58 protein-coding genes and 1 tRNA gene (2 of these 59 running past the window's edge) are annotated in these 54538 nt (G+C 71.1%); 41 read left to right on the plus strand and 18 right to left on the minus strand.

Translation table 11 applies throughout. The features are described 5' to 3' along the window. Nucleotides 1–678 carry the 3' portion of a serine hydrolase domain-containing protein gene (locus tag FHS22_RS03070; RefSeq protein WP_184938131.1) on the plus strand. It extends 414 nt beyond the left edge of the window, so 678 of the gene's 1092 nt are visible here — the last part of the coding sequence; its start codon lies beyond the left edge, outside the window; the stop codon is at nucleotides 676–678. 82 nt (nucleotides 679–760) lie between these two features. Here the strand turns inward: FHS22_RS03070 and FHS22_RS03075 are convergent, their stop codons facing one another. Further along, nucleotides 761–1624, minus strand: a complete 864-nt coding sequence (locus FHS22_RS03075) for a putative protein N(5)-glutamine methyltransferase (RefSeq protein WP_184938133.1) — start codon at nucleotides 1622–1624, stop codon at nucleotides 761–763. A 259-nt stretch (nucleotides 1625–1883) separates the two neighbouring features. Here FHS22_RS03075 and FHS22_RS03080 point away from each other — a divergent pair, with 259 nt between their 5' ends. Beyond that, on the plus strand, nucleotides 1884–2711 hold the full coding sequence (locus FHS22_RS03080; RefSeq protein WP_184938135.1) for a hypothetical protein: 828 nt from the start codon (nucleotides 1884–1886) through the stop codon (nucleotides 2709–2711). Nucleotides 2712–2817: 106 nt separating this feature from the next. Here the strand turns inward: FHS22_RS03080 and FHS22_RS03085 are convergent, their stop codons facing one another. Further along, the gene (locus tag FHS22_RS03085) at nucleotides 2818–3261 is read right to left on the minus strand and encodes an endonuclease/exonuclease/phosphatase family protein (RefSeq protein ID WP_184938137.1); all 444 of its coding nucleotides are present in this window, start codon (nucleotides 3259–3261) and stop codon (nucleotides 2818–2820) included. A gap of 46 nt (nucleotides 3262–3307) precedes the next feature. After that, a complete protein-coding gene (locus FHS22_RS03090) occupies nucleotides 3308–3613 on the minus strand; it encodes a hypothetical protein (RefSeq protein WP_184938139.1) in 306 nt (101 codons plus the stop codon). Between the two features lie 103 nt (nucleotides 3614–3716). Here FHS22_RS03090 and FHS22_RS03095 point away from each other — a divergent pair, with 103 nt between their 5' ends. From FHS22_RS03095 to FHS22_RS03115, 5 genes are all read left to right on the plus strand, one after another. Next, nucleotides 3717–3929 carry a hypothetical protein gene (locus tag FHS22_RS03095; protein ID WP_184938141.1) on the plus strand — a complete coding sequence of 71 codons (213 nt, stop codon included), beginning with the start codon at nucleotides 3717–3719 and terminating at the stop codon, nucleotides 3927–3929. A 5-nt stretch (nucleotides 3930–3934) separates the two neighbouring features. Beyond that, on the plus strand, nucleotides 3935–5779 hold the full coding sequence (locus FHS22_RS03100; protein WP_184938142.1) for an ATP-binding protein: 1845 nt from the start codon (nucleotides 3935–3937) through the stop codon (nucleotides 5777–5779). A 98-nt stretch (nucleotides 5780–5877) separates the two neighbouring features. Then, nucleotides 5878–6246, plus strand: a complete 369-nt coding sequence (locus FHS22_RS03105) for a nuclear transport factor 2 family protein (protein ID WP_184938144.1) — start codon at nucleotides 5878–5880, stop codon at nucleotides 6244–6246. A 301-nt stretch (nucleotides 6247–6547) separates the two neighbouring features. Then, nucleotides 6548–6961 carry a ribonuclease domain-containing protein gene (locus FHS22_RS03110; RefSeq protein ID WP_184938146.1) on the plus strand — a complete coding sequence of 138 codons (414 nt, stop codon included), beginning with the start codon at nucleotides 6548–6550 and terminating at the stop codon, nucleotides 6959–6961. Between the two features lie 7 nt (nucleotides 6962–6968). Continuing rightward, on the plus strand, nucleotides 6969–7346 hold the full coding sequence (locus FHS22_RS03115; protein WP_184938148.1) for a barstar family protein: 378 nt from the start codon (nucleotides 6969–6971) through the stop codon (nucleotides 7344–7346). 51 nt (nucleotides 7347–7397) lie between these two features. Here the strand turns inward: FHS22_RS03115 and FHS22_RS03120 are convergent, their stop codons facing one another. Further along, nucleotides 7398–7979: a GNAT family N-acetyltransferase gene (locus tag FHS22_RS03120; protein WP_184938150.1), complete on the minus strand. Its 582-nt coding sequence runs from the start codon at nucleotides 7977–7979 to the stop codon at nucleotides 7398–7400. A gap of 201 nt (nucleotides 7980–8180) precedes the next feature. On the opposite strand from FHS22_RS03120, the gene FHS22_RS03125 reads away from it, so the two are divergent. The 3 genes from FHS22_RS03125 to FHS22_RS03135 all read left to right on the plus strand — a co-directional run bounded on the left by FHS22_RS03125 (nucleotide 8181) and on the right by FHS22_RS03135 (nucleotide 10863). Then, the gene (locus FHS22_RS03125; RefSeq protein WP_184938152.1) at nucleotides 8181–8912 is read left to right on the plus strand and encodes a phytanoyl-CoA dioxygenase family protein; all 732 of its coding nucleotides are present in this window, start codon (nucleotides 8181–8183) and stop codon (nucleotides 8910–8912) included. A gap of 131 nt (nucleotides 8913–9043) precedes the next feature. Beyond that, entirely contained in the window at nucleotides 9044–10015 is a 972-nt protein-coding gene (locus FHS22_RS03130) for an ATP-binding cassette domain-containing protein (RefSeq protein WP_184938154.1), read from the plus strand. Continuing rightward, nucleotides 10012–10863: an ABC transporter permease gene (locus tag FHS22_RS03135; protein WP_184938156.1), complete on the plus strand. Its 852-nt coding sequence runs from the start codon at nucleotides 10012–10014 to the stop codon at nucleotides 10861–10863. The genes FHS22_RS03130 and FHS22_RS03135 overlap by 4 nt, the downstream gene beginning before the upstream one ends. Nucleotides 10864–10869: 6 nt before the next feature. Here FHS22_RS03135 and FHS22_RS03140 read toward each other — a convergent pair whose 3' ends face one another. Further along, entirely contained in the window at nucleotides 10870–13980 is a 3111-nt protein-coding gene (locus FHS22_RS03140; protein ID WP_184938158.1) for an ATP-binding protein, read from the minus strand. A gap of 223 nt (nucleotides 13981–14203) precedes the next feature. Between FHS22_RS03140 and FHS22_RS03145 the strand changes: the two genes are divergently transcribed. Together FHS22_RS03145 and FHS22_RS03150 are read left to right on the plus strand one after the other, a co-directional pair. After that, on the plus strand, nucleotides 14204–14719 hold the full coding sequence (locus tag FHS22_RS03145; protein WP_184938160.1) for a protein-tyrosine phosphatase family protein: 516 nt from the start codon (nucleotides 14204–14206) through the stop codon (nucleotides 14717–14719). Nucleotides 14720–15045: 326 nt separating this feature from the next. Further along, nucleotides 15046–15825 (plus strand): alpha/beta fold hydrolase, encoded by a 780-nt coding sequence (locus FHS22_RS03150; protein ID WP_184938162.1) that lies wholly within the window; start codon nucleotides 15046–15048, stop codon nucleotides 15823–15825. Between the two features lie 47 nt (nucleotides 15826–15872). Here the strand turns inward: FHS22_RS03150 and FHS22_RS03155 are convergent, their stop codons facing one another. Beyond that, a complete protein-coding gene (locus FHS22_RS03155; protein WP_184938164.1) occupies nucleotides 15873–16232 on the minus strand; it encodes an SRPBCC family protein in 360 nt (119 codons plus the stop codon). A gap of 726 nt (nucleotides 16233–16958) precedes the next feature. Here FHS22_RS03155 and FHS22_RS03160 point away from each other — a divergent pair. Beyond that, nucleotides 16959–17219 (plus strand): hypothetical protein, encoded by a 261-nt coding sequence (locus FHS22_RS03160; protein WP_184938166.1) that lies wholly within the window; start codon nucleotides 16959–16961, stop codon nucleotides 17217–17219. A 49-nt stretch (nucleotides 17220–17268) separates the two neighbouring features. Here the strand turns inward: FHS22_RS03160 and FHS22_RS03165 are convergent, their stop codons facing one another. Continuing rightward, nucleotides 17269–17679: a hypothetical protein gene (locus FHS22_RS03165; RefSeq protein ID WP_184938168.1), complete on the minus strand. Its 411-nt coding sequence runs from the start codon at nucleotides 17677–17679 to the stop codon at nucleotides 17269–17271. A gap of 248 nt (nucleotides 17680–17927) precedes the next feature. On the opposite strand from FHS22_RS03165, the gene FHS22_RS03170 reads away from it, so the two are divergent. After that, on the plus strand, nucleotides 17928–18536 hold the full coding sequence (locus FHS22_RS03170) for a DUF6461 domain-containing protein (protein ID WP_184938170.1): 609 nt from the start codon (nucleotides 17928–17930) through the stop codon (nucleotides 18534–18536). 480 nt (nucleotides 18537–19016) lie between these two features. Here FHS22_RS03170 and FHS22_RS03175 read toward each other — a convergent pair whose 3' ends face one another. Next, nucleotides 19017–19319 carry a DUF6980 family protein gene (locus tag FHS22_RS03175; RefSeq protein ID WP_184938172.1) on the minus strand — a complete coding sequence of 101 codons (303 nt, stop codon included), beginning with the start codon at nucleotides 19317–19319 and terminating at the stop codon, nucleotides 19017–19019. A 703-nt stretch (nucleotides 19320–20022) separates the two neighbouring features. Between FHS22_RS03175 and FHS22_RS03180 the strand changes: the two genes are divergently transcribed. Then, entirely contained in the window at nucleotides 20023–21144 is a 1122-nt protein-coding gene (locus FHS22_RS03180) for a helix-turn-helix domain-containing protein (RefSeq protein WP_184938174.1), read from the plus strand. After that, the gene (locus tag FHS22_RS03185) at nucleotides 21141–21689 is read left to right on the plus strand and encodes a PIN domain-containing protein (RefSeq protein WP_184938176.1); all 549 of its coding nucleotides are present in this window, start codon (nucleotides 21141–21143) and stop codon (nucleotides 21687–21689) included. Before FHS22_RS03180 ends, FHS22_RS03185 begins: the two co-directional genes overlap by 4 nt. A 336-nt stretch (nucleotides 21690–22025) precedes the next feature. Here FHS22_RS03185 and FHS22_RS03190 read toward each other — a convergent pair whose 3' ends face one another. Continuing rightward, nucleotides 22026–22634, minus strand: coding sequence for a hypothetical protein (locus tag FHS22_RS03190; protein WP_184938178.1), 609 nt, complete (start codon nucleotides 22632–22634; stop codon nucleotides 22026–22028). A 489-nt stretch (nucleotides 22635–23123) separates the two neighbouring features. Next, nucleotides 23124–23197, minus strand: a tRNA-Gly gene (locus FHS22_RS03195). A gap of 107 nt (nucleotides 23198–23304) precedes the next feature. Between FHS22_RS03195 and dcd the strand changes: the two genes are divergently transcribed. Continuing rightward, on the plus strand, nucleotides 23305–23880 hold the full coding sequence (dcd, locus tag FHS22_RS03200) for a dCTP deaminase (RefSeq protein WP_184938180.1): 576 nt from the start codon (nucleotides 23305–23307) through the stop codon (nucleotides 23878–23880). Here dcd and FHS22_RS03205 read toward each other — a convergent pair. Further along, nucleotides 23765–25063 carry an MFS transporter gene (locus FHS22_RS03205; protein WP_184938182.1) on the minus strand — a complete coding sequence of 433 codons (1299 nt, stop codon included), beginning with the start codon at nucleotides 25061–25063 and terminating at the stop codon, nucleotides 23765–23767. The two genes, dcd and FHS22_RS03205, sit on opposite strands and share 116 nt — an antisense overlap. Nucleotides 25064–25270: 207 nt before the next feature. Here FHS22_RS03205 and FHS22_RS03210 point away from each other — a divergent pair, with 207 nt between their 5' ends. The 3 genes from FHS22_RS03210 (at nucleotide 25271) to FHS22_RS03220 (ending at nucleotide 27608) form a co-directional block, all read left to right on the plus strand. After that, complete coding sequence (locus FHS22_RS03210) at nucleotides 25271–25888, plus strand: DUF47 domain-containing protein (RefSeq protein ID WP_184938184.1); 618 nt, start codon at nucleotides 25271–25273, stop codon at nucleotides 25886–25888. Further along, nucleotides 25889–26893 (plus strand): inorganic phosphate transporter, encoded by a 1005-nt coding sequence (locus tag FHS22_RS03215; protein WP_184938186.1) that lies wholly within the window; start codon nucleotides 25889–25891, stop codon nucleotides 26891–26893. A gap of 187 nt (nucleotides 26894–27080) precedes the next feature. Continuing rightward, a complete protein-coding gene (locus FHS22_RS03220; RefSeq protein ID WP_221473095.1) occupies nucleotides 27081–27608 on the plus strand; it encodes a MerR family transcriptional regulator in 528 nt (175 codons plus the stop codon). Here FHS22_RS03220 and mshD read toward each other — a convergent pair. Next, the gene (mshD, locus tag FHS22_RS03225) at nucleotides 27605–28507 is read right to left on the minus strand and encodes a mycothiol synthase (RefSeq protein ID WP_184938188.1); all 903 of its coding nucleotides are present in this window, start codon (nucleotides 28505–28507) and stop codon (nucleotides 27605–27607) included. The two genes, FHS22_RS03220 and mshD, sit on opposite strands and share 4 nt — an antisense overlap. A 131-nt stretch (nucleotides 28508–28638) precedes the next feature. Between mshD and FHS22_RS03230 the strand changes: the two genes are divergently transcribed. Together FHS22_RS03230 and FHS22_RS03235 are read left to right on the plus strand one after the other, a co-directional pair. After that, on the plus strand, nucleotides 28639–30432 hold the full coding sequence (locus tag FHS22_RS03230; protein WP_260407581.1) for a bifunctional metallophosphatase/5'-nucleotidase: 1794 nt from the start codon (nucleotides 28639–28641) through the stop codon (nucleotides 30430–30432). Between the two features lie 281 nt (nucleotides 30433–30713). After that, a complete protein-coding gene (locus FHS22_RS03235) occupies nucleotides 30714–32804 on the plus strand; it encodes a glycosyl hydrolase family 28-related protein (protein ID WP_184938191.1) in 2091 nt (696 codons plus the stop codon). A gap of 119 nt (nucleotides 32805–32923) precedes the next feature. On the opposite strand, the gene FHS22_RS03240 is transcribed toward FHS22_RS03235, so the two are convergent. Beyond that, on the minus strand, nucleotides 32924–33640 hold the full coding sequence (locus FHS22_RS03240) for a response regulator transcription factor (RefSeq protein ID WP_184938193.1): 717 nt from the start codon (nucleotides 33638–33640) through the stop codon (nucleotides 32924–32926). 271 nt (nucleotides 33641–33911) lie between these two features. On the opposite strand from FHS22_RS03240, the gene FHS22_RS03245 reads away from it, so the two are divergent. The 10 genes from FHS22_RS03245 to FHS22_RS03285 all read left to right on the plus strand — a co-directional run bounded on the left by FHS22_RS03245 (nucleotide 33912) and on the right by FHS22_RS03285 (nucleotide 40461). Then, entirely contained in the window at nucleotides 33912–34163 is a 252-nt protein-coding gene (locus FHS22_RS03245) for a MoaD/ThiS family protein (protein WP_184938195.1), read from the plus strand. Between the two features lie 99 nt (nucleotides 34164–34262). Next, on the plus strand, nucleotides 34263–34943 hold the full coding sequence (locus FHS22_RS03250) for an LmeA family phospholipid-binding protein (protein ID WP_184938197.1): 681 nt from the start codon (nucleotides 34263–34265) through the stop codon (nucleotides 34941–34943). Nucleotides 34944–35122: 179 nt separating this feature from the next. Then, on the plus strand, nucleotides 35123–35635 hold the full coding sequence (locus FHS22_RS03255; protein WP_184938198.1) for a sigma-70 family RNA polymerase sigma factor: 513 nt from the start codon (nucleotides 35123–35125) through the stop codon (nucleotides 35633–35635). Further along, nucleotides 35632–36444: an anti-sigma factor gene (locus tag FHS22_RS03260; RefSeq protein ID WP_184938200.1), complete on the plus strand. Its 813-nt coding sequence runs from the start codon at nucleotides 35632–35634 to the stop codon at nucleotides 36442–36444. The genes FHS22_RS03255 and FHS22_RS03260 overlap by 4 nt, the downstream gene beginning before the upstream one ends. Before the next feature lie 159 nt (nucleotides 36445–36603). Next, complete coding sequence (locus FHS22_RS03265; protein WP_260407582.1) at nucleotides 36604–37029, plus strand: TlpA family protein disulfide reductase; 426 nt, start codon at nucleotides 36604–36606, stop codon at nucleotides 37027–37029. A 212-nt stretch (nucleotides 37030–37241) separates the two neighbouring features. Next, a complete protein-coding gene (locus FHS22_RS39525) occupies nucleotides 37242–37325 on the plus strand; it encodes a putative leader peptide (RefSeq protein WP_374058838.1) in 84 nt (27 codons plus the stop codon). Between the two features lie 61 nt (nucleotides 37326–37386). Then, nucleotides 37387–37785 (plus strand): DUF4395 domain-containing protein, encoded by a 399-nt coding sequence (locus FHS22_RS03270; RefSeq protein ID WP_184938372.1) that lies wholly within the window; start codon nucleotides 37387–37389, stop codon nucleotides 37783–37785. Between the two features lie 15 nt (nucleotides 37786–37800). Beyond that, the gene (locus FHS22_RS03275; protein ID WP_184938202.1) at nucleotides 37801–38640 is read left to right on the plus strand and encodes a sulfurtransferase; all 840 of its coding nucleotides are present in this window, start codon (nucleotides 37801–37803) and stop codon (nucleotides 38638–38640) included. Between the two features lie 58 nt (nucleotides 38641–38698). Next, nucleotides 38699–39004: a DUF1416 domain-containing protein gene (locus tag FHS22_RS03280; protein WP_184938204.1), complete on the plus strand. Its 306-nt coding sequence runs from the start codon at nucleotides 38699–38701 to the stop codon at nucleotides 39002–39004. Between the two features lie 242 nt (nucleotides 39005–39246). Next, entirely contained in the window at nucleotides 39247–40461 is a 1215-nt protein-coding gene (locus tag FHS22_RS03285; protein WP_184938206.1) for a hypothetical protein, read from the plus strand. Here the strand turns inward: FHS22_RS03285 and FHS22_RS03290 are convergent. Genes FHS22_RS03290 through FHS22_RS03300 form a run of 3 tightly spaced genes read right to left on the minus strand, consistent with a single transcriptional unit; the run spans nucleotide 40451 to nucleotide 42733 of the window. Next, complete coding sequence (locus tag FHS22_RS03290; RefSeq protein WP_184938208.1) at nucleotides 40451–41377, minus strand: hypothetical protein; 927 nt, start codon at nucleotides 41375–41377, stop codon at nucleotides 40451–40453. The genes FHS22_RS03285 and FHS22_RS03290 overlap by 11 nt on opposite strands. Next, nucleotides 41374–42033 (minus strand): hypothetical protein, encoded by a 660-nt coding sequence (locus FHS22_RS03295; RefSeq protein WP_184938210.1) that lies wholly within the window; start codon nucleotides 42031–42033, stop codon nucleotides 41374–41376. The genes FHS22_RS03290 and FHS22_RS03295 overlap by 4 nt, the downstream gene beginning before the upstream one ends. Before the next feature lie 34 nt (nucleotides 42034–42067). Next, a complete protein-coding gene (locus tag FHS22_RS03300) occupies nucleotides 42068–42733 on the minus strand; it encodes a hypothetical protein (protein ID WP_184938212.1) in 666 nt (221 codons plus the stop codon). A 166-nt stretch (nucleotides 42734–42899) separates the two neighbouring features. On the opposite strand from FHS22_RS03300, the gene FHS22_RS03305 reads away from it, so the two are divergent. The 4 genes from FHS22_RS03305 to FHS22_RS03320 all read left to right on the plus strand — a co-directional run bounded on the left by FHS22_RS03305 (nucleotide 42900) and on the right by FHS22_RS03320 (nucleotide 50145). Further along, nucleotides 42900–44888: a hypothetical protein gene (locus FHS22_RS03305; protein WP_184938214.1), complete on the plus strand. Its 1989-nt coding sequence runs from the start codon at nucleotides 42900–42902 to the stop codon at nucleotides 44886–44888. 152 nt (nucleotides 44889–45040) lie between these two features. Further along, nucleotides 45041–48031 carry an ATP-binding protein gene (locus FHS22_RS03310; RefSeq protein ID WP_184938216.1) on the plus strand — a complete coding sequence of 997 codons (2991 nt, stop codon included), beginning with the start codon at nucleotides 45041–45043 and terminating at the stop codon, nucleotides 48029–48031. A 112-nt stretch (nucleotides 48032–48143) separates the two neighbouring features. Continuing rightward, the gene (locus FHS22_RS03315) at nucleotides 48144–49436 is read left to right on the plus strand and encodes a MurT ligase domain-containing protein (protein WP_184938217.1); all 1293 of its coding nucleotides are present in this window, start codon (nucleotides 48144–48146) and stop codon (nucleotides 49434–49436) included. Beyond that, a complete protein-coding gene (locus FHS22_RS03320; protein WP_184938218.1) occupies nucleotides 49426–50145 on the plus strand; it encodes a type 1 glutamine amidotransferase in 720 nt (239 codons plus the stop codon). The genes FHS22_RS03315 and FHS22_RS03320 overlap by 11 nt, the downstream gene beginning before the upstream one ends. A 72-nt stretch (nucleotides 50146–50217) precedes the next feature. Here FHS22_RS03320 and FHS22_RS03325 read toward each other — a convergent pair whose 3' ends face one another. After that, nucleotides 50218–50580: a DsrE family protein gene (locus tag FHS22_RS03325; protein WP_184938219.1), complete on the minus strand. Its 363-nt coding sequence runs from the start codon at nucleotides 50578–50580 to the stop codon at nucleotides 50218–50220. A 113-nt stretch (nucleotides 50581–50693) separates the two neighbouring features. On the opposite strand from FHS22_RS03325, the gene FHS22_RS03330 reads away from it, so the two are divergent. Further along, on the plus strand, nucleotides 50694–51203 hold the full coding sequence (locus tag FHS22_RS03330) for a heme-binding beta-barrel domain-containing protein (RefSeq protein WP_184938220.1): 510 nt from the start codon (nucleotides 50694–50696) through the stop codon (nucleotides 51201–51203). 51 nt (nucleotides 51204–51254) lie between these two features. Here FHS22_RS03330 and FHS22_RS03335 read toward each other — a convergent pair whose 3' ends face one another. Further along, entirely contained in the window at nucleotides 51255–52451 is a 1197-nt protein-coding gene (locus tag FHS22_RS03335) for an FAD-dependent monooxygenase (protein WP_184938221.1), read from the minus strand. 112 nt (nucleotides 52452–52563) lie between these two features. Here FHS22_RS03335 and FHS22_RS03340 point away from each other — a divergent pair, with 112 nt between their 5' ends. From FHS22_RS03340 to ygfZ, 4 genes are all read left to right on the plus strand, one after another. Continuing rightward, nucleotides 52564–53127: a TetR/AcrR family transcriptional regulator gene (locus tag FHS22_RS03340; RefSeq protein ID WP_184938222.1), complete on the plus strand. Its 564-nt coding sequence runs from the start codon at nucleotides 52564–52566 to the stop codon at nucleotides 53125–53127. Between the two features lie 65 nt (nucleotides 53128–53192). Further along, entirely contained in the window at nucleotides 53193–53498 is a 306-nt protein-coding gene (locus FHS22_RS03345; protein WP_184938224.1) for a DUF2470 domain-containing protein, read from the plus strand. Nucleotides 53499–53944: 446 nt separating this feature from the next. Beyond that, on the plus strand, nucleotides 53945–54358 hold the full coding sequence (locus FHS22_RS03350) for a Fur family transcriptional regulator (RefSeq protein WP_184938226.1): 414 nt from the start codon (nucleotides 53945–53947) through the stop codon (nucleotides 54356–54358). A 120-nt stretch (nucleotides 54359–54478) separates the two neighbouring features. Then, a protein-coding gene (gene ygfZ / locus FHS22_RS03355) for a CAF17-like 4Fe-4S cluster assembly/insertion protein YgfZ (RefSeq protein ID WP_184938228.1) crosses the window boundary here: on the plus strand, nucleotides 54479–54538 show its start. The gene runs 933 nt beyond the window's last position; only the first 60 of its 993 coding nucleotides appear in the window; it begins with the start codon at nucleotides 54479–54481; the stop codon falls past the right edge of the window.

Consider the following 54538-nt stretch of genomic DNA (forward strand, 5'->3'; position numbering starts at 1 on the left):
AAGCCGTGGTGGGAGCCGGGCACCAGGTTCGGCTACCACCCGCAGACCTTCATGTTCATCGCCGGGGAGATCGTGCGGAGGACGACGGGGAAGACCGTCTCGCAGGTGCTCCGCGAGGAGGTGGCCGAGCCGCTCGGCCTGACCGGCGAGCTGTTCCTCGCGGTGCCGCCCGCCGAGCTGCCGAGGCTGGCCGTGATCGAGGACGCGCAGCCGCCGGCGGGGGCGGGGACGGAGATGCCGCCGGAGATGCTCGCCGAGATCCCGTTCTTCCGGGTCGTCGACGGCTATACGGCCGCGCCGATGGCGGCGATGCCCGACGCCGCCTACAGCAACCGGCCCGACATCCTGACCTCCGACTCGGGGGCCACCATGACCGCGCGGGCGGTGGCCCGCGTGTACGACGCGCTGCTGAACGGGCTCATCTCCGCCGAGCGGCTGCGCGAGGTCACCACGCCCGCGGCGTCCGGTACGGACGAGATCACCGGCATGCCCGCCACCTGGGGACTGGGGTACGCCACCGGCATGCTGGACCGCCCGACCGTCTTCGGGATGCCGGGCAGCGGGGGGACGGCGGCGTTCGCGGACACCGCCACCGGCATCTCGGTCGGGGTGACCAAGAACCGCGCCTCCGCCGGGGACTTCAGCACGATCGAGCGGGTGGCCCGGATCGTGCTGTAGCGCTCCCGGGGACCCGTACGGCGTCAGCCGCGGCCGTACGGGTCCCGGAAGGGGCTCGCACCGGACGCCCCGGTCCGGCGGCTCAGGGCAGGACGGTCCCGGATCCGACGACGACGGTGGCGTTCAGCTCGTCGGAACCGGTCACGCGCGGTGCCAGCCCGGCGCGGGCGACGGCCTCGGCGGCCCGCACCGCCTGGTGCTCACCCGTCTCGACCAGCAGGAAGCCGTCCGGCGACAGCCAGCGCGGCGCCTCGGCGGCCACCCGCCGTACGACGTCGAGCCCGTCCGCGCCGCCGTCGAGCGCCACCCGCGGCTCGTGCACGCGGGCCTCCGCGGGCAGCAGGCCGATCGCCTCGGTGGGCACGTACGGCGCGCAGGCGACCAGCACGTCGACGCGGCCCCGCAGCGCGGCCGGGAGCGGCCGGTAGAGGTCGCCCTCGTAGACCCGGCCGCCCGAGGCGGCGAGGTTGCGGCGGGCGCACGCCACCGCGGCGGGGTCGATGTCGACGGCGTGCAGCTCGACCCGGCCCAGGGCCGCGGCCAGCGCGGCGCCCACCGCGCCCGAGCCGCAGCACAGGTCGACGACGACGGCGCCCGGCCCGGAGGGCCCTCCGGGGTCTCCCCGGTTTTCGGGGCCTTCGGACGTGGTGCGGCCGCAGGCCCGGCGGGCGAGGGCGGCGGCCTGGCGGACGAGGAACTCGGTACGGCGGCGCGGCACGAAGACCCCCGGGTCCACGGTTATCCGCAGGCCGCAGAAATCCGCCCAGCCGAGGACGTGTTCGAGGGGCAGCCCGGCGACGCGCCGCTCCACCATGGCGGCGAGGTCGGCGGGGGTGCGGGCGGTGGAGACGAGCAGGTCCGCCTCGTCCTCGGCGAAGACGCAGCCGGCGGCCCGGAGCACGGTGACGACGGCGGAGTGGGACGGAGGCGGTGAGGAAAGCGACATGGGAACCCTTCGGAATGCCGACGGGCGCTCCCTCGGTCCCTAAGCCAGGGGGACCGCGCAGCCGTGGGATGAGAGCACCCGGCCTGATCTGGCGGTAATGGGTCTCACCTCCTCGGAACGATCACTGCTGGAGACGGTAACACTACCTCAGCCGGGCCACCGGGCGCGCGGACGGCACGATCCTCAGAGGCCGACGCCGGTCACTCCGGACGGCGGTTCACGGAAAACGTGATCTTGACGTGCGGGTCGGCGCTGCGAGATGGTCATCCGCGTGTCTTCGCCGAATGACGAACTGGTAGCCGAGGCGATCCCCGCAGAGAAGGTGCCCAGGTCGCGCTTGCGACCGTGGATGGCCGCGGCCGTACTCCTCATCGCCGGCGGAGCGGCTGCCGCATGGTTCTTCGGGGCGCGGGCGGAAGGCGTCCTTCCCCCGCCGGACGGTCCCTGGCCCGAGCAGCGCGGGTTCATGGTCCTGCGGTGCTCGCAAGAAGGGCTGACGCCGGAGACTCAGCCGGTTGTCGAGAAGTTCCTCCGTACCGTGCCGGAGATCGAAAGCCTCACCGCCTACAGCAAGGCGCAGATGGAGGGGGAACCGCTGGCCACGCGCAACGTCTGCGGTGTCCAGGCGCACTTCGTGGGAACCGCCCGTGACGCGGGTGACGTCCCAGAGATTGCGCAAGAGATCGCGAAGTCGCCGGTTCCGGTGGCCCTGGTGCGGCTGCCCTCCGATTTCTGGGCAGGCAAGGCGGACGTGCGCATCGAACTGACCCGTCCCGGCTCTCCTCTCCTCCAACTCGGCGCGGAAGGGGCGCGGGTGGCGACCGGGAAGGACAGGGAGGCCATCGTTGAGAAGGTCCGGCAGACGGTGGACGTCGAGGCGGTCTACTTCGAGGACGGTGCCTTCGCGACGAAGGTCAACGCTTCCTACTGCCCTGACCGGTTGTGCGTTTTCGAGCCGGGGCCGGTCGACCGGGAGACCCTCTACGTCAAGACCGGCACCCCCGGCGCGGCCGAGACGCTGAGAAGCGCCCTCGAGGACATGCCCGGCGTGGAACTCGTCTTCCCGATCAGGACTGAAGTGTTCTGATCCGGCCCGGACGGTTGGCGCGCGGGCCCTGCGCAGTCAGACGATCGGTTGCAGCAGAGCCGCCGCAGGAGGGCACACCGGACGGGAGCCATGGAACCCTGCGGGGCTACAGGGCCAGCTTGATGTAGAGGGGCCTGTGGTCGGAGAGGGGAGTGAGCTGCCCGATGCGGCATAGTCGTACGCTGCCCGGGGGTGCGAACAGGTGGTCGAGCTTCTTCCGCACTTTCCCACCGCTGTGGGTCCATCGTCCGGTACGGCCTGCTCCGTGCTGGTCGCACTCCTGGTACGCCCGGTAGGCGGACATGACGGTGCGGCGGCCCGCGGCGCCGCCGTCGCCGCTGTTCGGCGGGATGACATTGAGGTCGCCTCCGAAGACGGTCCGGTAGCCGGGCCTTGCGGAGTGGGACATGAGCTCCTTGATCTGCCTGGTCCGGTACGGCGCGCCCCGCTCCCGGTCGTCGTTGGCTGTCCCGGACGACAGGTGGGCGCCACAGGCGTGGATCCGCTTGGCGGGGATCGTGGCGCAGAGCACGGCCGCTTCGCGTACCACGGAGGTGAGGTCAGCGGGTGACCCTGGAAGGCGGCTGCGTCGTCGGCTACCGCGACGGTGACGCTCTGGGCGCCCCGCGGACGGCCGAACCAGTTGGGTGGCAGGCGTACGGTGCGCCGTCGCCGGAGACGAGGCCCCATGAGCGGACGCTCCATTTCCGGCCGGTCCGCTGCTCCAGCCCGAGTTCGAGCGCCCTGTCGGCCCCGGTGCAGAACTCCTGGAGGAAGACGACATCAGGCTTGATCGGCTGACTGACGGCGTGCTGTCCGACGCTCCCGACCAGTTCCTGCGAGCCAGCGCGGTAGAGGCGGCAGGCGGGGTTGGTGCCCGCGCAGGCGTTCCAGGTCATCACGGAGAACTCCGTCCGCGTCTCTGCGGCGGGAGCCGAGACTGCGAAGGCGAGGACCGTCTCGGGATCGCGGTCGCCGACGGTCAGAGCGGGAGAGGAGTCGGTCGTGATACTGGTGGAGTATGTCAGTGGAGGGACCGGTGGCCGGACCGGCCACACCGCGCCCGGAACGTCCGAACTGTTCGGGAAAGCTGAGGAAATCAGGGAAATTTTCAGTCGTTTCGTCCCCAGTTCAACCGATACCCGTGCCGCAACCCAGCTGACCTCGGGCACGCGTCTTGTAGATCTGGCATATCTACAAGACCATGTTGTAGATTAGGTCTTGTGGATTTCGCTGAGCTGTCAACACTGATTGCTGATCTTCGTAGTGAAGGAAGTGACTTCGCAGAGGTTGAGGTCAAGCAGGCCGCCGGGGGTTTTCCGGTGTCTCTCGCCCCCACTCTGTCGGCCTTCGCCAACACTCCTGGCGGAGGGATACTGATATTTGGCCTGGACGAGTCGGACTTCTTCAAGGTTGTAGGTGTATATGACGTTTCTGCCTGCAAGTCTGCGCTGGCCTCCGTATCCAGAAACGGCCTCGAGCCGCCCGTCAACCCTCAGAGTTGGGACTTCGTAGTAGACGGACAAGCGGTTGTTGTGGCAAAGGTCGAAGAAATTTCCGGGTCTGTGAAGCCCTGTAGGGTCCGGTCAACGGGTAAGGCATATCTTCGCTCCTATGATGGCGATTACGAGCTCTCCCAGCTCGAGGAGCAGTCATTTATTGCGAACCGGGACACTCCTCGATTCGATCAGTCCACGGTGGAAGGAGCCACTCTGGAAGATCTGGATGAAGAGCTTGTAGGTTCGTATGTTGACGCTTGCCGTTCAAGTTCGGCAGCGTTATCGCGTATGAAAGACCTGGATATTCTTTTTCGGACCGGAGTAGTCTCAGGATCCGATAGGAAGCCCACGGTTGCGGGAATCCTTTCTTTGGGAGTGTATCCTCAACAGTTTTTTCCGAACCTGGTCATACAGGCTAGTGCCGCCCCTGGCCCCGGCGATCCCAAAGGGACCAGAGTTGTTGATGCGAAAAGATTTGACGGCCCTATTCCGCTGATGCTGGACCAAGCCTTGAGGTGGGTGCAGAGAAATACGAGAACCCGGGTCAGGTTCGGCCAGGACGGGCATGGCAGGGATGAATTAGAATATCCCATGGAAGCTGTCCGTGAACTACTTTCAAACTCTCTTGTGCATCGTGATCTCGGGCCGTACGCCCTAGGCGAGGCGATCACGCTGAGGATTGAGAACTCTCAGCTTGTCCTAAGTAATCCGGGCGGCCTCTGGGGGCTTTCGGTAGATCGACTCGGAAAAACGGGAGTTACGTCCGCGCGTAACGGCTACTTGGTCAGAATATGCCAAAATGTTCGACTTGGGCGTGAGCAACGTGTCGTTGAAGCGCTTGCGTCCGGAATTCCCACGGTACTGCGGAGCCTTCGAGAGGCGGGTATGGTGCCTCCACGGTTTCACGATCAAGGTGTTCGATTCACAGTACGAGTTCCAAACCATGCCCTGCTTTCTCCGTCAGACCTTGAATGGCTCTCAGAGGTAAACTCATCGACTCCGTTGAGCGATATACAGCGCCATGCCCTCGTGGCGATGCGCCATGGCATCCGATGGACCAACAAAACTCTTCGTGACGCCTTTCCAATGGACTCGCTGGAGGCCCGAAATATCTTGGCCGGCCTCGTGGACGCGGGTGTCGCGGAAGCCGTGGGAGAGCGTGGCGGGCGCGTATACCGATTAGCGCAAGGCTTGGGGAGTCTTGTTCCTGTCCAAGTTCAGCAATATCTCTTCCTGGGATCGGAGGAGAACGCAGGACAAGTGCAGCCGCCTGTTCCTCGGGAGAGTGAAGCCCTTCGCCCTGGCGCAAGGTCGGCGCCCCGCTCGAAGGGAGCGCGCCGGTTAAACGCGAAGCTGATAATGCAACTACTCGCTTCCGGTCCTGCTTCGATGCTGCAACTTTGCAGTATGACCGGTTTTTCCGAGCGGCAGGTTCAATATGCTTTAGCGCTCCTTAAGGAAGAAGGGGATGTCGTTCTTCTCGGGGGGAGGGGGGATCGCACCAGCAAGTGGATTCTTACTTCTCAGATGAATGACCAGACGGATTCGGACGGTAATCCGGAATCTTAATCGGGCCGGTGGCTGCGGAGCGCTCGGCGAGCGTGCCAGGCAAGGCAGCTGATGGGCCCCGAGCCGCTCTGACTCGCTTGGGGTCCCTATATGATCATATGGTGGACGGGCAGGAGGACTCGGTTCGGGCGGCGATCGCGGGGGAGATCCGCCTTCTCGATCGGGAGGTCCGGTCGTCGGCGGTGCTCATGGACCAGCTCATGGATCCCGAATTCACTGAGATCGGGGCCTCCGGGCGCCTCTGGGACCGAGCGTCGCTCGTCGCCGCCCTCTCCGAGGACCCGGATCCGTCGACGGTTCCGATAACCGTGAGCGACATGGAGGGCGAGCTCCTCGCCCCGGGGATCGTCCACCTGACCTACGTCTCCGACGACAACGGCCGCAGGGCGAGGCGGAGCTCGATATGGCGGCGGTCGGAGCAGGGGTGGCGGCTGTACTTCCACCAGGGAACGCTGAGTTCCCACTGAGAACCCGCCCCCGTGTGATGCGGGAGCCGCCATCGGAGAGCCGCTGTAGGCCGTGCCGGAGCGCATCGGTCCCGGCACCGCCGGCAGGCGGACGTGACCGCGTGGGAAACGATCCGCCGATCCCGCGACACGTCCTGCCCGGACGTCGGGACGGGGTCACCGGGAGAACGGACCGGGCACTGGGCCCGGAGACTCACCACGATGAGTTCACATACTTTTAGTGCGCTTTGTCTTTGTGTGGACCGAGCCGGGCAGGGATCCTGGCACGTGTCGGCCTCCCCCCACCCCGCAAGGAGGTTTCGTGCACACTCCGAAACGCCCCCGGCCTTCCTGGCCGGTACGGCTCACCGTCGTCCTCACCGCCATCGTGTCCCTGACCGGTCTGGTCACCGTCACCCCCGCCAGCGCGTCGGTCTACAACTCCTGTACCGTCTCCCGCTGCTCCGACGCCCGCTCGGCCAAGGCGATCTGGGCGGGCAAGGGCTACCCCACCGGCAGGGGCTGGTACTCCTGGCCGGACGGCAGGTACAACTTCGCCGGCGGCCGCTTCTACAACCGGGAGGGCCAGCTCCCAGGCGGCGCCACCTACCAGGAGTACGACGTGTACTCCCGGGCGCGGGGCGCCGCGCGCGACGCGTACCGGATCGTCGTCAACCGCAGCACCGGCGCGGCCTGGTTCTCCCCGAACCACTACACCGACTTCTACCGGCTCTAGGAGTGCCATGACATCCGACGCGCGCCCGCTGCCGCAGTGGCTGACGGTGTCCACCGGTCCGGCGCCGGCGGTCGTCGACGGGCGCGCCTGCCGTACCCTCGCCGCCTTCTTCGAGGAGGTGGCGCGGGCTCTGCGCCTGCCCGGCTACTTCGGCCGCAACTGGGACGCCCTCACCGACTCCCTGCGTGACGCGACGGACGCCGGGGACGTCGCCCTGATCGTGGAGCACGCCGGGGAGCTGCTCGACGCCGAGCCTCCCGAGCAGCTCGCCACCCTGCTGGCCGTCCTGGCCGACGCCGCCGAGACCGGGCTGACCGTGACGCTGTGCGCCGACCCCGGCCGGGAAGCCCCGCTCCGCGAGCGGATCACCGCCGCCCTGGCGTGATCGACGGCCCCGGGCCGGCCCCATGGACATGAGCAGCCCCGGTGGTGTGATTCAGCGCGGGCCGGCCGCCCGATGGTCGAGCCACTCCTGCCGGGTGATCGCGTACTCGACGTCGCCGAGCTCGCTGCCGGGGATCGGTTCGTCCCAGTCCAGGTGGAACGTGCGGACGTACTGCATGCCGATCGCGGCCATCGTCGCGCGGGAGGCGGTGTTGACCGCCATCGTCTCGGCGAAGACGCGGTCCAGCCCGAGGTCCTCGAACCCGTGCCGGACGAGCTCGCGGGCCCCCTCACTGGCCAGGCCCCGGCGCCAGTGGCGGCGCAGGAGCCGGTACCCGAGCTCGGCCTGCCCTTCGGCGGGGCCCTGGTCCGTGCGCTCCGGCGGCTCCAGGATCCACCAGCCGACGAACCGCCCGTCGACGAGACCGGCCCAGAAGCCGAGTCCCGGAACACGGCCCGCGACCGCGAGCCGCCGGTGATGGAGGATCTCGACCTCCTCGCGGGTACGGGCACGGCCGTTGCCGAGGTAGCGCATGACCTCGGGATCGGCGTCGAGCTCGACCTCGTGTTCGAGGTGCTCGTCGGAGAGCGGGACGAGCCGGATGCGGCCGGTTCGCAGAGTCGCCTGGGACATGGGACATATTCTCGCGTGTGGATCCGCAGGACGCGGTCCCCGGCCGCCGTGCCGCGCCGCCGTACGATTCACCGAGAAGCTCGCCCGGATGGGACGTCGCCTGGGCTGCCCGACCCATCCGGTCCGGCGTCCCCGTCTTCTCCGCCCGGCTCGGCCCACGCGTTCCCGAAAACGGGTGGACGCGGTCGTTAGCGTTCAGACATGAACATTGTTGATGTCGACAGGTTCGTCACCGACGGGTTCGTCAAGCTGGAGGCGGCCGCCCCCCGTGAGGCCGGCGACGCCGCCAGGGCACTGCTGTGGCAGCAGATCGGCCTGTCGCCGCAGGATCCCGCCGGCTGGAGAGAGCCGGTGGTGTGGGCCTCGGATCTCACCGGGGAAGGGCCCTTCGGGGAGATCATGCGGAGCGCGCGGCTCGCGGGGGCGCTGGACGAGCTCTGCGGGGCGGGCGGCTGGGGGCCTCGCGGTGCGCTCGGCACGGTGCCGGTCCGGTTCCCGCGCCTTCCCGCCGCCGACGACCGGGGATGGCACATCGACGCCAACGCCGCGCAGCCGGACGGCGGTTACCTGTGCAGCGGGAAGCCGGAGACGATGCTGCTGCTGACCCTGCTGTCGGACGTCGGTCCGGACGACGCGCCGACCCGCATCCGGGTCGGTTCCCACCGGGACGCGGCCGCGGTGATGGCGGGCCGCGTCCTGGACCCGTTCGAGGCCGGACCGCTGGTGGACGCGGCCAGCGCGCACCGCCCGCTCGCCTACGCGACGGGCCGGCCGGGCGACATGTACCTGCTGCACCCCTTCACCGTCCACGCCGCCGACGAGCACCGGGGCGGCGAGCCGAGGTTCATGTCCCAGACGCCCGTCTTCCTGACCGAGCCGGTGACCCCGGAAGGGGGCAACGCACTGGCCCGGGCCGTCGCGGACGGTGTCTGAGCCGGAGGCGCCGGTTTCGCCCCGGCCTCCGGGCGGCCGGGGCGAAACCGGCGCGAAGCCGCGGCGAAGCCGATGGCGCGGAAGCTCTCCTCAGCCGCCGGGAGGTACCCGGCGGAGAGAGGAGACGCGTCATGGCGGACCTCAGCGCCGTCCGGGCCGACGGCCTCGTCAAGGACTTCGGGGACTTCCGGGCCGTGGACGGAATCGACCTCCACGTACGGCAAGGCGAGATCTTCGGCGTCCTGGGCCCCAACGGAGCGGGCAAGACCACCACGCTCCGCATGCTCGCCACCCTGCTCCCGATCGACGGCGGCCACGCGGAGATCTTCGGCGTCGACGTCCGGCGGGAACCCCACCGCATCCGGCAGCTGGTAGGCGTCACCGGCCAGTACGCCTCGGTGGACGAGGACCTGACCGCCCGGGAGAACCTCTGGCTCTTCGCCCGTCTGCAGGGCCTGACCAGTACCCGGGCCAAGAGCATCGCCGGTGACCTGCTCGAGCGCTTCGGTCTCCAGGAGGCGGCCGACCGCCCCCTGTCCCAGTTCAGCGGCGGCATGCGCCGCCGCCTGGACCTGGCGTCCAGCCTGATCACCCACCCTCCGCTGATCTTCCTGGACGAGCCCACGACCGGCCTCGACCCGAGAACCCGGGGCCAGATGTGGGACACCATCCGCGAGCTGGTCACCGACGGCTCCACGATCCTGCTCACCACCCAGTACCTGGACGAAGCCGACCAGCTGGCCGACCGCGTGGCCGTGATCGACCGGGGCCGGAAGGTCGCAGAGGACACCCCCGACGCCCTGAAGACCCAGGTCGGCGAATCGACCCTGCAGCTCAGCCTCGTAGACGGCTCCGACACCGCCCTGGCCGCAGGCGTCGTCCGCCGGCTGCTGGGCGAGGACCCGGTCCTGACCCCGGAGTCAGGACGGATGAACGTCCCCCTCCCCGACCCGAACCGGGCCGCGGACGTCCTGATCGGCCTGCGGGAGGCGGGCCTCGGCATCTCCTCGGTGAGCGTCGCCAAACCGACGCTGGACGAGGTCTTCCTGGCGCTGACCGGCCACGGCGCCGACGACGAACCCCAGATGGAGGCGGCCCGATGACCACCACGATCACCACGACCCCGACCGTCCCCACCCCCCGGCGCATCGACCCGGCCGCCGCGGTCGCCCGCACCACGTCCCACAGCTCGCTCCGGGAGACCTGGACCGAGACCATGGCGATGGCGTGGCGGGCCCTGAAGAAGATGCGCCGCAAGCCCGAGCAGTTCTTCGACGTCCTCATCCAGCCCCTGCTGTTCACCGCGATGTTCGCGTTCATCTTCGGCGGCGCGATCTCCGGCAGCGTGGCGGACTACCTCCCGGTGCTGATCCCCGGCATCCTCGCCCAGACGGCCCTGACCGTCTGCATGGCGACCGGCGTGCAGCTGCGCGAGGACATGGACAAGGGGGTCTTCGACCGCTTCAAGTCCCTGCCGATCGCCAGGATCGCGCCCCTCGCCGGCCCGATGATCGCGGACCTGATCCGGTACGGCATCGCGTCGGTGCTGACGCTCGTCACCGGCCTGGCCATCGGCTACCGCCCCGGCGGCGGCGTGCTCGGCTGCATCGGCGGCGTCCTGCTCACCGTGTTCGCGGGCTGGTCGCTGGCGTGGATCTTCACCTGGCTGGGCACGATGGCGCGTTCGGCGCAGAGCGTCCAGGGCATCTCGATGATGATCATGTTCCCGCTCACCTTCCTGTCCAACGCCTTCGTCCCCGCCGAGACGCTGCCCGGCTGGCTGGAGGCGTTCGTGAAGGTCAACCCGGTCTCGCACGTCGTCTCCGCGGTGCGCGACCTGTTCAACCACGGGGCCGTGACGGCCGAGGTCGGCTGGGCGGTCGTCGGCTGCGCGGTCGTCGTCGCGGTCTTCGCCCCGCTGGCGGTCCGCTCGTACTCCCGCAAGATGTAGCCGGTGTCAGAGCACCCGCTCCAGGACGGCACGGGCCTCGGCCAGCAGGTCGGGGCCGCGCCGTTCGCCGTACTCGGCCTCGATCCGGGACAGGGCGCCGGGGGCGACCCGTTCGGCGTGTGCGGACAGCACCGGCCACCGCATCGTCGGAGTGAACTGGTTGTAGGCGAACCGGCCGGCGAGCACGAGCAGCCGGACCGCCTCCTCGACCGGCAGGGCCCCCTTCAGCAGGCCCCAGATACCCATCCCGGCGAGCACCATCCCTGCCACCGGGTAGTCCCTGAACGTGTGCTCCGGGTCGAGCACCATCAGAACCTCGGCCCGCAGCGACTCGAAGAGGTCCGTGCCGTCGTCGCCCTCGCCGTACTGCGCGAACACCGAGAGCGCGACGGCCTCGCCCACGACGGGCCACGGTGTGAAAGCGTCCGGCGCGCCCGGGACGCGCAGGTTCCGGAGCTTCTCGGCGGTCTCGCGGTGCTGTCGCAGTCCCTCGGCGATGTCGCCGTCGGCGAGGGCCAGTTGGGCCCTGCCGGCGGCGACCGACAGGACCTCGCCGTAGGTGCCCTGGGAGGCGAGCGCCTCCAGGTCGCCGATCATCCGCGTGGCGTCGTCGCGGCGGCCCTCGGCGAGCGCCGCCATGGCGAGGGCGGCACGGATCTGGACGGCGTCGTCCACCGCTCCGAGGCGTTCGAGCACCGGGAGCGCCGCGGCGGCGTGCCCGGAGGCCGAGGCGGAGTCGCCGAAGTGCATGTACAGGTTGGCCAGCTGGGTGTGCAGCACCGCCCGGTGCCAGGGACCGGTGTCGTCACCCACGAGTTCGAGGGCGGCCCGGGCCGCTTCGAGCGCGCCGGCCGGGTCGCCGGCGTTCTCCCTGCCGTGGCTCAGGCAGTGCAGCGCGATCCGGCGGATCAGCGGGTCGGGATCGGCGGTCAGTTCGTCGAAGCCGTTCTCGGGGTCCGACACCGTGGTGAGCTGTACGGTCACCAGCGCCCGGACGGCCGGGTTCGCCGAGTCGGCGCCCAGCCCGGACAGCAGCCGCGCCAGCGTCCCGGTCTCTTCGGAGGAGACGACGATGGTGTTGAACAGCGCGATGCTCAGGGCCACCCGGGCCCGGTCGAGAAGCCGGGGCGGCGGCGTCCAGCCGGTCAGGACGGTGGCGAGGGCCGTGGTGAGGACGATGCTGCGCGGATGGTCTCCGCGGATCGTCCAGTAGCCGCCCAGGGCGGAGAACAGCACCACCACCGCCTCCGGGTCGGGGTCGGCGAGGGCCTCGCGGAGGATGTCGGAGAGGTTCGTCTCCTCCGGACGCAGCCGGTCCATCGCGTCGACCTGCTCAGGCGAGTACAGCCGGGCGCCGTACCTGTCGGCGTAACCGACGGCCCACGCGCGCACGGCGGCCCGCGCCCCGGCGGTCTCGCCGGCCTCCTCCAGCCTCACCCGGCCGAACTCGCGCACCGTCTCGAGCATGCGGTACCGGATGCCGTCGGCCGTCTCCACGACGGTGAGCAGGGACTGCTCCACGAGCTCCTCGATGTCGCCGAGAGCGTCACCGCCGAGCACCTCCTCCACCGCGTCGAGGGCGAAGCCGTCCGGGAAGGCGGAGAGGCGGCGCAGGGCCCGGCGTTCCCGCTCGCCGAGGAGGTTCCAGGACCAGTCGATCACCGCCAGCAGCGTCTGGTGCCGGGAGGGGGCGCTCCGGTCGCCGCCGCGCAGCAGCGCGAACCTGTCCTCCAGCCGGCGGGCGATCTCACCCGGTGACATCACCCTCACCTTCGCGGCGGCCAGCTCGATCGCGAGCGGCAGGCCGTCCAGGCGGGCCACGACGGCGCGCACGCCGTCCTCGTCGAGGCGGACACCGGGCCGGGCCGCGGTCGCGCGGTCGCGGAACAGCTCGACGGCGTCACCGGTCCCCAGCTGGGGCAGCGGGTAGACGCGTTCGGCGGCGATGGCCAGCGGCGAGCGGGTCGTGGTGAGGACGCGCAGCTCCCGCGTGGTCGCGGCCAGATAGGCGACCAGGTCGGCGACGGCCTCCACCAGGTGCTCGCAGTTGTCGAGCACCAGCAGCGTCGGGGCGAGGTCGAGCTGCTGGGCGATCCGGGCGCGGACGTCGGCGCGCTGCCGCGGGGTGAGCGTGCGGAGCCCGGTCACCGAGTCGCGGACGCCGAGCGCCGACCCGACCTCGCCGACCAGGTCCTCGGGCGCGGTAACGCCGACCAGTTCGACGAAGTGCACCACCGGCTGCGGGGCCTCGCGGGCGACGGCATGGGCGAGCCGGGTCTTGCCGAGCCCGCCCGGACCGAGGACCGAGACCACCCGGGACGTGGCGAGCAGCGCGCGCACCCGCCGGAGGTCGTCGTCGCGGCCGAGCAGCGGGGTCGCGTCGAACCGCACGCCGGCGCGCACGGGGCTGTCGAGCGCCAGCAGCTCACGGTGGACCCGCCGCAGCTCCGGTCCGACGTCGGCGCCGAGCCGCTCACGCAGGTCCGACCGGTAGTGCTCGAAGCGCTCCAGCGCGGCGCCCGTCCCGCGCACCGCCGCCTCGCTGCGCAGGAGGTCGGCGAGCAGCCCTTCGTCCTCGGAGTGGACGCGCACGGCCTCCTCCAGCCCGGGCAGGGCGGGGCCGTGGTCGCCGCTCCGGCTCCGGGCCCGGGCGAGCACGACCCGTGCGGACGCCAGGTCGCGCTCCGCGCGCCGGCGCACCTCGGCCAGCGGGCCGCCTCCTTCGGACGGCAGCGCCCCGGTGCCCAGCGCGAGCGCCTCCTGCGCCGCCGCGCCCGCCGCGCCCGGATCCTCGGCGAGCAGCGCCCGCGCCCGGCCCGCCAGAGCGTGCAGCCGGCCGGCGTCGACCCGGTCGGGCGGCACCTCCAGCCGGTAGCCGCCCCCTTCCGTGGCCAGCGCCTCCAGTCCCACGACCGACCTGGTCCGGGACACCAGGACCTGCAGCGCCTTCGCCGGATTGGCGGGCTCGTCGTCTCCCCACACCTCCGCGACGAGCCGGTCCGCGTTCACGGTCCGGCGGGAGAGCGCGAGGGCGGCGAGCAGCGCCTGAGCCCTCTCGCCGGGCAGCGGCCGCCCCCGCCACCGCACACCGTCGAGCAGGTTCAGGTCGATCGGCATGGCCCAAGTCTAGGCTCCGCCGAGCCGTCCGCCCCGTTCGAGGACGACCTTGGCGACCCGCCGTCCGCGTCCGAGGTTTTCCACAGCCCCGGAACCGGCACGTGCCTCATTCCGGACCCGGCTTGATCGCTCATAGTCTGCTCGGTGCCGGCTCGACGCGAATCACCGCGCACGGCGGCGGTCGGACGGCTCCGCCCAACGGCACAGGCACGAGGAGAAGCCCATGGAAGACCCTGAGGACAGTACGGCAGGCGGGCCGCCGCTCGTCGGCGCCCGCCGGCTCCCGGACGGCTCCTGGATCCGCGGCCGGGGCCTGCGCCGTCCGCCGCCGGAGGGGCCGACGCCCGACTTCGGCCTCTACCTCGGCTCCGACCGGCTCCGCCGCCGCCACGAGGGCGAGCTGAGCTGGCCGCACGAGTGGATCCAGTGGCCCGACTTCCTCCTGCCCCGCGACCACGACCTGGCCGTACGGCGGATCCGCGCGCTGCACGAGCGGGCGCGGGCCGGTGCCGCGGTGGAGGTCGCCTGCGGGGGCGGCGTCGGCCGTACCGGCACGGTCGTCGCCTGCCTCGCCGTCCTGGCCGGTCTCGACCCGGCCGACGCCGTCGCCTGGACGCGCGAGCACTACCACCCTCGGGCCGTCGAGACCCCCTGGCAGCGCCGCTGGGTCCTGCGCTTCCCGCCGTCCCCCCGTCCGGATCCGCATGGCCGGGGCGGTGGCCCTGAGACGTCACGCTGAATGCGCACGCCTCCCGAGGCGGTCTCCGGGGCCGCCTCGGCCGCGGACCCCGGCGTGCGGCGGCCGGTTCAGGCGCGGATGAGCGCCCGGGCGGAGGCTTCGAGGATGTCGCCCGGAGCCGTGCGGTTCACGGGGAGCGGCCGGGTGGGAGGCGGGGCCGGCGTTCCGGTACCCGCGGCGGCGGGCAGGACGGGTACCCGCGGTTTCCCCTGAGTGGCCGCGGTTCCCGCCTGTTCCGGCACGCGATCATGCTGCGGCCTCCTCCGCGCCCCGAACTGTCGGTGGGGCTCCGTAACGTTCGAGGTCCACGGCACGGAGGGATCGGCATGGCGACGACGACATCACGCGACGGCACGCGGATCGGATTCGAACGGACGGGTGCGGGACCGACGCTCGTGCTGGTCGACGCGGCGGGCGGGTTCCGCGAGTTCGGCCCCATGGGGTCGCTCGCCGAACGCCTCGCCGGGGGATTCACGGTTGTGACCTACGACAGGCGCGGACGCGGCGAGAGCGGAGACACGCAGCCGTACGCGGTGGAGAGGGAGGTGGAGGACCTCGCGGCTGTGATCGAGGAGGGCGGAGGGACGGCGTTCGTCCACGGGTTCTCCTCCGGCGCGGCCCTTGCCCTGCTCGGAGTGGCGGCCGGGCTGCCGATTCCGATGATCTCGCTCCTTGAGCCGCCGATCGCCCCCGATGAGCCGCCGGACGAAGGCGAGCTCGCGGCCGAGATCGACGCACTGGTCGCCGCCGGTCGCCGGGGCGATGCGGTCGAGCACTTCCACACGAGCATCGGCGTTCCCCCCGAGATGACCGCGGGTATGCGGCAGGCTCCTTTCTTCCCGGTGCTGGAGGGCATCGCGCACACCCTCGCCTACGACAGCCGCGTGACCGAAGCCGTCTCTCCCGCCACGCTTCGGTCCGTCGCCGTGCCGGCCCTGGTGGTCAGCAGCCAATCCAGTGACGAACGTCTGCGCGGCTGGGCGCAGGGGACGGCGGCGGCCCTTCCCCAAGGCCGTCATCTGACCCTGAGAGGCGAGTGGCACGGTGTCTCCGATGATGCGCTCGCTCCCGCGCTGGCGGACTTCTTCCTCCGCGGAGCCGCCTGAGAGGCGTGCGGTCGTGCGCCGCTGCCGTACGCGTCCGCCAAGAGTCCTCACTGCCCGAAGGAGAACCGGAGCCGGGCATTGACCAGGAAGTTGAGCCGGTGGCGCAGGCGGCCGATCACAGCCTGTTCCGGCGCTTCCGCAGGTGTCAGCAGCGTCCAGCGCAGCGAGCACCCGCCGTCCTCGGCCGGCCGGAGGTCGAACCGGATCTCGTCATCGGGCCTTTCCGGCCACAACGACGACCAGACCACGAGCTCCGGCTTCACCACGCGGAGGACGCGCGGCTCGACCTCACCGGGGTTCAGGTCCAGCCACTGCCGTCCACCAGGCCGCCGGGGGTCGGTCAGGCTCTCCCACACGATGTGAGGGGGCGGCGGCTGCTTACGCTCCCGCGAACCCAGTTCGATCATTTCCGCAGTCTAGAAGGCGGTCCCCACCCGGTCGTCGTCCGCCGGTTCGGAAGACCGCGGTACGCCGCCCGCCGGTCTGGTGAGCACCGGAACGCAGAGCATGCTGCCCCGGACAGCCCGAGACACGGAGGACACCGTTGGCCCGCCTGCTCCGCCACCTCGATGAAGAGCTCTACGTGCAGTACGGCGCGCTCTGCATCTACGGCACCCCCGACATTCCGGAATTCCGTGACGACGAGTCGGAGGCCCTCCACTACACCGCCACCCTCCACCTGGAGGCATGGGACGCCGAACCGCCGGACCCGGGGACCTCCTGGAGACTGATCGAGCAGCGGAGCTTCACGGCCGAGACCGGAGTGGTCCAGATGGGCGTGATGGACGACAGCGGCCGCGAGTTCCTGATCGGGCCTCCTCTCTTCGAGTACGGCCTGACCGTGCACGTGGACGTCCCGGACGATGGCCGGTGGTTGTTCCGGTTCTGGTCGGTCCGCGATGTCTTCGACCCGCTCGGCCACATGAAGCCGAGGGAGCCGATCGGATCCGCTTCACCGCCGGAACCCCGTCCGGTGCCCGTCCCCGTCACGACGGCCGGACACGTTCCGACGCTCGGAAGGGAGCGTGCGATGGGCGGCCATGCCGCCGGGATTTCCTGGCGCGGATCCGGTCGCCGCCGCGTTGAACCCCGATCACGCGCCCACCTTCTTGATCCCCCACCAGGAGCAGCATGTGCTCGACCTCCGGACCAAGGAACCGGGGGGCGTCTACCGGATGTGGCGCTGGGAGAGGGAGACCGCCGACGGCAACCCGGAGGACGGCAACCTTCTCACGGGCAGGATCGTCCACGTCCGCGACCCCCACGGCCGCCGTGTCTTCGCCTCGGGCATCGTGACGATGCTCGGGATGGAAGACGGGCGTCACCTCGTCCGCGACGCGGAGCCTCACGAGGCCGCCCGGGTACTCTGCTCCGAGGAGACATGGCCGGACTGACCTCCACGGCCGCGCGCGTCCGCGGATGCCGCCCGCTGTGCTCCGCACATCAACCGGGTGAAGGAGCGGGTGATTCCTGCTCAGACTGCGGTGCGGGCTCCTCTGCGGACACGAAGAACAGCAGCCATTCGACGCCGGGCACGGTGAAATGAGTTTGGACTGTCTTGGCGGCGATGCCTTCGAAGTCCAGACGATCGTTGAACATGTGGCACCTGACGGACCAAGGACCGCCGATCCGCTGAGCGGCGAGCAGGGCGCGGAACACGGCTTCCTGCGGCTCTTGCGCGTCGAGTGGAGAGGTCATCCGCACCTCGGCCAGATCGGGCATCTTCCGGTAGCGCTCGTAGGACAGCAGGGTGAAGGGTTCTCCCAGGAGCTTGCCCATCCTGGTGATCACCCGTTCGGCTCCGGCCTGCTTGTTCACACGCAGGTGACCTCTCCAGTTGATCACCTTGAACATGGCGTCATCCTGGCACGGCAGGAGCAGGCGGCGCATCTGGGCATACCTCGCCCGCCTGCTCATCCATCGACGGGCCGGCGGCGACGGCACGTCCTTGTGGTCATTCCGGAGCCGGAGTGCCCTCGCCGGAGGCAGATGCCTGCCCGGAGTCGTAGGGCATCCGGAGTCGTAGGGCATGGAGGAGCGGCGTGGCTGTCGGATCTGATCGTTACCGTGGCGGCGCATCCGGAACAGTAGGGAGCGCACCCATGGAGATCAGTTATGCCGATGTCGTCTGGCTCACCGGGGACTACGGGTTAGGCGACCTGTGGTGCCTCACTTTTGTCCGTGGGCTCGATGAGGCTGAGGCACTTCGGCGTGCGGGCGCTGAGGAAAGGAGCATCAGGCCGCTCACCTACGAGGAGCTGATCGACGAGGGGTTGTTCCCCGACACGCTCCTGGCGGGCCGTTTGGGAGATTGGGCCGTGCTGATCGAGGAGTCCGGCTGGGAGGCACTCGACGCTTTGGAAGTGCTGTCGGTCGGGACGGAGGCCGTGTCGGTTCTCCGGCATGATTACGCGGCCGACCGCTTCGAGTATGCCGTTGACGGGGGACAGGTGACCTCGTTCAACCTGATGATCCCCGCATGTCGGCATGGGAGCGATCCTGATCGGCTGGTGAGCCTGATGAGGGAGGCGGGCGTTGATCCTGCGTACGCGCCGGGGAGCGAGAGCAACAAGGGGAGGGCCGTCGAACGTCCGACAGTGGGCGGGACTCTGATGCTCGTGGCGCGGTTGACCGGTGTCATGTTGACTCAGGAGGTCTTGAACGGGCCGCTGCTGGGAGGCGATGTCGGGGCTCGTCGGGTTCAGGACTGATGCGGTGGCGTCCCGGTGGTCGGCGAGTTCGTTGAGTACGGCGGGGCCGGCGGGTGGTCGGCATTCCCAAGAGCATCGTCGCTGCCTTGCGGGAGCGCATCGCCACCTGCGTCCGCGACGAGCCGGGGCGCTGCTGTTCCTGGAGCCAAAGGCGGACCGCTGCGGCGCAGCGGCTTCAACACCTGCACGCGCTGGGTGGACGTGGTCCGGGAGATGGGCCTGCCCGGCCTTGATCTCCATGATCTGCGTCACACGGGCAGCATGCTCGCCGCCGAGTCGGGCGTGGGGCTCAAGGACCTGATGGCCCGGATGGTCACGACAACGTGCGCGCCGCGATGATCTACCAGCACGCCGTGCGGGGTGCCGACAGGGCGATCACGGGCGCGATCGACCGGCAGATCATCCGGCGCAACGACGAGGACGGTGGTGCAATCGGAACACCGGTACCGGCGGGGTGGTCGGAGTGGCGAGAGTTGATCCTCATGCGCGCAACCAGTGCCCGTCGTTGCACGCGGCGGGGATCTCGTCCGACCACGGGTCGATCCCGCGTTGCTCCAACTCCTCGAACCAGCGATCCCGCCGGGAAGCGGGTAAGCGGCTTCCGCACCAGGGACAGAAGGTGATGCCGACGGCCGAGGTTCCGCCGTCGTGGATGATCAGGCCGTACTCCTGGAACCTGGCGTCGAATGTCACCAGGGCGTCCGGGCACTCGAACGGATCGTCATGACGGTCACAGCGCCCCGCCACCTGATGGGCCATCGCATCACAGCAGTGCTCGCTCATGCGGGCAAGACTTTCGTGGGCGGAGATCAGTACGGTACTCGACCGATCCCTGAGACGGTCCGCCGACAGGAGGCATGGCTCCGAGGCTGCCTCGGGCGGGGCCTAATGGCACGCTAATGGCACGGGAAGATCGAAAAGCCTCAGAAGTGATCAAGACCCGGGCGGGATTTCCTCCCTGACCTGGGCCTTCATGCTGAGAGCGGGTGACGGGAATCGAACCCGCGCTGTCAGCTTGGGAAGTCTTCCAAGATCAAGCGTCCTAGACTGGGGAAACTCTGACCTGGACCTACGCCGGTGGAGTCACCGTGAGTCCCCGCGGCTTCCCGCTGCTCGCCGACCGAACGGGCACGCAACGGGCACGCGGGCGCCTGATCTCTTGTCGTCTCGGGCTTCCTGCCGCGTATGTCAGTTCTGGTCGGCTGATTGCGGCTCTCCAGGGAGTTGATGTTCCTCCGGGTATGGATCACGTACGCGGGGAACACGAGGCATGGGTGTGGGAGTGGCCGCGAGTGGCCCCTCTTTACTTCGGTTCATGAACAACTTTCGGCCCTGAACACGCTATGTCCGTGCGGCGTGGGGTCGCGTAGGGAGCGGATCGGTAGGGCGACACGAACCAGCTGCAGATGCCCCGCTGGCTCGATCGGAGGCACCTACCGCGACCGTGTGCGTGCCTCTGGCCTCCATGTGTGCGAAAATCGTACACATGGCTGAGATCGACGAGAAGACGCTTGGTGTCAGAGTCCGGGAGGCGCGTGAGCGGGCTGGTTTGAAGCAGGGCGAACTTGCTCAGCTCGTGGGCCTTGAGCGAACAGCGGTGAACAAGATCGAAGGTGGTATCCGCAAGGTCAGCGCCCTTGAGCTGTCGGATATTGCGGCGTCTCTGGGCGTGACTATGTCCTCGTTCTTCTCAGAGCCGATTCCAGCGCTGGTCTCTCATCGCTCTAGCCAGGGCCTAGACACGGCTGACTCGAAGATCGACAGAATTTTGGCGAGTATTGCTGCTGACGTTGAGTTCGTTGCTGAACTGGCACCTGAGGAACTCGCGCTGCCTGGAGATAACTTTGCGCCGTCTCCTCCCCCCAAAACTTCATCGGACGCCGACGCTCTTGCCGTCGCCACGCGGGCCATGCTCAGCCTCACTGACACAGAGCCTGTACACGACCTGGTCGGGAAGGCTGCCGCGATCGGTCTCTTGATCTTCTCCGTTGATCTAGGAGTGGATACCGCCGATGCCGGGACGATCTTGCTCCGCCGCGGTGGGGTGAGTCTGGTGAACAGCCATAACAAGGTGGGACGCCGCCGCCTTGCGGCGGCTCATGAGTTGGGTCACTACCTTATTGCTGACGAGTACACCGTCGACTGGAGAGTCGCTGACCGACAGGGCAACGACATTGAAACATGCCTGGACCGGTTTGCGCGGGCACTGCTGCTGCCCGAGTGTGGCCTGCGGACTGCATGGGCTGAGTATGGGTCGCGTGAACTCCGCGAAGTAGCTGTGCTGCTTGCCAGCAAGTTTCGGGTCGACATGGCAACGCTCGCCAGAAGGCTGGAAGAGCTGGATCTCGTTGATGGAGAAGGTGCTGCACTCGTCCGCAGTGTCACCACCACTCGTGCTGATATTGTGGAATTCGGGTTAATTGTTTCAGTCGACCTTGAAGGAACGAGCCTACCCGTTTCATATCAGAAGGCGATCCTGCGCGCCTTTCGTGACGAGCGGATCAGCCAGGAGCGCGCGCTAGAACTACTCCATAGCACCTTCACTGAATACGACCTACCCCCGCGCCGGGAGCGCAGGGAAGACGAGATCTGGAAGTTTGTGTCGTGACACCGTCGTCGGACGCATTAGTTTTCGACACCGGTCCGCTGCGGCACTTCGCTGTGAATGGGTGGTTGGGCGTTCTGAAGTTCCTTGCCGGCGACCGCCCCGTCATCGTCCCGGAGAGTGTCGAACACGAGCTCAAAAACCAGGTCCACGATCACCCTGCCTTGCACCAGGTCCTCGACGCAGGCTGGATCAGCGTTGACCGCAGCAACGACATGAGCTTCCTGATCGCCTTTGCGGCCTATGAGCAGCGACTGGTTGCCAATGGACGGAACCGCGGCGAATGCGGCGTGCTCGCTCTCGGAAAGACCCGAGGTTTCGAGATAGTAGTTGATGACAGTGTTCCTCGTACCATCGCCGAAGAGGAAAGCATCCGGGTCACAGCCACTCTCCCACTGCTCTGCAGTGCGATCAGAGAAGGGCAACTGACTTTGCCTATGGTGGAGGCGCTTGCCGATGATCTAATTTCGGGCGAGTATTTCCTCCCCTTCGGTCCCGGTGGTTTCAGGCGGTGGGCGCAGGAGGAAGGGCTTATCGAATATGAATGAGGTGGCCATCTTGGAGTCGCAGGCGACGACTCGGGCATGAGCGACCGTAGTCGCCCCCTCGTCTCCTTGCCTAATGGCACGGCGGTCAGCCAGTGATCTGGCCTCACCCGTGCGGCGCGTAGGCCTCCGCCTCCTGATCACCCCGTCTGCCGTCGACCCGCCCGAAGGGGAAGCGGGCCGAGGCCGCCGGGTACAGGTGGAGCGCCCCGCCGGACGAACGACCTTGACCGCCTGGCCCTGGTCCGCTCGGCTTGTCCCGGGCCGACGGCGGACGGGATGAGCAGGCCCCTACCTCAGCCACTGGCAGGCCAGCAGTGATGGGCACGCCCTGAGCGATCATCCCGGAGCAGGAGTACCCCCGCCGGAGGCGTCGGGGTTCATCGGTGCTTTCCGGCTCACAGGCTGGATGACTCCCAGCCTGCGAGCGCTCCGCGGCGACAGGGTCATCGGGGTGAGCCATCCCTGCCGGGTCAACACGACTTGGGCCGGCAGCGGGGTGAGCGGGTAGACCTCGATTCCCCGCGCCCAGTTCATGAGCAAACCTTCGGTCCCGTCGGAGTCGGCCAGGACGATCGAGAGGCTCCGGCCGTCTTCGGCCCAGATGTTCCAGATCGCCCAGCCTTCGGGTCGGGTCTCGACTCGCAGACGGGCGCAGATCTCGGCGTAGCTCTCCTCCATGCCGAGGGGAACGGCGTCAGGCCGCAGGAGGACGACGCCGGCGAGGCGCAGGAACGGACGTTCCTCGTCGAGGCATCCGTCTCCGTCGAAGTGGTAGTGGCGGAGCTGGCGGGCTGTCTCGTTCACCGTTCGCTGAAGCGGGGTGGCCTCGGAGGGGTCGTCGGCGTAGGTGAGCCATCCTTCGGCGCTCGCCGCGTTGACGATCTCGCGGGCCAGGTGCTCGATGTGGCGGAGGTATTCGGGCTCGCTGAGGTCGGGTCGGGGCATCGTGTCAGTGTGACATCGCGGTCTAGGCCGGAGCATGTGGGTTATCTGAGCGATGGCAGGCAGCCGACAGCGATCAGGTCCTATGTCGCGGAGACAGGTGGGTTACCGGCGAGGGGGTGGGGTGGTCTCGTGGCGGCGGCGTGGCCTATGGGCGGTGCGTTGGTAGGTGTGGCGAGGCCGGCGGTCGGTGGGCGGCCCGAGTGCGGCCCCGGCCGTGACCGGCCCCCAGGCCGCATGCGCGGCCGGGGTCCGCGACGCTGGGTCGTGCGGCGGCGCCTTGATCAGCATGCCGTACGGGGCGCCGACAGAGCGATCACCGACGCGATCGACCGGCAGCTTGAGAAGCGGGACGGCGACGATGAGGACGGCTCGGCCGGGGTGCTCGCTCCCGTGGGCTAATTGCACGTCAATTGCACGGAAGATCGAGAAGGCTCCAGAAACGATCAAGGCCCGGGTCGGGATGTTCTCCCTGACCTGGGCCTCGGTGTGTGGAGCGGGTGACGGGAATCGAACCCGCGCTGTCAGCTTGGGAAGCTGATGTTCTGCCATTGAACTACACCCGCAGCGGTGAACCGCGCCCCCACTCTAGCGGAAAATCGCGCGACTCTGGACCCTCCGGAACACCGAGTTCACGGCTGATCCCCGTCCGGCCGGTTGGTAGGTTGCCCAGGTGCTGCTTTCCGACCGTGACATCCGTGCCGAGATCGAGTCCGGGAGGGTCGGGATCAATCCCTTCTCTCCGGAGATGATCCAACCCTCCAGCGTCGACGTGCGGCTCGACCGCTACTTCCGGGTCTTCGAGAACCACCGGTACCCGCACATCGACCCGGAGACCGAGCAGCCCGACCTCACCCGCCTGGTCGAACCCGAGGGCGACGAGCCGTTCATCCTGCACCCCGGGGAGTTCGTCCTCGCCTCCACCTACGAGGTCATCACCCTCCCCGACGACCTCGCCTCCCGCCTCGAAGGCAAGAGCTCTCTCGGCAGGCTCGGCCTGCTCACGCACTCCACCGCGGGGTTCATCGACCCGGGCTTCAGCGGTCACGTGACGCTGGAGCTCTCCAATGTCGCGACGTTGCCGATCAAGCTCTGGCCCGGGATGAAGATCGGCCAGCTGTGCCTGTTCCGGCTCAGTTCGCCGGCCGAGCATCCTTACGGTTCGGAGCGGTACGGCTCCCGCTACCAGGGTCAGCGGGGCCCGACGCCGAGCCGTTCCTATCTGAACTTCCATCGCACCCGGATCTGAAGGAGGCCAGACCGGGCACCAGCAGGGCCAGGAGGGGCAGCAGGGCGCAGGCGGCGCTGGCGGCCAGGAGGAAGGTGCGGCCCAGGAGGTCGGCGAGCGGGACGGTCAGGGCCAGGGCGAAGGGGCTCATGCTGAGTGCGGCCATCCATTCGAGGGAGGCCACCCGGGCCTGGCGGTCGGGCCGGACGGTGCCGAGCATGCCGACGATCCACTCGATGGCGGAGATCTCCAGCCCGATCCCGGCCAGCAGGTAGCAGGTGAAGACCCAGCCGGGGACGATCGGTTCCATCAGGGCCAGGGGCACGAGTCCGTACGGCAGAAGCGCGATCATGGCGACCAGGCCGGGCCGGCGCGGGGACAGGCGGGTGGCGACGAGCGCGCCGACCAGGCCGCCGAGGGAGAGCGCGGCGAGGGTGAGGCCGTACATGCCTTCCAGGGGTGATCTGTACGGCGACACGGTGGTGACCGGGAGCAGCACCTGGGCGGGGGCCACGATGAGGGTCTGGTGGAGTGCCGTGACGGAGATCATGGTGGCCATCCAGGGGCGGCGGGACACCTCGGCCACGCCCTGGCGGATCTCGGCGGAGACCGGCAGCCGGTCCTCGTGGGAGGCCGCGGGCTCCTGGACGTGGCGGAGCAGCAGGGCCCCGGCGGCGAAGCCGGCGGCGGCGAGCCAGAGCGCCGTCCGGGGGCTCTGGAGCATGACGGCGAGGGCGCCCGCGATGGAGCCGGTGACCGCGCCGATCCGCCAGGAGGCGCTGGTCAGGCCGATGCCCGCACGGTGCAGGCGCATCGGGAGGACCGAGGCCAGGCAGGCCTGGAAGGCGGGCCGGAAGAAGGCCTCGGTGCCGCCGGCGAGGAAGACGGCCAGGCCGAGGACCACCGGTTCGGAGGAGGGCCAGAGCGCGGCCACGGTGACGATCAGCAGCAGGGTGCACTGGGAGGCCGTCATCACGGCCCGGCGGGGTAATCGGTCGGCCCAGACGCCGCCGAAGACGGCGAAGGCGACGAGGGCCACCAGGCGTCCGGCGAGTACCACGCCGACCGCGGATCCGCCGTGGCCGTCCCGGAGGAGGGAGACGACCACCGCGATGGGGAAGATGTGGTCGGCGGCCACCGACGCCGTCAGGCCGCACCAGAGAAGGCGGAACGGGCGCTCTTGCCATACTCCCCGGAGACCCATACGCGACCAGTATTCGGCATAACATGGTCGAAAGCCAGCAAATCGGTCAGGGGAAAGATGTCGTCAAGCCCTGACCCGTCGGGTGTCGCCGGGCATACGTAGGGTAGCCAGAGAGCGAAGAACGGGCGTCTAGCGGGTGAAGTTCGCATTTCCGCTGGTAACCCTTACTCTTCTCTGCGGACCATCCCCGCACATCTGGAGATCGACGTGCGCCTGCGTCTCACACCTAGTGAGGACAGCTACTACGGCTTGTTCGCCGACTCGGCGAACAACCTCGTCACAGCGTCCCGTCTGCTGGTCGAGATCATCAGCGAAGGATCGGACAGGGAAGCCCTGGCCGAGAAGATGCGTGCCTGCGAGCACGCCGGCGACGAGCGCACCCATGCGATCATGAACCGGCTGAACGAGAGCTTCATCACGCCCTTCGACCGCGAGGACATCTACCGCCTCGCGGCCAACCTCGACGACGTGATGGACTTCATGGAGGCCGCCGCCGACCTCATCGTCCTCTACCAGATCGAGCACCTCCCCAAGGAGGTCGTCCGGCAGGTCGAGGTCCTGGAACGCGCGGCCGAGCTGACCGCCGAGGCCATGCCCCGGCTGCGCTCGATGAAGAACCTGAACGAGTACTGGATCGAGGTCAACCGCCTGGAGAACCAGGCCGACCAGGTCTACCGGCGGCTGCTGGCCCGTCTCTTCAGCGGCGAGTACGACGCGCTCACCGTGCTGAAGATGAAAGAGGTCATCGACCAGCTCGAGGAGGCCGCGGACGCGTTCGAGCACGTGGCCAACACGATCGAGTCGATCGCGGTCAAGGAAAGCTAAGTGGATCTCACGCTCGCCCTGGTCATCGGCGTGGTGGTCGTGGCGCTGGTGTTCGACTACACCAACGGCTTCCACGACGCCGCGAACGCGATCGCGACCTCGGTCTCGACCCGTGCGCTGACCCCGAGGGCCGCCCTGTTCATGGCCGCGGCGATGAACTTCCTGGGCGCCCACCTGGGCACCCAGGTGGCCCAGACCGTCGGCAAGGGCATCATCGACGCCCCCCAAGGATCGCACGGCCTGGTGATCGTGTGCGCCGGACTGATCGGTGCGATCACCTGGAACCTCATCACCTGGTACTTCGGGCTGCCCTCCTCCAGCAGCCACGCGCTGATCGGCGGCCTGATCGGCTCGGCGCTCGCCTCGGCCAGCGTCATCCACTGGGACGGCGTGGTGGCGAAGGTCGTCATCCCCATGATCCTCTCTCCGCTGATCGGCTTCACGCTGGCCGCGATCATCATGATCGCGATCCTGTGGGCCTTCCGGCGGTCCAACCCGGCAAAGGCCAACCGGGGCTTCCGCCACGCGCAGACGCTCTCGGCCGCTGCCATGGCCCTCGGCCACGGCCTGCAGGACGCGCAGAAGACCATGGGCGTCATCTTCCTGGCGCTCGTGGTCGGCGGCTACGCCCAGGAGGGCGACCCGATCCCGCAGTGGGTCATCCTGGCCGCCGCGACGGCGATCTCGCTGGGCACCTACGCGGGCGGCTGGCGGATCATGCGCACGCTCGGCCGGCGCATCATCGCGCTGGACCCCCCGCAGGGGTTCGCGGCGGAGGCCGCGGCCTCGACCGTCCTGTACGGCGCGGCCATCGGCTTCGGCGCGCCGATCTCCACCACCCACACCATCACCAGCGCGATCATGGGCGTGGGCGCCACCAAGCGCCTGTCGGCCGTGCGCTGGGGGGTCGCGGGCAACATCGTGACCGCCTGGATCCTCACGATCCCGGCCGCCGCGCTCGTCGCCGCGCTCTCCTACTACGCGCTGCACTGGATGGTCGAGTAACCGTCCGCGCGGAAGGCCGGGACCGGAGCACGACGCTCCGGTCCCGGCCTTCCGCGTGCCGGGCGCTCCCGGGTGATCCCGAAGCCGATGGGCGCGGGGGCTTGCATCCTGTACCCGGGTACAGGTTTATGGTCGAGCCAGGGGCCGTCCGCGCCGGAGGGGGCGGTCGTGGCACCGGGAGGGCTTCATGGAACGGGCACCGGCGGAGCGCACCCCGCCGACCGGCGATCGGGGCGGCTCCGCGGGCGGCGTCGTGACCGGCGGATGGCTGCGGACCGGAGAGGTCGCCGAGGCGGCGGGCGTCAACGCCCAGACGCTGCGCTACTACCACCGGCGGGGCCTGCTGCGGGAGCCGCTGCGCAGCAACGGCGGGCACCGGTTGTACCCGCCGGAGACCGTGGTCGCCCTGCGCGTGATCAAAACCGCGCAGCGGCTGGGCTTCACCCTGGACGAGGTGGCCGACCTGGTGGAGGCGGGCGGCCACGGCCGCGGCCGCGGCAGGACCGACGGCGGATTGCAGGCGCGGGCCGCCGCCAAGCTGGCCGAGGTGGAACAGAAGATCGCCGATCTTCGGACGATCCGGAGGACCCTGCTGCAGGCGGTGGAGGCCGGATGCGACGACCTGGAGGCCTGCGCGGCCAGCCCCTGCTGCCCGCTGCCGTTCGCCGACCTGGCCGCGGCACGTGCCGCCCGGCCCGGACGTACGGACCGCTAGAGCTTCTGGAACATCACGTCGGTGTCCCACCGGGTGAACCCCAGCCGCTCGTAGAGGCGGACCGCCGCGGTGTTGTCCTCGTCCACGTACAGCATCACCTGCGCCAGGCCGCGCGAGCGCAGGTGCTCCAGGCCCGCCAGGGTCAGCGACCTGCCCAGCCCGCCGCCCTGCTCGGCCGGGTCCACGCCGACCACGTAGACCTCCCCGATCGGCTCGTGCCCGCCGCCGGCGCCGTGCACCTTCGTCCAGTGGAAGCCCGCGAGGCGCTCCCCGCGCACCGCGAGGAAGAAGCCCGCCGGGTCGAACCACGGCTCCTGCTCGCGCCGTCTCAGGTCCTCCATCGTCCAGGCCCCCTGCTCGGGGTGGTGGGCGAACGCGCGGGCGTTCAGCGCCACCCAGGCCTCCCGGTCGGTCTCCGGGTCGAAGGCGCGCAGCCGTACGCCCTCGGGGAGCGTGAAGCCCGGCAGCGGGGCGGAGAGCGGGCGCCGCATCTGCCACAGCGACCTGACCTTCACCAGCCCCAGGGACCCCGCGAGCGCCTCGGCTCCCGGGTGCCCGCCGTGCGCCCAGATCCGGAGCCTGCCCCCCGTCCCGTCCAGCACCGACCGCAGCAGGACGCTCCCGTATCCCCTCCTGCGGAAGGCGGGATGGACCACCAGTTCGCCGCTCGGTCCCCCGGCGGGGTCGGCCGCCTCCACGTGCGCGTAGCCGGCGAGCTCCCCGCCGGCGCGGAGGAGTACGGCTTCCGCGTGCTCGCCGCCCCCGTGGCGCAGGTGCAGCATCACGTGCTCGTTGAGGGGGCGGACCCCGTCGGCCTCCGTGGCGGCCTCGACCATCGCGAGGACGGCGGCCACCTCTTGTTCGCCGAGCCGTTCCCGGCGTTCCACATGCACGTTCATGGTCTGGACTCTAGGCGGGCCCCGGGCTGCGCGGATCATCGGGTACTGGCAAAAGACGCCAGCTCAGGACAGGATGAATCGTTACCTTGCGGACATTCGCTGCATAGATAGCGCCTCTAATGTCGTTTTCTATGATGTCCCGTTCCTTCCAGCGGTTGGCCCTGGCCGGCGTCCTCGCCTCGGCCGGGCTCGTGATCGCGGTCGGACCGGCCGAGGCGGGCCACAAGCCCGCCAAGACGGTGCCGGTCCGCCTGCTCTCTCTCAACGACTTCCACGGCCACCTGGAGCCCCCGACCGGCTCCTCCGGCCGCATGGTCGACGAGACCGGCGCCACGGTCGAGGCCGGCGGCGCGGCCTACGCCGCCACCCACCTCAAGCAGCTCTCCGACAAGAACACGCTGAAGGTCGCCCAGGGCGACCTGATCGGCGCCACCCCGCTGATCTCGGCGGCCTTCCACGACGAGCCCGCGGTCGAGTTCCTCGGCAAGGCCGGCGTCACCGTCTCCGCCGTGGGCAACCACGAGTTCGACGAGGGCTACGCCGAGCTCAAGCGCATCATGAACGGCGGCTGCCACCCGGTGGACGGCTGCTCGCCCGCCGGGCGGTGGAAGGGCGCCCAGTTCGACTACATCGGCGCCAACGTCCTGCTCAAGCGGGCCGACACCGCCGCCGAGAAGAACGCCCTCGCCTCCCTGGGCAAGAACGGCGACTCGCTGCGCGCGCTGCTGAAGGACTACGGCATCCCGGCGCTGCCCCCGGTCTCCATCCGCTGGATGAACGGCGTGCCGATCGGCTTCATCGGCCTGGTCACCCAGACCACCCCGAACATTGTCACCGCCGAGGGCATCAAGAACCTGGAGTTCATCGACGAGGTCAAGGCCGCCAACGTCGCCTCCAAGCTGCTCAAGCTGGTCGGCGTCAGGGCCCAGGTCGTCCTGGTGCACGAGGGTGACCAGGTCACCCCGAACCAGTCGCCCGACGCCTGCAGCGCCCAGCCGGGCGCGGGCAACCGCATCGCCACCCAGGTGGACGCCGAGATCGACATGATCCTCAGCGGGCACTCCCACCAGGCCTACCTGTGCACCGTGACCGACCCCAAGGGCGCCGAGCGCCTCTACAGCCAGGGCGGCTCGTTCGGCCGGGTGATCACCAAGATCGACTTCCAGGTGGACACCCGGACCCGTGACGTGGTGCGCTCCTCCGTGGTCGCCGACAACCAGGTCGTGACCCGGACCGTCACCCCGGACCCGGAGATCACCGCGTTCGTGCAGACCTGGAAGGACCGCGTCGCCACGGTCGCCAACAAGCCGATCGGTAAGATCACCGCGGACATCGTCAACACGGCCGCCCCCTCCGGCGAGTCGCCGCTGGGCAACCTGATCGCCGACGGCCAGCTCGCCGCGACCAGGACCGGCGGCAATGCCCAGATCGCCCTGATGAACCCGGGCGGCGTGCGGGCCAGTCTCACCTACGCGGGCTCGCCCGCGGGCGAGGGCGACGGCGTGGTGACGTACGGCGAGGCCTTCTCGGTCCAGCCGTTCAACAACCTGATGCAGGTGGTCACGCTGACCGGTGCGCAGCTCAAGACCGTCCTGGAGGAGCAGTTCACCGGCGGTCCCAACAAGCAGGCCTTCACCAAGATCCTGCAGCCGTCGTCGAACTTCACCTACACCTACAGCGCCGGTGCGCCGTGGGGCTCGAAGGTCTCCGACATGAAGATCGACGGCGTCGCCGTGACGGACACCCAGACGATCCGGGTCGCCGCGAACAACTTCCTCGTCGGCGGCGGTGACGCCTTCGACACCTTCGAGCTGGGCACCGACGTGTGGAGCGGCCCGCTCGACATCGACGCGTTCGCGGCCTACTTCGCCGCCAACCCGGTGCTCGCACCGCCGACTCCCGACCACATCACCGTCGTCCCGTAAGCACCCCCGGAACGACCAGGGCCCGCCGGATCCCCGGCGGGCCCTTTTCCGTGCGCGCCGCGCCCGCCGTACCTGTCGGCGCCTACGGGCGTGCAACGCCCCATGACATCGCACTGCAAAAAACTTGCGTAGCAAGGCATCTAAAAAGCAGAAAAACGAAATTAGCTGACAAAGCCTTGTGGAGGGGTGTGCGGGGGTCCTACTGTCACCTCACCCTCGTGGCTCTGCTCCGCCCCGAGCGGCGTGAAGGCTTCCACCCCCCCGAGAGAAACGAGCATGCGATGGCACGGAGCATCACAGGCGCCACGGCGGGACGGCCCGGCGGGCCGCCGCGGACGGGCGCCGCCGCGGCGGCGGTGACGGCGATCGCCGCCGTCCTCGGCCTCGCGTCCGGCGGCCCGGCCCTCGCGGGCACGGGTACGGCCGGTCCGGCCCGCACCGGCACGACCGGAGCCCCCGCTCCCGTCGTGACGCGCGCCGCCCTCGACCCGGCGCTCGTCGCCGGCCGGGGCGCCGACGTCGGCTTCGCCGAGCAGGAGGCGGAGAACGCCGCGACGGACGGCACGGTCATCGGCCCGGACCGCACCGCGTACACGCTCCCGGCGGAGGCGTCCGGCCGCAGGGCGGTCCGGCTGACGCCGGGGCAGCACGTCGAGTTCACGCTGCCGGAGGCGGCCAACGCGATCACCGTGCGCTACAGCATCCCGGACGCGCCCGGCGGCGGCGGCATCACCGCGCCGCTCGACGTCACGGTGAACGGCAGGGCGCGGAAGACCATGACCCTCACCTCGCAGTACGCGTGGCTGTACAACCAGTACCCGTTCACCAACGACCCCGGCGCCGACCTGCTGCACCCCGACTGGTGGATCACCGAGTGCTCCTGCGTGCCCGGTGCCACGACGCCGGCACCCGAGATCGCCAAGCCGTTCCGCCCGATGCACTTCTACGACGAGCAGCGCCTCCTGCTCGGTCGCACCCACCGCGCGGGCGACAGGGTGCGGCTCACCGTCCCCGCCGGGAGCAACGCCGAGTGGACGGTCATCGACCTGCTCGACTCCGAGCTCGTCGGCCGGCCGCACATCGACCTCCGCGCGGCGAACGTGCTGGCGTTCGGAGCCGACCCGTCCGGCAGGCGCGACTCCGCCGGCGCGTTCGAGCGGGCCATCGCCTTCGCCAAGCGCAAGCACCTCAAGGTCTACATCCCGCCGGGCACCTTCCAGGTGAACCGCCACATCATCGTCGACGACGTGACGATCGAGGGCGCCGGCAACTGGTACACGATCATCAAGGGCCGCGAGGTCGCCCTGGAGACCCCGGCCCCCGACGGCTCGGTGCACACCGGTGTCGGCTTCTACGGCAGGGACGCGAAGGACGGCGGGAGCAGGAACGTCCACCTGTCCGGCTTCGCGATCGAGGGCGACGTCCGCGAGCGCATCGACACCGACCAGGTGAACGGCGTCGGCGGGGCGATGAGCGACTCGACCATCACGGGCCTGCACATCCGCCACACCAAGGTGGGCATGTGGTTCGACGGGCCGATGACGAACGTGAGGATCACGGACAACGTCGTCGTCGACCAGATCGCCGACGCCCTCAACTTCCACACCGGCGTCACGAACTCGGTCGTGTCGAACAACTTCATCCGCAACACCGGCGACGACGGCCTCGCCATGTGGTCGGAGAAGACCGCGAACGCCGGCAACACGTTCGACCGCAACACCGTGCAGTCGCCCACGCTCGCCAACGGCATCGCCGTCTACGGCGGCCGGGACAACACGGTCTCGAACAACCTGGTCGCCGATCCGGTCCGCGAGGGCAGCGCCATCCACGTCGGCGCCCGCTTCGGCGCCGAGCCGTTCACCGGGCGGCTGCGGATCGGGGACAACACCACGGTCCGCGCCGGCACGTTCGAGCTGAACTGGAAGATCGGCCTGGGGGCCGTCTGGTTCTACGCGCTCGACAAGGACATCGACGCGGACATCGAGGTGACCGGGGACCACTACCTCGACAGCACCTACAACGCGATCATGCTGGTGAGCGAGTGGTCGGTGAAGGACCTGTACGCCATCCCGGACGTCCGCTTCAAGGACATCAGGGTCGACGGCACCGGCACCTCGGTGGTCAGCGCCCGGGTGAAGGGGTCGGCGTCCTTCGAGAACGTGGACGCCCGCAACGTCGGCGCGGTCGGCGTCAACAACTGCGGGTCGTTCGGCTTCCCGCCCACCGGCTCGGAGTTCTCGCTGACGGACCTCGGCGGCAACGACGGAGGCGGCGCAGGCGGGCCCTGGCTCGCCCCGTGGATGTTGCCGAACACCATCACCTGCGACGACCGGCCGCCGGTCGTCGTTCCGCCGCCGCCCTCCCCGTGGTGACCCACCGCCGGGGAGCGCGCTGACCCGGCCGTCGGCCGCCCGGGACGCCCCGGGCGGCCGCCGCGCGTCCGCGGCCCGCCCGGGCGGTCCGGATCCGGACAGGCCGGATCCGGGGCGGATCAGCTCCGGGCGGGCTCGCGGTCCTCGGCGGGCTGCTCGCCGCCGCGCTCGGGCACGAAGCGGTAGCCGACGTTGCGGACCGTCCCGATCAGCGACTCGTACTCGGCGCCGAGCTTGGCGCGCAACCGCCGGACGTGCACGTCCACGGTCCGGGTGCCGCCGAAGTAGTCGTAGCCCCAGACCTCCTGGAGGAGCTGCGCGCGGGTGAAGACCCGGCCGGGGTGCTGCGCGAGGTACTTCAGGAGCTCGAACTCCTTGAACGTCAGGTCCAGTGCCCGGCCGCGGAGCCGGGCGGTGTAGGTGGCCTCGTCGATGGCCAGGTCGCCGTTGCGGATCTCGTCGGGGACCTCCTCGGCGGCCGACAGGTTCAGCCGGCCCACGGCCATCCGCAGGCGGGCCTCGACCTCGGCGGGGCCGGCGCTGTCCAGGATGACGTCGTCCGCGCCCCACTCGGCGGTCATCGCGGCCAGGCCGCCCTCGGTGACGATCACCAGGAGGGGGCAGTCGAGACCGGTGGTCCGCAGCAGCCGGCACAGGCCCTTGGCCTGGACGAGCTCGCGGCGGGCGTCGACGAGGATCGCGTCGGCGGGCGGGGCGTCGATCAGCGCGGACGCCTCGGCGGGTGCGACGCGCACCGAGTGCAGCAGCAGCCCCAGCGCCGGTAGGACCTCCGTGGAGGGCTCCAGGACGTTGGTGAGAAGCAGGAGGTTGCTCACGGGCGCTCCTTCGTCGGGCTCGCTCGCAGGTCCCTGCGCGTGACGGCACGTTCGCTTCGCTCGCTCACGGTGCCTCCCCCCACGCGATGCCGGCGACGGCCGTACAAAAACACGTAAGGACCCGGGGGCTACGTCGCCCAGGTCCTGTAGGCGAGGATATCCGAAGGGGGTGGGGCGTCCAGCGCGCGTCCACCTGGTGAACAGCCGATATCGGGTTAATTCCTCGTGAGCATATGCTCACAGCAGGCGTTCTTCGAGGAGTTGGGCAGAGATGGCGACGGGCACGATCCGCTACTGGGCGGCGGCGAAGGACGCGGCCGGGACCGCGGAGGAGCCGTTCGAGGCGGCGACCCTGGAGGAGCTGCTGGCCGGTGCCACCGCCGGCCGGGAGCGGCTGGCCCGGGTGGTGGGGATGTCGTCGTTCCTGGTGGACGGCGACCCGGTGGGCAAGCGGGCGCACGGGCAGGTCGCGCTCTCCGACGGCGCGACGGTGGAGGTGCTCCCGCCCTTCGCCGGAGGCTGACCGGCGGCGTTTCGGGCAAGATTGCCGGGGGATGTGCCGCGGTGGCACTCTGGCATGATCCGGAACGCGACACGACCGGAACGAACGACGGGGAGTCGGATGCGCAAGCTGCTCGTTTTTCTGATCCTGCTGCTCGTTCTGGTCGGGATCCTGGACCGGGTCGCGGTCGCCGGGGTGCAGCGGGAGATCGCCACGCGGGCCACCGCCCGGTACGACCTGGCCGCCCCGCCCGAGGTGACCATCCTCGGCATCCCGTTCCTGACCCAGGCGATCGCCGGGCGCTACGACGAGGTGAAGGTCGACGTCGGCACGATCAACCTCGGCGGCGCCCAGGTGTCCGGGGTGGACGCCACCCTGTACGGGGTCACCGCACCCCTGTCCGACCTGGTGCTCCACCCCGAGCGGGTGGACATCCGCGCCGAGCGGGTGGTGGGCGCGGTCGTCATCCCCGAGGCGACGCTGAACCAGCGGGCTCCCCAGGGGATCAAGGTCCAGGCGGACGAGAGCGGTCTCGGGGTCAGCGGGGAGATCACCTTCCTCGGCCAGAAGGTCCCGGCCAAGGCCAGGCTGCGGGTCGAGGTGGTCGAGGGCGGCGTGCAGTTCGTCCCCGAGAAGGTCACGCTGGGCGGCGGCATCACGGTGCCCGACCCCGAGCGGTTCATCACCTACAAGCTCCCGATCGGGAAGCTGCCGTTCAACCTCAAGATCACCGATGTGCGGGCGGTCGCCGACGGGCTGCGGATCAGCGCCGAGGCGGCGGACGTCCCGCTGCGCGGCTGAGGTGCCGGGGTTCACCGCGCGGCTGTGCGCGCAGTCGTTCACCGCGCGGCTGTGCGCGCAGTCGTTCACTTCGCGGCCGGGCTCTCATCGGATCGGGCGATCGGGCGGTGTGATCGGGCTCACCGTGGTTGAGTCGTGCCGTGCCTGAACCGGACCGCCCCGCCGTACGTCGTGAGGGTGTGAGCCACGCCGGAACCGCCGACGAGCAGCTCGTCAGAGCCCTCTTCGACGAACACGGCGGGCCACTGTACGGCTACGCCCTGCGGCTGACGGGCGATTCGGGGAGAGCGGAGGACGTCGTGCAGGAGACGCTGCTGCGGGCCTGGCGGCATCCTGACGCGCTTCACGGGCGTTCGATCCGCGCATGGCTGTTCACGGTGGCCCGCAACCTCGTCTTCGACCAGCACCGGGCCCGTAAGTCGCGTCCCCAGGAGACGGGCGACGAGGCGCTCGCCGTGGTGCCCGCCGACGACGAGCTGGAGCGGGCCGTGGAGTCCTGGGCGGTCGCCGAGGCGCTGGCCGCGCTCAGACCCGAGCACCGCGAGGTGCTCACTGAGGTCTACTACCAGGGCAAGTCGGTCAAGGAGGCGGCCGAGGCTCTCGGCATCCCTCCCGGAACGGTGAAATCGCGCACGTATTACGCGCTTCGGGCGCTCAAGCTGGCGCTGGAGGAGCGGGGGCTCGCGCCATGACGATGAACTGTGAGGACACCCGGATCTCGCTCGGGGTGTACGTGCTCGGGGCGCTGGAGCCCGAGGAGCGCACGCTGGTGGAGGCGCACCTGGAGGGGTGCGCGGAGTGCCGGGCGGAGCTGGCGGAGCTGACCGGGGTGGCCGGGTTCCTCGGCCGAGTCTCCGAGGACGACGTGGTCCAGGTGGCCAGCCCGCCCCGGGCGGTGCTCGACCGGTTGCTCAGGGCCAAGGCGCGGCGGCGCAGGATGACCAGGGCGATGCTCTCGCTGGCCGCCTCGGTCGTGCTGGTCGGGCTCGGCGGGACCGTCTGGGTGACGGCGGACCGGTCCGAGGACCGGCCGACGGCGGCGTCCGCGCCGCAGTACGCCGCGGACTCCGGCGCGGAGGCCGGGCCCCTGAACGCCCCGGAGGGCGGCTCGGCGCTGACCGGCGAGGCCCCCGGCGCGAGCCGCAAGTCCGCGGCCAGCCCGGGGCCCGAGAGCTTCGCGCAGGGGGTCCCGGGCGAGCTGGTGATGAAGGGGCGGGACGGGGCGGTGCGGGCCACGGTGACCGCGCTGCCGGGGGAGAAGGCGACCGAGGTCAGGGTCGTGCTCTCCGGGGTCGCCGAGGGCACCCGCTTCCGGCTGGTGGTGGTCGGGGCGGACGGGAGCCGGGAGACGGCGGGGAACTGGATCGTCGACGATCCGGCCTACGACGAGTCGGGCGCCTTCCCCGGTACGACCACGATCCCTCCGGGCGGCATCGAGAGGTTCGAGATCGTCACCGCCGGGGGGCGGGTCCTGCTCGACGTGCGCAGTCCCGGCCGCTGACCGGCGGACGCGCGGGGCTCCCGGCCGGAGGCCGCGTCCCCGTCGCCGCGGTGGAGCGGGATGCGGCCCCGGGGCGGGGAGCGGTCCGGGGACTGGCATGGCCCGGGGAACGGCGCGGCCCAGGGAATGGCGCGGCGGCGCCGGGTGTTGTGGTGCCCGATGGCTGGAGTGACCGGGCCGGCGGTGGTGGCCGTGACGCTCGCCGCGGCCGCGCTCGCGGGCGTGGTGATGCGGCGGCGCAGCGGCGTGCTCAGGGAGGCAGGGGGCGGCGTGCAGCGGCTGACCGCGGGCGAGCTCGGCGCGGAGCTGGGCGAGCGCGCCACCCTCGTGCAGTTCTCCACTGCGTTCTGCCAGCCCTGCCGGGCGACCCGCAGGATCCTCGCCGAGGTGGCGGAGCTGGTGCCCGGCGTCGCGCACGTGGAGGTCGACGCGGAGTCCCGGCTCGACCTGGTCCGCTCGCTGGACGTCATGCGAACCCCGACCGTGTTCGTCCTCGACTCCGCGGGACGGGTCGTGAAGCGCGCCTCGGGCCAGCCGCGGAAGGCCGACGTCATCGGCGCGCTGGGCCTGGCCGTCGGCGACTGACGCCCGGCGGCGCGGCCTCCGGACGGGGTCCCCGGCGGCGCCGGGCACGGCCCGGAGGCGCGCGGGGCGCGGTGCCGCAGGCGGTCCGGGCAGGGCGACACGCCGTCCGGGTCGAGGCCGGGCGGGGCACCTTACCGCCTACCGGGTGATTTCGTCTCACGAACTGGACGGGGATGTGACAGATACCGGAATGCCGGGGTAATGTCATCGGCATGCATCCCACGACAGAGCTGCTGACGAAGCGGCGCGCGGTTGACTTCTGCCGCGTGGCCACCGCGCTCTGTCGCGCTTCCTAAGGGCGATCTCAGGCGGCCCCGTGCCGCACCGATCTGCACGACCCTTCAGGAGCATCGCGTGATGCAGGCTGATCCCCGGGCTCTCCGCTTCGCCGCGGCCCTCACCACCGTCGTCCTCGCGCTCGTCCTCGTCACGGGCAGCGCGTGGCTGCTGGCGGTCCAGGCCGCGGTGTTCGCACTGAGCGCCTCCGGTGCCTCGCCGTACGGGATGGTCTTCAGGGTGATGGTGAAGAGCCCTCCCGGGGAGCCGGAAGACTCCCGGCCGCCGCGCTTCGCGCAGCTGGTCGGACTGGTCTTCGCCCTGGCGGGCCTGGCCGGTTACGCAACGCAGATCACGCCGCTGGCCCTCGGCGCCACCGCTGCGGCCCTCTTCGCCGCCTTCCTCAACGCCGCGTTCGGCTTCTGCCTCGGCTGCGAGATGTATCCGATCATTCGCCGTCTACTGCCCGCCGCAAGATAACCCCGGAGGAATCCCATGAGCCGCTCCGCCGTCCTGGTGGACGCCGACTGGGTCGAGGCCAACCTCGACACCCCTGGTGTCGTGCTCGTCGAGGTCGACGAGGACACCAGCGCCTACAGCAAGGGCCACATCCGTGGCGCCGTGAAGATCGACTGGAGGGACGACCTCCAGGACCCGGTCCGCCGCGACTTCGTGGACCGCGAGGGCTTCGCCGCCCTGCTGTCCGCCCGGGGCATCGCAGGCGACGACACCGTGGTGCTCTACGGCGGCAACAACAACTGGTTCGCCGCCTACGCCTACTGGTACTTCAAGCTCTACGGCCACGAGAACGTCAAGCTCCTCGACGGCGGCCGCAAGAAGTGGGAGCTCGACTCCCGCGAGCTGGTCACCGAGGTCCCCGAGCGCCCGGCCACCACCTACACGGCCAAGGAGCAGGACTCCTCCATCCGCGCCTTCCGCGACGACGTCGTCGCCGCGATCGGCAAGCTCAACCTGGTCGACGTGCGCTCGCCCGACGAGTTCACCGGCAAGCTGCTCGCCCCGGCGCACCTCCCGCAGGAGCAGGCGCAGCGCGCCGGCCACGTGCCGACCGCCCGCAACATCCCCTGGTCCAAGGCGGCCAACGACGACGGCACCTTCAAGTCCGACGAGGACCTGAAGGCGCTCTACGCCGGTGAGGGCGTGGACTTCGGCAAGGACACCATCGCCTACTGCCGCATCGGCGAGCGCTCCGCGCACACCTGGTTCGTGCTGCACGAGATCCTCGGCCAGGCCAACGTCAAGAACTACGACGGCTCCTGGACCGAGTACGGCTCGCTCGTGGGCGTCCCGATCGAGCTGGGCGAGGCCCGCTGATGAGCACCCCGACCGGCAACCACACCAGCTCGGTCGTCGGACCGACGAAGGAGGCACGATGACCACCACCGCTCAGGGCTGCGCCGCACCGGAGCAGACCGTCGCCCTGCCCGCCGGGGTCGACCTGTCGAACCAGGCCGTCATCCAGGGCATCGTCTCGGGTTCGGGCAGGGCCTACGCCCGCCTGCTGGACCACTCCGGTGAGTTCACCGGGGAGGTCGTGGTCTCCGAGGAGGGCGTCTTCCGCTTCTTCGCCGCCCCCGGCGACTGGACCGTCCGCATCATCGCGGGCGGCGGCGTCACCAAGGACATCCCCGCCCAGGCCCGCCTGGGCGAGGTCACCCAGCTCACCGTGGCGGTCTGACCCGCCTTCCACCGAAGGGCCGGCGCCCCCCGCGGGGGACGCCGGCCCTTCGGCGTCCCGGGTCCCGCGGTGCTCCGGCCGGACCCGCCGCGGTGACGCGGGCGGGCCGTCATGCCCGGATGTGGGCGGGGACGCCGGATCGCTACGATTCGTCGGTGCCCGGAACGTCTGTCGCGCCCCCGCCGCCCGCCGCGCCCCCGCCGCCCGCCGCTCTCCGGGCGTTTCCGGTGTACGGGCTCCCGGTGCACGCACTGAGGATCCTCGGCGCCTGCGCCCTCCCGCTGGTGATCTGGTTCTCGGCCGGCCAGGCGGTCCGCGCGGCGCTGATGTGGGCGGCGACCGAGGTGGCCCACGGCGACCACCGGCAGGTGCGGCTCGTGGTCACGATGCTGGTCTTCGTCCTGATCGTGCTGACCGAGCTCGTCGTCCTGGTCGGCATGGTGCGCTCCGTGCGCGGCGCGCTCCGGGAGGTCCGGGTGCGCCGGGCGGGCGACGAGGCGGACGAGGGTATGCTCGGCGCGCTCGGACGGGTCACGCTGGTCTTCGCCACGGTCTACCTCGCCTGGGGCTTCCACGAGGAGGCCGCCAGGGAGCTGATCGCTCTCGACACCATGAAGTGGCTCGACCACGACGTCAAGGGGGCCTTCGCCGGGATCGGGGGAGAGGCCGGCACCCTGCTCGCGGGGCTGGACGTGTGGGTCTCCGCGGTGATCGCCGGAGTGGCCTACGCGCTCAGGACGCTGTTCGGACTCCGGCACGCGGGCACCGGGGGAACGCGCAGCGGCATGCTCGCGGCCGTCTCCGAGCTGGCCTTCTCCTTCTACGGCCTCAACATGGCGTTCGCTCTCACCTCCGGATTCGCGGAGTGGCTGGGGGACCGGGTCGTCGCGGCCAGGGCCGGGGACTGGCTGGAGCAGGCGGACCGGGTGATCCCGGGCTGGAAGGCGCTGCGGGAGGGCACGGCGCAGGTCTGGCCGCTCGTGGTGGACGCGCTGGTCGCGCCGCTGGCCTGGCTGGCGATCACCGCGCTCGTCTACGGCGCGTTCGCCGAGGACACCCGGGCGGTCCTCAAGGGAACGCGCCTGGAGGCCGTGACCGGCCGGATGGACAACGCGCACAAGCTGACCCGCACCACCGCGGCCGGCACGATGATCGGGTTCAGGGAGCGCTGGCTCTCGATCCTGAACGCCTTCCGGCTCGTCGCGCGCGGCGGCGCGGTGCTGACCGGGATGTTCTGCCTGTGCCACGTCGCGATCCGGGTCGGCGCCGACTACGCGGACCGGGGGGTCAGGACGCTGGTCGGCAGCGACTTCCCGCACTTCTGGCTGCTGTTCGGCAGCCCCCTGGACTTCGCCCGGGAGCTGGTCGTGGGGGTCCTGACGGTCTGCCTGCTGGCCGCCGCGTTCGACATCGCCGCCACCCGCGCCCGGGAGGCGGGAAAGGCGATCACCGCCTGAACAGCAGCACCCGGTCCTGGGGCTCGACCTCCTCCGTGCCGGCCCGCTTGAGCAGCTCCGCCGTGGACTCCTCCAGCGGCATCCGGATCGTGCTGGGGATGACGCGCACCTCGACCTGACCGGCGACGTCGCCGGGGACCACGCTGACCACGTCGTAGCGGTAGGCGGTGCCGACCTCGTGCTCGGCGGCCTCCGGCGGGAGGTCGTTCCCGGTGACCTCGGCCCGCCACGCGCGGCCGTCGGGGTGCCGGACCTCGATGACCGGCGCCCCGCGCCGGAGCACGCCCTCGGTGTCCAGCGAGGTCCTGGTGACTGTTATCTTCAGCCATTTCCGGCCGGGCTTGGCCGGGCCGAGCCCCGGCAGGCTGTCGGCCTGTTCGACCTCGGCCCGCCAGGCGACATGCATGAGCGTGCCGGTGCCGCCCGGGGCCACGGGGTGGATCCGGTAGGCCGGGTTGCCGCTCCGGTAGAAGCGGTAGTCCTCCCAGGCGGGGATCGCGACGGCCAGGGCCGTGGTCAGGAGCGCCGCGCAGGCGAGCAGGGCCGTACGGCGCCACCGCGGGGCGGCGCCCGCGGGGACCGGCGCCCGCGGTGCGCCGGCCGCGGAGGGCGTGCCCGGGAGGGGCGCCGCGGGGGCAGGAGGGACGGCGGGAACAGCGGGGGCAGGAGGGACGGCGGGAACAGCGGGGACCGCGGGGAAGGGCTGGGTCGAGGCCCCCGGCTCCTCCCGGGAAGGCCTGGGCGGGGGCGGCCAGACCTGCTCGTCGGGGAAGACCCGCCGGGGGCCGGGAGCCCACGGGGCGTCCGGGGACGGCGCCGGCCGGCCGGGGTGCGGGGCCGGGGGCGCGGGGCGGTTCCTGCGGGGGGCGAACCAGTCGCGCGGACCCTCGTGCTCCGGGGGCGGTGCGCCGGTCATCTCCTGGCCTCCAGCCGGTGGACGTCCTTCGCGGCGGCGATCAGGCGCTGCGTGCCCGCGTCGTCCAGGCCCAGGTCGATCTCCGCCTCCGGCGGGTACGCCTCCCCGATGAACCCGCCGCCGCCGGGGGCGAGCACGATCCGGGAGCCGGTCAGCGCCGTGACCGGGACGTCGAAGACCGCCACGCCCTCGGTCCACCAGCCCGGCTGGACGTACGGATAGGCGATGTCCAGGGTGGAGTCCACCTTGTCGGTGGCGGTGTAGCGCTTTCCGTCCCCGGACAGCAGCACGGGACGGCCGAACTTCTGCGGTTCCCGGTGGGCGGTCGCCGCGGCCTCGACGACGACGAAGATCCCGGAGGTGGTGGCGGTCTCCACGGCGCCCGCCGCGTCGGCGATCTCGACGCTCCTGGCGGCGTGCACCGCCTCGACCCGCGCGGTGAACCGGGAGGCGGCGACCTCGTCCCCCACCCGCCCGGTCGAGGTGAGCGGCGCGCCGCGCTCTCCCGGCTCCGGGGCGGCGGACTGGAGGGCCACCGCCGCGGCGGCCAGGGCGAGTCCGGCGAGCAGGGCGCCGGCCCGGCGCAGCCTGCCCGGGGGCCTCGGGGGGCGGGGCGGGGCCGCCGCCGGGGCCCGTTCGGGGGTCACGGTGCTCATCGGCCGTTCCTCTCCCGTGCGGGGGCCGCGGGGTTCACCGGCCGCTCCCCTCACGCCGGACGGGCAGGGTGACCCGGGCCACGACCTTCGGCGGGGCGCCGGCCGCCTTGCCGTCCCTCTCCAGGACCAGGCCCAGGTCGGCGCCGGTGAAGCTCTCGGGTGAGGGGTCGAACGCCCCGACGTCGAGCCGGACCTCCTGCGGCGCGCGCTGCCCCCGCGGCAGCTCGTACCTGAACACGACCGTGGAGGTCGTCCCCGGATGCAGCTGCGTGCTCGGCACGCCCTCGTCGGGGATCACGGAGACATCGGGGATCACGGAGACGGGGACGGAGCCGTCTCCCGCCACCGGGGTCACCTTCAGCAGGGATTTTCCGTAGAGCAGGCCCTTCTCGCCGGGAGAGCCCACCTCCTCGGTTCTGCGGCCCTTGCTGGTGACCTCGGCCTCGATCTCCAGGAAGCGCTTGCCCGTGCCGCCGTACGGGTCGGGCACGACCACCGTCCGGGAGGCCAGGAACCTGGTGAGGAAGAGCTTCTGGTCGACGACGCCGCCGGGACCGAGGCGCCTGGAGGGCTCCTCCGGGGCCTCGGCGAAGCCGCCGAGCGCGGCGGTGGTCCCCAGTCCTGCGGCGATCAGCAGGGCGGCGAGGGGCACCGCGACCGCACGGCGTCTTCTGGCGCCGCCGCCGGAGGGAGACGTCATGACAACGCATGGTAATAGCTGATCTCAATATCATCCGACTCATACGCCCCATAAGTCGTGGTGAACGCGCGGAAAATACAGTGGATTGCCAGGAACGCCGCCCCAAGGGCGGAGACAGCTTTTACGCTGTCACGGAGGCGGACGAGAGCCCGACGGCGGAGGTTCCGTGACGGACGTGCATCCCGAGCATGCGCAGCTCCAGGCGGACCGGATCTACCTGGGCTGGCAGTATGCCCTGCTGTACCCCGACCCGGGTCCGGCGCCCAGACGGCCGTCCCCCGCCGAGGAGCCCCTGCCGGAGGTCGACCCCGAGTGGGTGCGCCGCGAGCGGCTCAACGAGGACCTGCTGAACCGCCCAGTGAAGATCATCCGAGGGTTCATGATCGGGATGGCCCTGGTCATCCTCGCCGTCGCCGCCGTCGGGCCGATGGGCTGGCCGTTCGCCGTGGCGGGCATGGCCGTGGCGCTGGGGATCGCCGGGTTCTGCACCTACGCGCTGCACCAGGGGGACCGGGCGGTCCGCCACCGCATCCGGGAGCGGCAGGCGGCGGCGGAACGGCTGCGCAGGGAGCGCGAGAGGGAGCTCCACCGGGCCCAGGAGGAGCACGCCGCCCGCTATCGGGAGTGGGCCGAGCGCAAGGAGCGGCACGACCGCCAGCTCACCTGGTACGCCGTGGCCGTGCCCGACGAGCTCGACCGCATCGACGTCGCCGGGGGCACGCTGCCCGGGTGGTCGGCGCTGATCACCCTGCTCGGCGCGACCCGCCTCTACAGCGGCGGCCACCTGACCGTGCTCGACCTGTCCGAGGGCGCGGTCGCCAAGGACCTCATCGAGCTGGCCCGCCGGGGCGGCGACGAGCCGCTGGTCTGGGTGCTCCCGGTGGACCTGCCCAAGCTCGACCTGGGGGCCACCCTCGCGCCGGAGGCCTTCGCCGACGTGCTCGCCCACGTGGTGAGCGTCAGCGAGGAGCACCGCACCACCCGGGACCTCTCCTTCGACAACGCGATCCTGGAGCGGGTCCTGGAGGTCCTCGGCGAGAACGCCACGATCAACCAGGTGACCGCCGCGCTGCGCGCCCTCGCCCAGGTGGGCGACCCCCGCGACGACCTGCGCTACGGACTGATCACCGCGACCCAGCTGGAGCGGATCGGCACGCTGTTCGGCCGCGGGGTCAGCGACCGGGTGGTGATCGAGCGGGCCTGGGCGCTGGAGTCGCAGCTGCGCAAGCTGGAGACCCTCGGCTCGCAGGCCGTACGGCTCCCGCCCGCGCGCCTGCGGGTGGTCTCCATGGACCGCCAGGCCGGTGTGCTCGGCAACCGCGTCCTCGGCACCTACGTGGCCACCGCGCTCACCCACATCCTGCGCCAGTCGCCCGCCGCCGACCGGCCCTGGTACCACACGATCATTGTCGCGGGGGCGGACAAGCTCCGCGGCGACGTGCTCGACCGGCTGATGGACGCCTGCGAGACCTCCCGGACCGGGCTGGTGCTGACCTACCGGGCGCTCACCCCGACCGTGCGGGAGCGGCTGGGCCGCGGGCACGCCGCGGTGGCGTTCATGCGGCTGGGCAACGCCGAGGACGCCCGGGTGGCCAGCGAGCACGTCGGCACCGAGCACCGGCTGGAGCTGGCCCAGCTCACCGAGACGATCAGCGCCGCCGGGGCCGGGCTCGACGGCGGCTACACCTCCACGATCGGGCGGGCCGAGGAGGACGAGGACGGGCGCGACGTGGGCCACGCCGACCTGAAGGAGGACATCACCTCCTCGACCGAGTGGGGCCGGCGGGCGAGCAAGGCCCTGGGGGAGACCGAGCGGGTCCTGCACCGCTCCCGGGAGTTCCTCGTCGAGCCGCACCAGCTCCAGCAGCTCCCCACCACCTCGGTGATCATCTCTGACGCCACCGCCCAGGGCCGCCGGATACGGCTGGCCGACGCCAACCCGGCGATCCTGACCTTCCCCAGGACCACGCTGGGGGAGTTCGACGAGATCCGCCAGGCGGCGCAGGGCTCCCCGGACGTGCCCGCCGAGGAGCGGGAGCCGGAGCCGCACGACCCGGGCTCGTTCACGAGCCCCTTCACCGAGGCGGCCCCGCCCAACCTCGGGCCGCCGCAGCCCCGCCTCGACTGGCGGAGGCACCGCGAGACGCCTGGATAGCGCATGGATCTGGTAATGGCCTCGTCAATGCGGGGGTGCCGCCCCGAGTGAGGTTCGACCGTAGTCGTGCCGCCCCGCCCCACCGGCCCCGGTGGGACGTCCGGTGAAGCGTCAACTCCCCGGCCTGGAGCCGGCCCCCTGGTGGAGGCCAGATGCAGCAGAGCGTGTCCCGTCTTCCGTACAGCCTGACCGGTCCCTGGTACCGGATCCAGGCGATCACGGCGCCCTCGCGCAGCTCGTCGGCCGAGTGGGACTTCGTCACGGTCCTGCCGGCCGCCCTGTCCGCTGCCCAGCACGGCCGGCCCTTCGTGATCGGCTGGCTCTCCCGGGGCTCCGGTGCGCCGCTGGAACTGATCACGAACGCCGGTCCGCTGACCCCGCCGCGCCCGGCCCGCCGCGCCGCGGCGGCCGCCGAGAGCGAGCCGCCGCCGGCCGGTCCCGAGCCGCTGCTGTTCCCCGGCGGGGCGCGGGGCGTGCGGGTCGGCGACGAGTGGCTCCGGGACCTGTCCGACCTGGCCTGGACGACCTGTCCGGGACGGCAGGCGCCGCCGCTGGGCGGCCGGCGCGAGCCGGATCCCGAGGAGGTCAGGCGGCCGACCCTGTTCGAGTCCACGCTGGTCACGCTCATGTCCCGGCCGTTCGCCTGGCTGGTGGTTGCCGAGCCGACCGACCTGCTGGACGCCGAGGTCGCGCACCTGCGGACCCAGCTCAACGTGCTGCGGCAGTACGGCGACGCCTCCGAGCGCTCCCGCTACGACGCCGAGCGGGCCGAGCGGCGCATGCAGGAGCTCGACGCCTTCCGCGAGGCCGGGCTCTGGAACGTGCGGGTGCTGGCCGGGGCCGCGGGGCCGGAGGAGCTGCGGCAGATCGCCCCGGTGCTGGTCGGATCGGTCGAGATGAGCCACCACCCCTACCGCCTGCGCAGCGCCCTGTACGGCCCGGCGCTCTCCTTCGGGGACGCGCTCGCCACCGCCTTCCAGGACCCGGCCGACGCCACCGCCACGCCCTTCGCGGCCACCGCCGGGACGCTCGCCGCCCTGGCCGGGCTGCCGCGCAGGGAGGTGCCCGGAGTCCGGGTGCTCGACGCGGGCTTCTTCGACGTGACCAGCGAGGCCGAAACGGCCCCCGGCGAGCCCGCGCTCGACCTCGGCGCGATCCTGGACGGCCAGGACCGCGCGGTCGGGTCGTTCAAGGTCCCCCTCGCGACCCTGAACCGGCACGCGTTCGTCACCGGCGCGACCGGCTCCGGCAAGTCGCAGACGGTCCGCCACCTGCTGGAGCAGCTCACCGGGGCGGGCATCCCCTGGCTGGCCATCGAGCCGGCCAAGTCCGAGTACGCCGCGATGGGCGGCCGGATCGAGCACCTGGCCCCGGTCACCGTGATCAACCCCTCGGCCCCGGGCGACGTGCCGTTCAGCGTCAACCCGCTCGCCCCCGAGCCCGGCTACCCGGTCCAGGCCCACATCGACATGGTCCGGGCGCTGTTCATGGCCGCCTTCGACGCCGAGGAGCCGTTCCCGCAGATCATGTCGCTGGCCCTGCAGCGGGTGTACGAGGCCAACGGCTGGGACGTGGTCACCGGCGGCGCGGCCCCGGGGGCGGCGGTGCCGCCCGCCGTACCGACCCTGGAGCAGCTCCAGCAGCACGCCATGGACGTGATCAAGGAGATCGGCTACGGCCGGGAGGTCCAGGCGGACGTCGAGGGCTTCATCTCGCTCCGGCTGCGCTCGCTCCGGGTCGGCTCGGCCGGGCGGTTCTTCGAGGGCGGCCACCCCGCCGACATCGGCGACCTGCTCCAGCGCAACGTGGTCCTGGCCATCGAGGACGTCGCCAACGACGAGGACAAGGCGTTCCTGATGGGCACGCTGATCATCCGGATCGTGGAGCACCTGCGGATGCGGGCCAGGACGGCGAAGACCTCCGGGCTCCGGCACGTCATCGTCATCGAGGAGGCGCACCGGCTCCTGCGCGACCGGGGCGCGGGCCGGGCCAGCACGCACGCGGTCGAGCTGCTCGCCGGGATGCTCGCCGAGATCCGCGCGTACGGGGAGGGCCTCGTGGTGGCCGAGCAGATCCCCACCAAGCTCGTCTCGGACGTGGTGAAGAACACCGCGCTGAAGGTCGTGCACCGGCTCCCCGCCGAGGACGACCGCCAGCTCGTCGGCGCCGCGATGAACCTGAGCGAGGAGCAGTCCCGGCAGGTCGTCTCGCTCCAGCCCGGCACGGCCGCCGTCTTCGCCGACGGCATGGACAGGCCGCTGCGCGTGCTGGTGCCGCTGGGCGAGACCCGCGAGCGCACGGTCCCCGGCCAGACGCCGCCGATCTGCGGGCGCCGCTCGGCGGCGTGCGGCCAGGAGTGCCGCGACGGCCGGGCGTGCACGCTGGTCGAGCTCCGCGAGGCCGACCTGCTCGCCGAGGCCCCGGAGTGGGCCTGGCTGCGCATCTGGGCCGACACGCTGGTGCTGGCGTTCTGCGTCGACCGCCCGCTCCCCGGCGCGCCCCGGGCGCTGGCCGACCGGTGGGCGGAGCAGCCCGCACGGCTGCGCGAGTGCCTGCTGGCCACGGCCGTGGAGCGCGCCGTCGCCCGCCGGGCCTGGGCGCTGCGGACCGTCGCGGACCCCGCCGCCCTCACCGGGCAGGTCGCCGCGGCCGCCGCCCGGCTGCTGGGCCCCGAGCGCACGCCCGGCGAGCGGCCCGGGCCCGCCTGGGTGATCCCCCAGGTCCGCTGGCTGCACGAGGTGGACAGGCTCTTCCCGTACGGCCGGCCGGCCCCCGACCCGCACGCCCCCGCGCCGGCCGTGGAGTACCCGCTGCTGGACCAGCCGGCGGGCGCCGAACTGCTCGGTCACCGGGCCAGGGCGCTCCGGCACCACCCGCTCTCCATGGAGGTGGACCGGAACCGCACGCTGGCCTGGCGGGTCCTGCTCGGCGACGACGAGCACGCGAGCGTGGAGCGGGACGTCTTCACGGTCACGATCGGGGCCGACCCCGGCGAGCGGATCCGGTACGTCGCCCAGGCGATGGGCGCGGGCTGGCTGGAGGGCGTGCTGTCCTGGCCGCACCGGTTCGTCCTGCCGTTCGACACGGAGTCCACCGGGTCCGCCGGGTCCCCGGGGTCCGCGGAGCTGGCCTTCGCCGAGTGACCGGGGTCTCGCCGCCCCGTACCGTGACGCCGGAGAGTGGTGGATATGTCACGGTACGGGGTGGTCGTGCTCGCGGGGGCGGTCGCCGTACCGGCACGGCTAGGATCGGCGCATGAGTCAGCTACCGCTGCGGGCGCAGCTCGCGAGTGCTCTCGGCCGGACGGCCGCGACGCTGTCCCGGGCGACCGGACGCGGCGACGGATCGGTGATCGGCGGCCGGGTCGGCCTGGCGCTCGAGCCCGACCTCCTGCGCCAGCTCGCGCAGGACCGCAAGCTCGCGCTGGTGAGCGCGACCAACGGCAAGACCACCACGACCCGGCTGATCACCTCCGCCCTGCAGGACCTGGGTGACGTCGCCACCAACGCCTTCGGCGCCAACATGCCCGCCGGCCACGTCTCGGCGCTCTCCTCGGCCAAGGACGCCCCGTACGGCGTGCTGGAGGTCGACGAGAAGTACCTCCCCGAGGTCGTCGACACCACCGGCGCGGGCGTGATCGTCCTGATGAACCTCAGCCGCGACCAGATGGACCGGGCCGCCGAGATCTGGCTGCTGGCCCAGAAGTGGCGGCGCGCGCTGGCCGGGCGGAACGTCCACGTGATCGCCAACGCCGACGACCCGCTGGTGACCTGGGGAGCCTCCACGGCCGCCCGGGTGACCTGGGTCTCCGCCGGGCAGCCGTGGAAGGAGGACTCCTGGTGCTGCCCCGAGTGCGGCGGCCCGCTCGACCGCAAGGGGCTCGACTACGTCCCGCCCGGCGGTCACGTCTCCGGAGTCCCCGGCCAGAGCACCCAGGCCGAGAACGACTGGGCCTGCCGCGAGTGCTCCTTCCGGCGGCCCGCGCCGTCCTGGATCCTCGACGGCGAGGCGGCGATCGACCCGCAGGGGCGGCGCTGGACGCTGGACATCCAGCTCCCCGGCCGGGCCAACCGCGCCAACGCGGTGATCGCGCTGGCCACCGCCGAGGCGTTCGGCCTGCCGGTCGAGCGGGCGCTGCCCCGGCTGCGCGAGGTCAGGTCGGTCGCCGGCCGCTACACCACGGTGGAGCGCGACGGCCGCCAGGCCCGCCTGCTGCTGGCCAAGAACCCGGCGGGCTGGCTGGAGGCCTTCGACGTGCTCGACCCCGCGCTGCCGGTGATCCTCTCGGTGAACGCGCAGGGGCCCGACGGGCGCGACACCTCCTGGCTCTGGGACGTCGACTACCGGGTGCTGCGCGGCAGGCCGGTCTACGTCACCGGGGAGCGCCGGCTCGACCTCGCGCTCCGGCTCGACGTGGCGGACGTGCCGTTCCAGCTCATGGGCTCCTTCGGGCAGGCGCTCGCCGCCCAGCCGCCGGGCAAGGTCGACGTGATCGCCAACTACACCGCCTTCCAGCAGATCCGATCGGAGTTCGGTCGTGCCGTCTGACAGCGTCCTGCGCCTCGTCTGGATCTACCCGGACCTGCTGAGCACCTACGGCGACCAGGGCAACGTCCTGGTCCTGGAGCAGCGCGCCCGGCGCCGCGGCATCCCGGTCGAGACCGTGCACGTGCGCTCGGCCGACCCGGTCCCGGAGAGCGGTGACATCTACCTGATCGGCGGCGGCGAGGACCGGCCGCAGATCCTCGCGGCCGAGCGGCTCCGCCGCGACGGCGGGCTGCACCGGGCCGTCGCGCGGGGCGCGGCGATGCTGGCGGTCTGCGCGGGCTACCAGATCATGGGCAGCACGTTCGGCGGCGAGGAGGGCCAGCCGGTGGACGGCATCGGGCTGCTCGACATCGCCAGCGGACGCGGCGGCGCCCGCGCCGTCGGCGAGCTGGTGGCCGAGACCGACCCGGCGCTCGGCGTGCCGACCCTGACCGGCTTCGAGAACCACATGGGCGTCACCCGGCTCGGACCGGGCGTGCGCCCGCTCTCGCGCACGGTGGTCGGCACCGGCAACGGCGACGGCACCGAGGGCTGCTACGCGGGCAAGGTCGTCGGCACCTACCTGCACGGCCCGGCCCTGGCCCGCAACCCCGGCCTGGCCGACCTGCTGCTGACCTGGGCGACGGGCGCGCAGCTCCCGCCGGCCGACGACACCTGGTTCACGCGCCTGCGCGAGGAGCGGCTGGCCGCGGTCCTGCCCCGCCAGTAGGCGGGCTCCCGCCGGTGAAGGCGGCCCGCTCCGCCGCGGGGCGGGCGGCCTTCCGGCGGCCGGGGGCGCGCCCTAGTAGACGAGCGCCTGGACGCCGTCGCCGAGGACCTCCTCGACGAACGTGGGGGCCCCCGCGATGCGGACGCCCTCGATCACGTCGTCGACCGTGATGTCCCGCCGGGCCGCGCACTGCGTGCACAGCGTCACCCGCCCGCCCGCGAGCACCGCGTCGAGCAGGTCGCCGAGCTGGGCGGCGTGCGGCAGGGCGAACTCCTTGGCCCGGCCGGGCAGGGCGAACCACGAGGACTCGCCGGTCAGCCAGAGCGAGACGTGGACCCCGCTCGCCAGCGCCGCCGCCGCGACCGTGAACGCCTGGTTGCAGCGCTCCGGGGCGTCCGCGCCGGCGGTCACCTTGATTACCAGTGATCGTGCCATGACTGAAGACTATTCGTGTCCGCCGGGGCGGTGCGAGACGGGACGCGGTGGCGGTCCCCCCGGTGACGCGCCGGGCCCTGCACACCCCGTCCCCTTGGATACGCTGTGGTCCCATGGACGTTCCTGAGCTGCATCCCGATCTTGAGCCGATCTCCTTCCTCGTGGGCCGGTGGGAAGGGGCCGGGGTCGGCGGATATCCGACGATCGAGAGCTTCAACTTCGGCCAGGAGATCGTCTTCGGGCACAACGGCAAGCCGTTCCTGACCTACACCAGCCGCACGTGGCTGCTGGACGAGGCGGGCAACCGGGTGCGCCCGCTGGGCACGGAGACCGGGTTCTGGCGGCAGTTGCCCGAGCGCCGGCTGGAGGTGTGCCTCTCGCACCCGACCGGTGTGGTGGAGATCTACGTCGGCGAGGTGGTCTTCCACAAGATCGAGCTCCACACGGACGTGGTGGCCCGCACCGCCACCGCGAAGGAGTACACCGGCGGTCACCGCCTCTACGGCCTGGTCAACGGGAACCTGATGTGGGCCTACGACATGGCCGCCATGGGCCGGCCGATCCAGTCGCACATCTCCGCCGAGCTCAAGCGGGTGGGCGACTTCACGCCCGGGATCCTCTGAGGCCGCGCCGGCGGTCCGGCCGGATCGTCGGGACCGCCGGGCCGGCCGGGGTCACTGCGGGAGGGTGATGGCGTTCGCCGCCCTGCCGAGGGGCTCCATGATCTTGGCCAGCAGGCGGTCCCTGCCGGGAACGCGCGCCATCAGCCCCAGCATCGCCATCGAGAAGCGCACCTGGCCCCTGCTGCGCAGCACCATCCGCTTGATGTTCGCCGGCCCGAGCTTCTGGTTCTCGTGGACGAACGGCCGCATGCGCCGCTCGTAGGCGTCGAACGCGGCCGCGTGGTCGCCGCCGGCGGCGGCCAGCTCCGCCGCCAGCACGTAGGCGCCGACGAGGGCGAGGCTGGTGCCCTGCCCGGAGGCGGGTGAGGCGCAGTGCGCCGCGTCACCGATCAGCACCGCCCGCCCGGCGGACCAGCGGTTCATGTGGACCTGGCCGAGGGAGTCGAACAGGAAGTCGGGGGAGTCGCCGACGCCCCGCAGCAGCCGGGGGACCTCCCAGCCCTCTCCGGCGTACGCGGCGGCCAGGAGCCGCTCCTGCTCGGCGCGGTCGCGGTGGTCGTACGACAGCGGCTCGGAGGCGAACAGGAACATGGCCTTGGCCCCGGCCTCCCGCGCGGTGCTGTAGGTCAGCGCCGTACGGCCGGGGCCGACGTAGGTGAGCTCCTCGCGGTCCAGGCCGAGGTGGTTGGGCACGGTGAAGACCGAGACGTAGTAGCCCATGTCGCGGACGAACCGCTCGTCGGGTCCGAAGGCCAGGGCCCGGGTGGCGGAACGCATGCCGTCCGCCCCCACCACCAGGTCGAAGACCTCGGTCCTGCCGCTGCCGAAGGTCGCCCTCACCCCCTCGGAGGTGTCGTCGAGGGAGGTGACGGAGTCGCCGAAGCGGTACTCGACGCCGTCCTGGGTCCTGCCGTACAGGAGCCGGTGCAGGTCGCCGCGGAGGACCTCGGCGTCGCCGTGCTCGCGCCCGCCGAAGGTGTCGCCGTCCATACTGGCCACCCGCCTGCCCGCGGCGTTCACGACCGAGCCGGACCGCACCTCGGTGCGCATCGCGCGCACCTCCTCCAGCACGCCCATCCGCTCGATCACCTGCAGTGCCGCGCCCCGAATGTCGATCTTGTAGCCGCCTGCCCGGATCTCCGGGGCGCGCTCCACCACGGTGACGGTGAAACCGCTGCGCCGCAGCCAGAAGGCCAGGGAGACGCCCGCGATGCCGGCGCCGGAGACGAGGACGTTGGTGTTCTTCATGGAGGGCTCCCTGGGTTCTTGTGGGGACACCCTGAACGTACATCCGTCTTAGACAGATGTGCAAGATGTTCGTGTAAGACAATCGTCTCACCCATGCGGTAGCCTCACCGTCATGAGCAACCGCGACGACCTGCTGGCCGGAGCCAGGCGCTGTCTGCTGGAGAAGGGCTACGCCCGTACGACCGCCCGGGACATCGCCCTCGCCGCGGGGGTCAGCCTGGCGGCGATCGGCTACCACTTCGGGACGAAGGAGGCGCTGCTGAACGAGGCGCTCACGCAGGCGCTGGAAGAGTGGGGCGACAGCGTGGAGCAGGCCCCGGCCGCCGGTTCCGACGCCGATCCGGCGGAACGGTTCGAGGCGACATGGGACGGGGTGGTCAGGTCGTTCGCCGACGACAGGTCGTTGTGGGCCGTGCAGTTCGAGCTCCTGGCCCACATCCACGGAAATCCCGGACTCCGCCACACGTTCGCCGAAGCCAACCGGGCCGCCCGGCTCGGGCTGGTCGAGCTGTTCGGCCTCTCCGTCCCGCGGGATCAGGAAGAGAGGCTGGGCGCGCACCTCCAGATGCTGGTCGCCGGTGCGGCGGCGCAGTGGCTGATGGATCCGGAATCCGTGCCCTCCGGTTCCGACCTGCGCCGGTCCGCCCTGGCGCTCGTCGCCGCGCTCGGCCGCTAGGCCTGTTCCGAGTCCGGATCGGGGGGCGACCGGTTCGGACGGGGAAGCGTGTCAAGATGTCGGGCATGAGCACCCCTTTCACGCCTGACGTGGTCGAGGCGATCAAGCGCCACATGAACGACGACCACGGAGACGACTCGCTGCTGATCGTCAAGGGCCTCGGCGGGCAGCCGGAGGCCACCGCCGCGACGACGTCGGGCGTGGACGCCGAGGCGATCGAGTTCACCGCGACGGTCGGCGGGAAGGACGTCACGGTCCGCGTCCCGTGGAGCACGACCCTCACCGAGCGCGCCCAGGTCCGCTGGGAGGTGGTGCGCCTCTACCGGGAGGCCTGCGCCGCGCTCGGGGTGCCCGCCCGCGGCGAGCACTGAGGACGGCCGGGCGGGATCGTGGGACGGGGGCCGGAACGACCCGGAGCGCGGGGAGATCCGGAAAGGGGGGATCCGGAGAAAAGAAAAGAACCCCGGGCCGGTTCCTCCCGCGTGAGCGGAAGGGCCGGATGGACCAGAGGCGGGGGATTCCCGCCCTCCGGCAGCCCGGGGTTCCGGTGATTGTCGTGGATTCGCCGAACGTCGCAGGACGTCCGGACAGAGTCCGGAGCTGCGGCGTCCTAGCGGACAGCCACCTCGCTAGCCCAACTATGATCAACCATTGTTCGGACCACCTCCTTTCGGCGTGATCCGTACGTTATGCGACCGGATCCGCGCGGGCAAGTAAATATTCGGCAAGCGGATCTCCGCAGGTGGGCCGGGTTTCCCCCGCGCCGGGCCGCGGTGTCCAGCCACCGCCGGGGCGTGCTCCTCATAGACTTCCGGACATGACCGAGACGTCGTGGCATGAGGAACTGCGGGCTCGCGGTTACCGGGTCACCCCCCAGCGCCAGCTGGTGCTCGAGGCGGTCAAGGCGCTGGAGCACGCCACCCCCGAGGAGATCTGCAACCGGGTCCGCGAGACCGCCCGCGGAGTGAACATCTCGACCGTCTACCGGACCCTCGAACTGCTCGAGGAGCTCGGCATGGTCGCCCACAACCACCTCGGGCACGGCGCGCCCACCTACCACCTGGCCGCCGACGCCGACCACGTGCACCTGGTCTGCCGGGGCTGCGGGGAGATCAGCGAGGTCCGGCCGGAGCTGGTGCAGGCCCTGGTGAGCGGGCTCGACTCCGAGCTCGGGTTCGCCACCGACGTGCACCACCTGACGGTCTTCGGCCGCTGCCGCAACTGCCGCTGAGGCGGCGCCCCGCCCGCGCCCGCACCGGCGCTCCCGGGCCCGCCCGGGGACGGCCGTCCGCCCGGCCGGACGGCCGCCTCCGGGCAGGAGGCGACGCCGGGAACCGCATAGGCTTGGGGCATGCGAAGCCCTCTGCTGGACACCCCCGGCGCGGTCGCCGCCGACGCCCCCGACTCCGGC

Origin of the sequence: Thiemannella venezuelensis, from assembly GCF_014203605.1 — a bacterium.
Lineage (GTDB): Bacteria > Actinomycetota > Actinomycetes > Streptosporangiales > Streptosporangiaceae > Planomonospora_A > Planomonospora_A venezuelensis.

Bases quoted from the DNA above. Each gene is read 5' to 3' on its own strand.
- FHS22_RS03080 (WP_184938135.1), top strand. From the start codon at position 1,884: ATGGTCATCCGCGTGTCTTCGCCGAATGACGAACTGGTAGCCGAGGCG.
- FHS22_RS03150 (WP_184938162.1), top strand. From the start codon at position 15,046: ATGGCGACGACGACATCACGCGACGGCACGCGGATCGGATTCGAACGG.
- FHS22_RS03315 (WP_184938217.1), top strand. From the start codon at position 48,144: ATGAGTCAGCTACCGCTGCGGGCGCAGCTCGCGAGTGCTCTCGGCCGG.
- FHS22_RS03190 (WP_184938178.1), bottom strand. From the start codon at position 22,634: ATGCCCCGACCCGACCTCAGCGAGCCCGAATACCTCCGCCACATCGAG.
- FHS22_RS03290 (WP_184938208.1), bottom strand. From the start codon at position 41,377: ATGACCGGCGCACCGCCCCCGGAGCACGAGGGTCCGCGCGACTGGTTC.
- FHS22_RS03230 (WP_260407581.1), top strand. From the start codon at position 28,639: ATGATGTCCCGTTCCTTCCAGCGGTTGGCCCTGGCCGGCGTCCTCGCC.
- FHS22_RS03205 (WP_184938182.1), bottom strand. From the start codon at position 25,063: ATGGGTCTCCGGGGAGTATGGCAAGAGCGCCCGTTCCGCCTTCTCTGG.
- FHS22_RS03245 (WP_184938195.1), top strand. From the start codon at position 33,912: ATGGCGACGGGCACGATCCGCTACTGGGCGGCGGCGAAGGACGCGGCC.
- FHS22_RS03180 (WP_184938174.1), top strand. From the start codon at position 20,023: ATGGCTGAGATCGACGAGAAGACGCTTGGTGTCAGAGTCCGGGAGGCG.
- FHS22_RS03220 (WP_221473095.1), top strand. From the start codon at position 27,081: ATGGAACGGGCACCGGCGGAGCGCACCCCGCCGACCGGCGATCGGGGC.
- FHS22_RS03260 (WP_184938200.1), top strand. From the start codon at position 35,632: ATGACGATGAACTGTGAGGACACCCGGATCTCGCTCGGGGTGTACGTG.
- FHS22_RS03270 (WP_184938372.1), top strand. From the start codon at position 37,387: ATGCAGGCTGATCCCCGGGCTCTCCGCTTCGCCGCGGCCCTCACCACC.
- FHS22_RS03295 (WP_184938210.1), bottom strand. From the start codon at position 42,033: ATGAGCACCGTGACCCCCGAACGGGCCCCGGCGGCGGCCCCGCCCCGC.
- FHS22_RS03350 (WP_184938226.1), top strand. From the start codon at position 53,945: ATGACCGAGACGTCGTGGCATGAGGAACTGCGGGCTCGCGGTTACCGG.
- FHS22_RS03275 (WP_184938202.1), top strand. From the start codon at position 37,801: ATGAGCCGCTCCGCCGTCCTGGTGGACGCCGACTGGGTCGAGGCCAAC.
- FHS22_RS03165 (WP_184938168.1), bottom strand. From the start codon at position 17,679: ATGTTCAAGGTGATCAACTGGAGAGGTCACCTGCGTGTGAACAAGCAG.
- FHS22_RS03105 (WP_184938144.1), top strand. From the start codon at position 5,878: ATGGTGGACGGGCAGGAGGACTCGGTTCGGGCGGCGATCGCGGGGGAG.
- FHS22_RS03265 (WP_260407582.1), top strand. From the start codon at position 36,604: ATGGCTGGAGTGACCGGGCCGGCGGTGGTGGCCGTGACGCTCGCCGCG.
- FHS22_RS03075 (WP_184938133.1), bottom strand. From the start codon at position 1,624: ATGTCGCTTTCCTCACCGCCTCCGTCCCACTCCGCCGTCGTCACCGTG.
- FHS22_RS03330 (WP_184938220.1), top strand. From the start codon at position 50,694: ATGGACGTTCCTGAGCTGCATCCCGATCTTGAGCCGATCTCCTTCCTC.
- FHS22_RS03140 (WP_184938158.1), bottom strand. From the start codon at position 13,980: ATGCCGATCGACCTGAACCTGCTCGACGGTGTGCGGTGGCGGGGGCGG.
- FHS22_RS03120 (WP_184938150.1), bottom strand. From the start codon at position 7,979: ATGTCCCAGGCGACTCTGCGAACCGGCCGCATCCGGCTCGTCCCGCTC.
- FHS22_RS03250 (WP_184938197.1), top strand. From the start codon at position 34,263: ATGCGCAAGCTGCTCGTTTTTCTGATCCTGCTGCTCGTTCTGGTCGGG.
- FHS22_RS03280 (WP_184938204.1), top strand. From the start codon at position 38,699: ATGACCACCACCGCTCAGGGCTGCGCCGCACCGGAGCAGACCGTCGCC.
- FHS22_RS03135 (WP_184938156.1), top strand. From the start codon at position 10,012: ATGACCACCACGATCACCACGACCCCGACCGTCCCCACCCCCCGGCGC.
- FHS22_RS39525 (WP_374058838.1), top strand. From the start codon at position 37,242: ATGCATCCCACGACAGAGCTGCTGACGAAGCGGCGCGCGGTTGACTTC.
- FHS22_RS03175 (WP_184938172.1), bottom strand. From the start codon at position 19,319: ATGAGCGAGCACTGCTGTGATGCGATGGCCCATCAGGTGGCGGGGCGC.
- FHS22_RS03115 (WP_184938148.1), top strand. From the start codon at position 6,969: ATGACATCCGACGCGCGCCCGCTGCCGCAGTGGCTGACGGTGTCCACC.
- FHS22_RS03325 (WP_184938219.1), bottom strand. From the start codon at position 50,580: ATGGCACGATCACTGGTAATCAAGGTGACCGCCGGCGCGGACGCCCCG.
- FHS22_RS03170 (WP_184938170.1), top strand. From the start codon at position 17,928: ATGGAGATCAGTTATGCCGATGTCGTCTGGCTCACCGGGGACTACGGG.
- FHS22_RS03335 (WP_184938221.1), bottom strand. From the start codon at position 52,451: ATGAAGAACACCAACGTCCTCGTCTCCGGCGCCGGCATCGCGGGCGTC.
- FHS22_RS03340 (WP_184938222.1), top strand. From the start codon at position 52,564: ATGAGCAACCGCGACGACCTGCTGGCCGGAGCCAGGCGCTGTCTGCTG.
- FHS22_RS03130 (WP_184938154.1), top strand. From the start codon at position 9,044: ATGGCGGACCTCAGCGCCGTCCGGGCCGACGGCCTCGTCAAGGACTTC.
- FHS22_RS03125 (WP_184938152.1), top strand. From the start codon at position 8,181: ATGAACATTGTTGATGTCGACAGGTTCGTCACCGACGGGTTCGTCAAG.
- FHS22_RS03145 (WP_184938160.1), top strand. From the start codon at position 14,204: ATGGAAGACCCTGAGGACAGTACGGCAGGCGGGCCGCCGCTCGTCGGC.
- FHS22_RS03155 (WP_184938164.1), bottom strand. From the start codon at position 16,232: ATGATCGAACTGGGTTCGCGGGAGCGTAAGCAGCCGCCGCCCCCTCAC.
- FHS22_RS03235 (WP_184938191.1), top strand. From the start codon at position 30,714: ATGGCACGGAGCATCACAGGCGCCACGGCGGGACGGCCCGGCGGGCCG.
- FHS22_RS03345 (WP_184938224.1), top strand. From the start codon at position 53,193: ATGAGCACCCCTTTCACGCCTGACGTGGTCGAGGCGATCAAGCGCCAC.
- FHS22_RS03310 (WP_184938216.1), top strand. From the start codon at position 45,041: ATGCAGCAGAGCGTGTCCCGTCTTCCGTACAGCCTGACCGGTCCCTGG.
- FHS22_RS03300 (WP_184938212.1), bottom strand. From the start codon at position 42,733: ATGACGTCTCCCTCCGGCGGCGGCGCCAGAAGACGCCGTGCGGTCGCG.
- mshD (WP_184938188.1), bottom strand. From the start codon at position 28,507: ATGAACGTGCATGTGGAACGCCGGGAACGGCTCGGCGAACAAGAGGTG.